54 protein-coding genes and 3 pseudogenes (1 of these 57 only partly in view) are annotated in these 56,391 nt (G+C 69.4%); 30 read left to right on the forward strand and 27 right to left on the reverse strand.

Features of this window, described 5'->3' with window-relative positions; all coding sequences use genetic code 11:
* The 4 genes and pseudogenes from ACOJVU_RS02045 to ACOJVU_RS02060 all read right to left on the reverse strand — a co-directional run.
* Positions 1–981: pseudogene (locus ACOJVU_RS02045) on the reverse strand (glycogen/starch/alpha-glucan phosphorylase); the annotation flags it as partial.
* 248 nt (positions 982–1,229) lie between these two features.
* The gene (locus ACOJVU_RS02050) at positions 1,230–1,553 is read right to left on the reverse strand and encodes a DMT family transporter (RefSeq protein WP_421528251.1); all 324 of its coding nucleotides are present in this window, start codon (positions 1,551–1,553) and stop codon (positions 1,230–1,232) included.
* Between the two features lie 27 nt (positions 1,554–1,580).
* A complete protein-coding gene (locus ACOJVU_RS02055; RefSeq protein ID WP_421528310.1) occupies positions 1,581–2,246 on the reverse strand; it encodes a nitroreductase family protein in 666 nt (221 codons plus the stop codon).
* 11 nt (positions 2,247–2,257) lie between these two features.
* The gene (locus ACOJVU_RS02060) at positions 2,258–2,434 is read right to left on the reverse strand and encodes a hypothetical protein (protein ID WP_421528252.1); all 177 of its coding nucleotides are present in this window, start codon (positions 2,432–2,434) and stop codon (positions 2,258–2,260) included.
* Positions 2,435–2,537: 103 nt separating this feature from the next.
* Between ACOJVU_RS02060 and ACOJVU_RS02065 the strand changes: the two genes are divergently transcribed.
* The 3 genes and pseudogenes from ACOJVU_RS02065 to ACOJVU_RS02075 all read left to right on the forward strand — a co-directional run bounded on the left by ACOJVU_RS02065 (position 2,538) and on the right by ACOJVU_RS02075 (position 6,611).
* Positions 2,538–4,043 (forward strand): FAD-dependent oxidoreductase, encoded by a 1,506-nt coding sequence (locus tag ACOJVU_RS02065; RefSeq protein ID WP_421528253.1) that lies wholly within the window; start codon positions 2,538–2,540, stop codon positions 4,041–4,043.
* 71 nt (positions 4,044–4,114) lie between these two features.
* A pseudogene (locus tag ACOJVU_RS02070) lies at positions 4,115–4,297 on the forward strand (3-hydroxy-2-methylbutyryl-CoA dehydrogenase); the annotation flags it as partial.
* Positions 4,298–4,430: 133 nt separating this feature from the next.
* Positions 4,431–6,611, forward strand: coding sequence for an acyl-CoA dehydrogenase (locus tag ACOJVU_RS02075; protein ID WP_421528254.1), 2,181 nt, complete (start codon positions 4,431–4,433; stop codon positions 6,609–6,611).
* Between the two features lie 28 nt (positions 6,612–6,639).
* Here the strand turns inward: ACOJVU_RS02075 and ACOJVU_RS02080 are convergent, their stop codons facing one another.
* Positions 6,640–6,972, reverse strand: a complete 333-nt coding sequence (locus tag ACOJVU_RS02080) for a Zn-ribbon domain-containing OB-fold protein (RefSeq protein WP_421528255.1) — start codon at positions 6,970–6,972, stop codon at positions 6,640–6,642.
* Positions 6,973–7,024: 52 nt separating this feature from the next.
* Between ACOJVU_RS02080 and ACOJVU_RS02085 the strand changes: the two genes are divergently transcribed.
* The 3 genes from ACOJVU_RS02085 (at position 7,025) to ACOJVU_RS02095 (ending at position 10,779) form a co-directional block, all read left to right on the forward strand.
* The gene (locus ACOJVU_RS02085) at positions 7,025–8,221 is read left to right on the forward strand and encodes a thiolase family protein (protein ID WP_421528256.1); all 1,197 of its coding nucleotides are present in this window, start codon (positions 7,025–7,027) and stop codon (positions 8,219–8,221) included.
* A gap of 31 nt (positions 8,222–8,252) precedes the next feature.
* Entirely contained in the window at positions 8,253–9,710 is a 1,458-nt protein-coding gene (locus ACOJVU_RS02090; protein WP_421528257.1) for a FadR/GntR family transcriptional regulator, read from the forward strand.
* A 79-nt stretch (positions 9,711–9,789) separates the two neighbouring features.
* Positions 9,790–10,779 carry an anti-sigma factor RsbA family regulatory protein gene (locus ACOJVU_RS02095; protein WP_421528258.1) on the forward strand — a complete coding sequence of 330 codons (990 nt, stop codon included), beginning with the start codon at positions 9,790–9,792 and terminating at the stop codon, positions 10,777–10,779.
* A gap of 7 nt (positions 10,780–10,786) precedes the next feature.
* Here ACOJVU_RS02095 and ACOJVU_RS02100 read toward each other — a convergent pair whose 3' ends face one another.
* Entirely contained in the window at positions 10,787–10,993 is a 207-nt protein-coding gene (locus ACOJVU_RS02100; protein WP_421528259.1) for a hypothetical protein, read from the reverse strand.
* A 284-nt stretch (positions 10,994–11,277) separates the two neighbouring features.
* Between ACOJVU_RS02100 and ACOJVU_RS02105 the strand changes: the two genes are divergently transcribed.
* On the forward strand, positions 11,278–11,778 hold the full coding sequence (locus ACOJVU_RS02105; RefSeq protein ID WP_421528260.1) for a homocitrate synthase: 501 nt from the start codon (positions 11,278–11,280) through the stop codon (positions 11,776–11,778).
* Here the strand turns inward: ACOJVU_RS02105 and ACOJVU_RS02110 are convergent.
* A complete protein-coding gene (locus ACOJVU_RS02110) occupies positions 11,759–13,240 on the reverse strand; it encodes a cytochrome P450 (RefSeq protein ID WP_421528261.1) in 1,482 nt (493 codons plus the stop codon). The genes ACOJVU_RS02105 and ACOJVU_RS02110 overlap by 20 nt on opposite strands.
* Positions 13,241–13,355: 115 nt before the next feature.
* On the opposite strand from ACOJVU_RS02110, the gene ACOJVU_RS02115 reads away from it, so the two are divergent.
* The 9 genes and pseudogenes from ACOJVU_RS02115 (at position 13,356) to nrdF (ending at position 22,356) form a co-directional block, all read left to right on the forward strand.
* Positions 13,356–13,997: a TetR/AcrR family transcriptional regulator gene (locus ACOJVU_RS02115; RefSeq protein ID WP_421528262.1), complete on the forward strand. Its 642-nt coding sequence runs from the start codon at positions 13,356–13,358 to the stop codon at positions 13,995–13,997.
* 29 nt (positions 13,998–14,026) lie between these two features.
* The gene (locus ACOJVU_RS02120; protein ID WP_421528263.1) at positions 14,027–14,926 is read left to right on the forward strand and encodes an SDR family oxidoreductase; all 900 of its coding nucleotides are present in this window, start codon (positions 14,027–14,029) and stop codon (positions 14,924–14,926) included.
* 164 nt (positions 14,927–15,090) lie between these two features.
* Positions 15,091–15,321 (forward strand): annotated as a pseudogene (locus ACOJVU_RS02125) (FMN reductase); the annotation flags it as partial.
* Positions 15,322–15,815: 494 nt separating this feature from the next.
* Positions 15,816–16,055: a redoxin NrdH gene (locus tag ACOJVU_RS02130; RefSeq protein ID WP_343708366.1), complete on the forward strand. Its 240-nt coding sequence runs from the start codon at positions 15,816–15,818 to the stop codon at positions 16,053–16,055.
* 42 nt (positions 16,056–16,097) lie between these two features.
* Positions 16,098–16,550: a class Ib ribonucleoside-diphosphate reductase assembly flavoprotein NrdI gene (nrdI, locus tag ACOJVU_RS02135; RefSeq protein WP_421528264.1), complete on the forward strand. Its 453-nt coding sequence runs from the start codon at positions 16,098–16,100 to the stop codon at positions 16,548–16,550.
* Positions 16,520–18,697 (forward strand): class 1b ribonucleoside-diphosphate reductase subunit alpha, encoded by a 2,178-nt coding sequence (gene nrdE, locus ACOJVU_RS02140; RefSeq protein WP_421528265.1) that lies wholly within the window; start codon positions 16,520–16,522, stop codon positions 18,695–18,697. Before nrdI ends, nrdE begins: the two co-directional genes overlap by 31 nt.
* Positions 18,698–18,770: 73 nt before the next feature.
* The gene (locus ACOJVU_RS02145) at positions 18,771–19,499 is read left to right on the forward strand and encodes a TetR/AcrR family transcriptional regulator (protein WP_421528266.1); all 729 of its coding nucleotides are present in this window, start codon (positions 18,771–18,773) and stop codon (positions 19,497–19,499) included.
* Between the two features lie 186 nt (positions 19,500–19,685).
* A complete protein-coding gene (locus tag ACOJVU_RS02150; protein WP_421528267.1) occupies positions 19,686–21,236 on the forward strand; it encodes a flavin-containing monooxygenase in 1,551 nt (516 codons plus the stop codon).
* Positions 21,237–21,381: 145 nt separating this feature from the next.
* Complete coding sequence (gene nrdF, locus ACOJVU_RS02155) at positions 21,382–22,356, forward strand: class 1b ribonucleoside-diphosphate reductase subunit beta (RefSeq protein WP_421528268.1); 975 nt, start codon at positions 21,382–21,384, stop codon at positions 22,354–22,356.
* Positions 22,357–22,372: 16 nt separating this feature from the next.
* On the opposite strand, the gene ACOJVU_RS02160 is transcribed toward nrdF, so the two are convergent.
* Entirely contained in the window at positions 22,373–22,738 is a 366-nt protein-coding gene (locus ACOJVU_RS02160; protein WP_421528311.1) for a pyridoxamine 5'-phosphate oxidase family protein, read from the reverse strand.
* Between the two features lie 165 nt (positions 22,739–22,903).
* Entirely contained in the window at positions 22,904–23,440 is a 537-nt protein-coding gene (locus ACOJVU_RS02165) for a restriction endonuclease (RefSeq protein ID WP_421528269.1), read from the reverse strand.
* Between the two features lie 329 nt (positions 23,441–23,769).
* Here ACOJVU_RS02165 and ACOJVU_RS02170 point away from each other — a divergent pair, with 329 nt between their 5' ends.
* Positions 23,770–24,204 (forward strand): DUF3349 domain-containing protein, encoded by a 435-nt coding sequence (locus tag ACOJVU_RS02170; protein ID WP_421528270.1) that lies wholly within the window; start codon positions 23,770–23,772, stop codon positions 24,202–24,204.
* Here ACOJVU_RS02170 and ACOJVU_RS02175 read toward each other — a convergent pair.
* Positions 24,193–25,233, reverse strand: coding sequence for an NAD(P)-dependent alcohol dehydrogenase (locus ACOJVU_RS02175; RefSeq protein WP_421528271.1), 1,041 nt, complete (start codon positions 25,231–25,233; stop codon positions 24,193–24,195). The two genes, ACOJVU_RS02170 and ACOJVU_RS02175, sit on opposite strands and share 12 nt — an antisense overlap.
* An 87-nt stretch (positions 25,234–25,320) precedes the next feature.
* The gene (locus ACOJVU_RS02180) at positions 25,321–26,427 is read right to left on the reverse strand and encodes an iron-siderophore ABC transporter substrate-binding protein (RefSeq protein WP_421528272.1); all 1,107 of its coding nucleotides are present in this window, start codon (positions 26,425–26,427) and stop codon (positions 25,321–25,323) included.
* 164 nt (positions 26,428–26,591) lie between these two features.
* Here ACOJVU_RS02180 and ctaD point away from each other — a divergent pair, with 164 nt between their 5' ends.
* The 8 genes from ctaD to ACOJVU_RS02220 all read left to right on the forward strand — a co-directional run bounded on the left by ctaD (position 26,592) and on the right by ACOJVU_RS02220 (position 35,214).
* On the forward strand, positions 26,592–28,337 hold the full coding sequence (ctaD, locus tag ACOJVU_RS02185; RefSeq protein ID WP_421528273.1) for a cytochrome c oxidase subunit I: 1,746 nt from the start codon (positions 26,592–26,594) through the stop codon (positions 28,335–28,337).
* 47 nt (positions 28,338–28,384) lie between these two features.
* Positions 28,385–29,620: a phosphoserine phosphatase SerB gene (gene serB / locus ACOJVU_RS02190; protein WP_421528274.1), complete on the forward strand. Its 1,236-nt coding sequence runs from the start codon at positions 28,385–28,387 to the stop codon at positions 29,618–29,620.
* 63 nt (positions 29,621–29,683) lie between these two features.
* Complete coding sequence (locus ACOJVU_RS02195) at positions 29,684–30,526, forward strand: ABC transporter ATP-binding protein (RefSeq protein WP_421528275.1); 843 nt, start codon at positions 29,684–29,686, stop codon at positions 30,524–30,526.
* The gene (locus ACOJVU_RS02200) at positions 30,523–31,377 is read left to right on the forward strand and encodes an NUDIX hydrolase (RefSeq protein WP_421528276.1); all 855 of its coding nucleotides are present in this window, start codon (positions 30,523–30,525) and stop codon (positions 31,375–31,377) included. The genes ACOJVU_RS02195 and ACOJVU_RS02200 overlap by 4 nt, the downstream gene beginning before the upstream one ends.
* Positions 31,374–32,060 (forward strand): enoyl-CoA hydratase, encoded by a 687-nt coding sequence (locus tag ACOJVU_RS02205; RefSeq protein ID WP_421528277.1) that lies wholly within the window; start codon positions 31,374–31,376, stop codon positions 32,058–32,060. The genes ACOJVU_RS02200 and ACOJVU_RS02205 overlap by 4 nt, the downstream gene beginning before the upstream one ends.
* Positions 32,061–32,260: 200 nt before the next feature.
* Positions 32,261–33,229: a class I SAM-dependent methyltransferase gene (locus tag ACOJVU_RS02210; RefSeq protein WP_421528278.1), complete on the forward strand. Its 969-nt coding sequence runs from the start codon at positions 32,261–32,263 to the stop codon at positions 33,227–33,229.
* Complete coding sequence (locus ACOJVU_RS02215) at positions 33,187–34,449, forward strand: THUMP-like domain-containing protein (protein ID WP_421528312.1); 1,263 nt, start codon at positions 33,187–33,189, stop codon at positions 34,447–34,449. Before ACOJVU_RS02210 ends, ACOJVU_RS02215 begins: the two co-directional genes overlap by 43 nt.
* 72 nt (positions 34,450–34,521) lie before the next feature.
* Positions 34,522–35,214, forward strand: a complete 693-nt coding sequence (locus tag ACOJVU_RS02220) for an esterase (RefSeq protein ID WP_421528279.1) — start codon at positions 34,522–34,524, stop codon at positions 35,212–35,214.
* Positions 35,215–35,217: 3 nt separating this feature from the next.
* Here ACOJVU_RS02220 and ACOJVU_RS02225 read toward each other — a convergent pair whose 3' ends face one another.
* A complete protein-coding gene (locus ACOJVU_RS02225) occupies positions 35,218–36,480 on the reverse strand; it encodes a PQQ-binding-like beta-propeller repeat protein (RefSeq protein WP_421528280.1) in 1,263 nt (420 codons plus the stop codon).
* 193 nt (positions 36,481–36,673) lie between these two features.
* On the opposite strand from ACOJVU_RS02225, the gene ACOJVU_RS02230 reads away from it, so the two are divergent.
* The gene (locus ACOJVU_RS02230) at positions 36,674–37,411 is read left to right on the forward strand and encodes an acetyltransferase (protein WP_421528281.1); all 738 of its coding nucleotides are present in this window, start codon (positions 36,674–36,676) and stop codon (positions 37,409–37,411) included.
* 20 nt (positions 37,412–37,431) lie between these two features.
* On the opposite strand, the gene ACOJVU_RS02235 is transcribed toward ACOJVU_RS02230, so the two are convergent.
* From ACOJVU_RS02235 to ACOJVU_RS02245, 3 genes are read right to left on the reverse strand one after another with little or no spacing between them, the layout of a single operon-like run.
* Positions 37,432–38,766 carry a cryptochrome/photolyase family protein gene (locus ACOJVU_RS02235; protein WP_421528282.1) on the reverse strand — a complete coding sequence of 445 codons (1,335 nt, stop codon included), beginning with the start codon at positions 38,764–38,766 and terminating at the stop codon, positions 37,432–37,434.
* A 15-nt stretch (positions 38,767–38,781) separates the two neighbouring features.
* Entirely contained in the window at positions 38,782–39,261 is a 480-nt protein-coding gene (locus ACOJVU_RS02240) for a TspO/MBR family protein (protein WP_421528283.1), read from the reverse strand.
* On the reverse strand, positions 39,258–40,553 hold the full coding sequence (locus tag ACOJVU_RS02245) for an MMPL family transporter (RefSeq protein ID WP_421528284.1): 1,296 nt from the start codon (positions 40,551–40,553) through the stop codon (positions 39,258–39,260). Before ACOJVU_RS02245 ends, ACOJVU_RS02240 begins: the two co-directional genes overlap by 4 nt.
* 76 nt (positions 40,554–40,629) lie before the next feature.
* Here ACOJVU_RS02245 and ACOJVU_RS02250 point away from each other — a divergent pair, with 76 nt between their 5' ends.
* From ACOJVU_RS02250 to ACOJVU_RS02260, 3 genes are read left to right on the forward strand one after another with little or no spacing between them, the layout of a single operon-like run.
* Complete coding sequence (locus ACOJVU_RS02250; RefSeq protein ID WP_421528285.1) at positions 40,630–41,109, forward strand: MarR family winged helix-turn-helix transcriptional regulator; 480 nt, start codon at positions 40,630–40,632, stop codon at positions 41,107–41,109.
* A 17-nt stretch (positions 41,110–41,126) separates the two neighbouring features.
* Complete coding sequence (gene fni / locus ACOJVU_RS02255) at positions 41,127–42,149, forward strand: type 2 isopentenyl-diphosphate Delta-isomerase (RefSeq protein ID WP_421528313.1); 1,023 nt, start codon at positions 41,127–41,129, stop codon at positions 42,147–42,149.
* A gap of 14 nt (positions 42,150–42,163) precedes the next feature.
* Complete coding sequence (locus ACOJVU_RS02260; RefSeq protein WP_421528286.1) at positions 42,164–43,462, forward strand: glycosyltransferase; 1,299 nt, start codon at positions 42,164–42,166, stop codon at positions 43,460–43,462.
* On the opposite strand, the gene ACOJVU_RS02265 is transcribed toward ACOJVU_RS02260, so the two are convergent.
* The 9 genes from ACOJVU_RS02265 to ACOJVU_RS02305 all read right to left on the reverse strand — a co-directional run bounded on the left by ACOJVU_RS02265 (position 43,403) and on the right by ACOJVU_RS02305 (position 51,540).
* A complete protein-coding gene (locus ACOJVU_RS02265) occupies positions 43,403–43,969 on the reverse strand; it encodes a MarR family winged helix-turn-helix transcriptional regulator (RefSeq protein WP_421528287.1) in 567 nt (188 codons plus the stop codon). The two genes, ACOJVU_RS02260 and ACOJVU_RS02265, sit on opposite strands and share 60 nt — an antisense overlap.
* 113 nt (positions 43,970–44,082) lie before the next feature.
* Positions 44,083–45,027 carry a DUF5914 domain-containing protein gene (locus ACOJVU_RS02270; protein ID WP_421528314.1) on the reverse strand — a complete coding sequence of 315 codons (945 nt, stop codon included), beginning with the start codon at positions 45,025–45,027 and terminating at the stop codon, positions 44,083–44,085.
* Between the two features lie 50 nt (positions 45,028–45,077).
* Positions 45,078–46,595, reverse strand: a complete 1,518-nt coding sequence (locus ACOJVU_RS02275; RefSeq protein ID WP_421528288.1) for a hydroxysqualene dehydroxylase — start codon at positions 46,593–46,595, stop codon at positions 45,078–45,080.
* On the reverse strand, positions 46,592–47,341 hold the full coding sequence (locus ACOJVU_RS02280; RefSeq protein WP_421528289.1) for a class I SAM-dependent methyltransferase: 750 nt from the start codon (positions 47,339–47,341) through the stop codon (positions 46,592–46,594). The genes ACOJVU_RS02275 and ACOJVU_RS02280 overlap by 4 nt, the downstream gene beginning before the upstream one ends.
* Entirely contained in the window at positions 47,328–47,639 is a 312-nt protein-coding gene (locus ACOJVU_RS02285; RefSeq protein ID WP_421528290.1) for a lycopene cyclase domain-containing protein, read from the reverse strand. The genes ACOJVU_RS02280 and ACOJVU_RS02285 overlap by 14 nt, the downstream gene beginning before the upstream one ends.
* Positions 47,636–47,959, reverse strand: coding sequence for a lycopene cyclase domain-containing protein (locus ACOJVU_RS02290; protein WP_421528291.1), 324 nt, complete (start codon positions 47,957–47,959; stop codon positions 47,636–47,638). The genes ACOJVU_RS02285 and ACOJVU_RS02290 overlap by 4 nt, the downstream gene beginning before the upstream one ends.
* A complete protein-coding gene (locus tag ACOJVU_RS02295) occupies positions 47,956–48,909 on the reverse strand; it encodes a phytoene/squalene synthase family protein (RefSeq protein ID WP_421528292.1) in 954 nt (317 codons plus the stop codon). The genes ACOJVU_RS02290 and ACOJVU_RS02295 overlap by 4 nt, the downstream gene beginning before the upstream one ends.
* Positions 48,906–50,429 (reverse strand): phytoene desaturase family protein, encoded by a 1,524-nt coding sequence (crtI, locus tag ACOJVU_RS02300; protein WP_421528293.1) that lies wholly within the window; start codon positions 50,427–50,429, stop codon positions 48,906–48,908. The genes ACOJVU_RS02295 and crtI overlap by 4 nt, the downstream gene beginning before the upstream one ends.
* A gap of 10 nt (positions 50,430–50,439) precedes the next feature.
* On the reverse strand, positions 50,440–51,540 hold the full coding sequence (locus tag ACOJVU_RS02305) for a polyprenyl synthetase family protein (protein ID WP_421528315.1): 1,101 nt from the start codon (positions 51,538–51,540) through the stop codon (positions 50,440–50,442).
* Positions 51,541–52,365: 825 nt separating this feature from the next.
* Between ACOJVU_RS02305 and ACOJVU_RS02310 the strand changes: the two genes are divergently transcribed.
* Positions 52,366–52,917 carry a GH12 family glycosyl hydrolase domain-containing protein gene (locus tag ACOJVU_RS02310; protein ID WP_421528294.1) on the forward strand — a complete coding sequence of 184 codons (552 nt, stop codon included), beginning with the start codon at positions 52,366–52,368 and terminating at the stop codon, positions 52,915–52,917.
* A 42-nt stretch (positions 52,918–52,959) separates the two neighbouring features.
* Here the strand turns inward: ACOJVU_RS02310 and ACOJVU_RS02315 are convergent, their stop codons facing one another.
* The 3 genes from ACOJVU_RS02315 to ACOJVU_RS02325 all read right to left on the reverse strand — a co-directional run.
* Positions 52,960–54,312: a TIGR01777 family oxidoreductase gene (locus ACOJVU_RS02315; RefSeq protein ID WP_421528295.1), complete on the reverse strand. Its 1,353-nt coding sequence runs from the start codon at positions 54,310–54,312 to the stop codon at positions 52,960–52,962.
* 83 nt (positions 54,313–54,395) lie between these two features.
* Complete coding sequence (locus tag ACOJVU_RS02320) at positions 54,396–55,640, reverse strand: glycosyltransferase family 4 protein (protein WP_421528296.1); 1,245 nt, start codon at positions 55,638–55,640, stop codon at positions 54,396–54,398.
* Positions 55,641–55,674: 34 nt separating this feature from the next.
* Positions 55,675–56,391, reverse strand: partial view of a 1,4-alpha-glucan branching protein domain-containing protein gene (locus ACOJVU_RS02325; RefSeq protein ID WP_421528297.1) — the 3' end only. Its footprint extends 888 nt past the window's final position; the window shows 717 of its 1,605 coding nt (coding positions 889–1,605); the start codon falls outside the window, past its right edge; the stop codon is at positions 55,675–55,677.

Raw genomic sequence — 56,391 nt, forward strand, 5'->3', positions numbered from 1 at the left:
CGGCCGGGCGGTATCCGTCCGCCTTGACCGCCGCAACCTCGCGTTCCGTGAGGCCGAACAGGAAGAAATTCTCCGGCCCGGCCTCCTCGCGGATCTCGACGTTCGCCCCGTCGAGCGTGCCGATGGTCAGCGCGTCGTTGATCATGAACTTCATGTTCCCGGTGCCCGGTGCCTCCTTGCCTGCAGTGGAGATCTGCTCGGACAGGTCGGTGGCCGGGTAGATCAGATGCGCGTTGCGCACAGTGAAGTTCGGCACGAACGCCACCGTGAGGAACCGGTTGACCTCCGGGTCGGCGTTGACAGTCTCCCCGATGGCGTTGATCAGCTTGATGATTCGCTTGGCCATGAAATAGCCGGGAGCGGCCTTGCCGCCGAAGACGAAGGCCCGTGGCGGAATCGACAGCCCGGGATTGCACTTGAGCCGGTGGTAGAGCGCGACGATGTGTAGCACGTTGAGGGGCTGGCGCTTGTACTCGTGGATGCGCTTTGAGTACCCGCCCCGGCACCCACCGCGTACGGTCGTGGCCGGTCTCGTCGGTGTAGTGCTCGGCATAGCCACCCCACTTCACCGCATAGTTGATGTCGGGTTTGGCGATCTCGCAGGGATTTCCGGCGTCGAGCCAAGATCCCGAACTCGTAGCGGATGCCGTAGCCGATCGCCGGACGCTCCAGAGTGGCCAGCGAGTCCAGGTAGCACGCGGCGAGCCGGCCGAGGCCGCCGTTGCCCAGCCCCGGTTCCTCCTCGCAGGCCAGCACCGTGTCCAGGTTCTGGCCCATCGCCGCCAGCGCGTTCCTCGCCGACCGCTCCATGCCCAGATCCAGCATGGTCTGCATCGACGCCACCCTGCGGTCCTGCATGCGGTCGCGCACGGCCAGCGCCGGCGCCCGGTAGTAACGCTCGGGACGCAGGGCCGCGGCCGGCCGGCCGATCGAGTAACGCAGGTGGTCGGTGATGGCTCGCTGCAGCGCGGCCGCGCCCATCCCGGTGCGGGAATGCTCGATCAGGTCGGCCCGGGTGGGGCTGCTCGGGGAGATTCCCTCGGAGGTCGGCTGGTCGAGATCGGTCATGATGGGTCCTCGTCCCTGAGAGAGCACCGGCAGGTCGTCAGTGTGTCATCGGTGCCTGCACACCAGGCGCGCAATGGGCGTCGACCGCGTGAACGCCTACCCACGCGCGGGTGGCTGATCGGCGTTCGCGCCGCCGCCACGTCGCGCCGCCACGGAGTTCCTCAGTGGGCGCCGGAGAGGTTCAGCATGACGACGCCGGCGATGATCAGGCCGACCCCGACGACCTTGGCAACCGACAGGGGCGAGCCGAGGAACAGCACGGCGATCAGCACGATCGCGGCCGTCCCGATCGCCGACCACAGCGCATAGGCGACGTCGGTCTGCATGCCCCGGGAAATCGACAGCGCCAGCAGCGCGAACGCCACCGCGTACCCGGCCAGGCACACCACCGTCGGCCAGAGCCGGCTGAAACCCTCGGTGCTCTTGAGCAGGCTGGTCGCCACCACCTCGGCCAAGATCGCACAGATGAGGAGCAGATAGCTCACGTCGCCTCCCGGTGTAGGGACTCCGGTTCAGCCCTCGAACGCGGGGCCGTCGAAGCGTTCGCGGGTGACGAACTCGGCGACCGGCCGGCGGCGCAGCCTGGTCGGCCGGCGGGTCGGCTTGCCCAGCGGCACGAGCGCGGCGACCGCGTGCGTGTCGGGGATGCCCAGCAGCGCGCGGACCCGGTCCTCGGCCGCGATCGCCATCGTGGTGAGGGTGCCGCCGTAGCCCTCGTTGCGGGCGGCCAGCAGGATGTTCCACACCAGCGGATAAACCGACGCTCCGCCGACGATGCCGACGCGGTCCAGTCCCTGGTCGAGGGCGGCGACCACGCTCAGGTCGACGGAGACGACCAGCAGGACCGGCGCATTGGCCAGCGGCGCGACGAACGTGTCGGGAATTGCGGTCGCCTCGATCACGTCCTGGGGTACACCGCTGGGACGCAGCGGATTCCACGGGTTCTCGCCGGCTGTGAGTTGGGCGACGTAGCGGCGGGCGGCGGGCGCGCCACACTCGGCGAGGCGGCGACGGGTCTGCGCATCACGCACCACGATGACGTGTGTGCCCTGGCGGTTTCCCCCGCTGGGGGCGAACCGCGCGTTGTCGAGGATGCGCGAGAGCACCTCGTCGGGCAGGGTGTCGTCGGTGAACTCGCGCGCGGCGAACGCGGTTCGCATGACGTCGTAGAGGTCCACGGCGGGCCGGCTCACGAGGCCGCGGCGGCGCGCCGCTCCAGCCGGAAGGTGCGCTGGAAACCGGCCGGCAGCGTGGTGAGCGCGACCGCCACCGCGCCGCCGGGCGCAATTTCGTCCACGACGCAGTTGCCCCTGCCGACAACCGCGGCGATGGCCTGTGTGGTGCCCAAGCCGATTTCGACTCGCATCGCTCGACTTTAGTACTGAGTCACCGGGTGGCACGGCCGGCAAGCCGGATACCGTGATGATCGTGTCGGCGGGGCGCTCGCGTGCACGGGAAGCAGGGAGTCGATGATCCAATCCGTACTCGTCGTAGGCGGCGGCAGCGCCGGCCTGATGACTGCGCTCGCGCTCAAGCAACAGGCTCCTGCGCTCGGCATCCGCGTCGTGCGGAGCAAGGACATCGGCGTGATCGGCGTCGGCGAAAGCACCACGCCGCAGATCGTGAACCTGCTCTTCGACTATCTGAAGCTGCCGCAGAAGCAGTTCTATTCGACCGTCCGGCCGACCTGGAAGACGGGCATCCACTTCCTGTGGGGGCCGCGCGAGTCTTTCGACTACGGGTTCCAATTCCAGCTCGACGCGTTCTACACCGACCTCGGCCGCTATAACGGCTTCTACTGCGGCGACGATTTCGACAGCGTCGACATGAACGCCGCGCTGATGGCTCAGGGCAAGGCGTTCGAGCAGCATCCGAGCGGCCAAGGGCCGATGATCACGCCCAACACCGCGCTTCACCTGTTCAATCCCGCGCTGGTCGAGGCGCTGGAGGCTGCGTGCGTCGTGCGCGGCATCGAGCTCATCGACGCCCGCATCACCGGTGTGCCCGTCGACGAGAAGGGCGTGCAGGCCGTCATCCTCGACGACGGTCGCACGTTCTCGGCCGACTTCTACGTCGACGCGACCGGATTTCGCTCCGAGTTGCTCGGCCGCGCGCTGGGGACGCCGTTCGTCCCGTACGACAGCTCGCTGTTCTGCGACCGCGCCGTCGTGGGCACCTGGGACCGGACCGACGAGTTCATCCACCCCTACACCATCGCCGAGACGATGGAGGCCGGCTGGTGCTGGCAGATCGACCACGAGCACGCGATCAACCGCGGCTACGTCTATTCGTCACAGTTCCTCAGCGACGACCAGGCGCGCGAGGAGTTCGTGCAGAAGAACCCGAAGGCCACGACATGGGATCACGTCGTGAAGTTCGGATCGGGGCGCTACGAGAAGGGCTGGGTCAAGAACGTCTTCGCGATCGGCAACGCGTGCGGCTTCGTCGAGCCGCTCGAGGCGACCGCGCTCATGGTCGCGTCGTCGCAGATCAAGGCGATGGTCGAGATGCTCGTGCAGTCGCAGCTCGACCCGACGCCGAGCCTTCAGGCGCTGTACAACACGCTGTTCGTCGACTGGTGGGACGGCATCAGGGACTTCCTGTCGATCCACTACCGGTTCAACACCCGCATCGACAACGAGTTCTGGACCGCGTGCCGCAACGAGGTGGACGTGACACCGGTGCAGCCGCTGCTGGACTTCTATCGCGAGAACGGGCCGACGGGCTTCTGCCGGCATTATGTGACGAGCACGATCGGGCAGGACAATCAGTTCGGGCTCGAAGGGTATCTGGTGATGCTGGTGGGGCAGAAGGTGCCCTATCGCGACGTGCATCCGCCGAGCCAGGAGGAGATGGCGATCTTCCGTGCTCACTGTGCGGACAACCGCGCCCGCGCGGCGAGGGGGCTGACGGTGGCGGAGGCGCTGCACTACGTCCACCGGCCGGACTGGCGGTGGCATTCCGATTCGCCGTGAGGCTCGCCGACAACCTGGCCCGGCGGACACGCTAGCGTGCCCGCGTAACGTTACAGATTCCAGGCATTCTGACCGGCATCACGTCCATGGTTCCCGACGAGATGGCTACCTCCCTGGTCAAGGACGCGGCGTTCCCCAAGCGGATGGGCCGGCCCATCGAGTACGCGAAGCTGGCGGCGGCCATCGTGGACAACCCCATGCTCAACGGCCAGTGCATCCGGCTCGACGCCGGGCAGCGGTTCGCACCGAAGTAGCCACCCCGGGCCGGGCCCCGTGCCGGAATAAGTACACTCTTTAGCCAGCCGCCCCGCTCCCTTCCGGAGCGGGGCAGGCGGTCATCCCCCCCCGCGAGGATGCGGAGCGGGTAGCGGCGCGCGAGGAGAACCCATGGCTATCGCACTGACCGACGATCACCGCGAACTCGCCGAGGTGGCCCGCGGTTTTCTGACGTCACAGCAGGCGCGCTGGGCGGCGCGGTCGCTGCTCGACGCCACCGACGAGGCGCGGCCGGCGTTCTGGCCCAACCTGGTCGAACTCGGCTGGCTCGGGCTGCACATCGACGAAGAGCACGGCGGGTCGGGCTACGGGCTGCCCGAGCTCGTGGTGGTGGTCGAGGAACTCGGCCGGGCCGTCGCGCCGGGGCCTTTCGTGCCGACCGTGATCGCGTCGGCGGTGATCGCCAACAACGGCACCGCCGAGCAGAAGTCGCGGCTGCTGCCCGGGCTCATCGACGGCACGGTCGTCGCGGGAATCGGCCTGGATGGCCGCGTCGAACTCGCTGACGGCGTCGCCGAGGGCGAGGCCGGGATCGTGCTGGGGGCCGGGCTGGCCGAGCTGCTGCTGATCGCCGCCGGTGACGACGTCCTGCTGCTGGAGCGCGACCGCGCCGGCGTCACGGTCGACGTGCCGGAGAATCTCGACCCGACCCGGCGTTCGGGACGCGTGCGCCTGCGCAACGTCAAGGTCACCGCCGGCGACGTCATGCCGGGCGCGCGGGACTCGGCGCTGGCCCGGGCCCGCACGCTGCTGGCCGCCGAGGCGGTCGGCGGTGCGTCGGACTGCGTCGAGACCGCCGTCGGCTATGCCAAAGTGCGCCAACAGTTCGGTCGCACCATCGCGACTTTCCAAGCGGTCAAGCATCATTGCGCGAACATGCTGGTGGGCGCCGAGTCTGCGGTGGCCGCGGTGTGGGATGCCTCGCGCGCCGCCGAAGAGGACTCTTCGGCCGACGAGGCGCAGTTCCGGCTGGCCGCCGCCGTAGCCGCGGCGCTGGCCTTTCCCGCGTACGCGCGCAACGCCGAACTCAACATCCAGGTGCACGGCGGGATCGGCTTCACCTGGGAGCACGACGCGCACCTGCACCTGCGCCGGGCGCTGGTGAGCAATGCGCTGTTCGGCGGTGACGGGCCGCCCCGCGACGTCTTCGAGCGCACCGCGGCCGGGGCGACCCGGGAGAACAGCCTGGACCTGCCGCCCGAAGCCGAAGAGCTGCGCACCCGGGTCCGCGCCGACGCCGCCGAGATCGCGGCGCTGGACGCCAGGGCGCAGCGCGACAAGCTCATCGCGACCGGCTACGTGATGCCGCACTGGCCCAGGCCCTGGGGTCGCGCCGCCGACGCCGTCGCGCAGCTGGTGATCGAGGAGGAGTTCCGCGCGGCGGGCATCGAACGCCCCGACTACTCGATCACCGGGTGGGTGATCCTGACTCTGATCCAGCACGGAACCGAGTGGCAGATAGAGAGATTCGTCGAAAAGGCGCTACGCCAGGAAGAGATCTGGTGCCAGCTGTTCTCCGAGCCGGAGGCCGGCTCGGATGCTGCGTCCGTCAAGACGCGGGCGGTCCGGGTGGACGGTGGCTGGATGATCAACGGGCAGAAGGTGTGGACCAGCGGGGCCCAGTACTGCGCGCGTGGGCTGGCCACCGTGCGCACCGATCCCGAGGCTTCTAAGCACGCCGGCATCACCACGGTGATCATCGACATGAAGGGGCCCGGGGTCGAGGTGCGGCCGTTGCGGCAGATCACCGGTGGATCGGAATTCAACGAGGTGTTCTTCAACGACGTGTTCGTCCCCGACGAGGACGTCGTCGGCACGCCCAACGCGGGGTGGACGGTCGCGCGTGCCACGCTGGGCAACGAACGGGTGAGCATCGGCGGTGGCAGCGGGGCGTACTACGGGGGACTGGCCCCGGCCCTGGTGCAGCTGGCCGGGCAGGACGGGCACTGCTTGGCGGGTGCGAAGGCCCGGGTGGGCCGATTCCTCGCCGAGGATCACGCCCTGCGGCTGCTGAACCTGCGTCGCGCGGCCCGCAGCGTCGAAGGCGCCGGCCCCGGCCCGGAGGGCAACATCACCAAGCTCAAACTGGCCGACCACATGATCGAGGGCGCCGCGATCTGGGCGGCGCTGGCCGGACCCGAGGTGGCGCTGACCGACGGGCCGGGCGCGGTGGTCGGCCGGATGGTGATGGGCGCGCGCGGCATGGCCATCGCCGGTGGCACCTCGGAGGTCACCCGCAATCAGATCGCCGAGCGGATCCTGGGCATGCCGCGCGACCCGCTGGTCAACTGAGCGCCCTTAATGCGTCTGCTCGCCACCCTCAGGCGGGGGCGAACACTGGGGCGCCGCCGCTTCCCGGCTCCGGGCGGATCTCGACGGCCATCCCGCATGTCACCGAATCGGGTTCGCAGTCAACGATAGTGGCGGCCACGCGCAGCCCGGCCTGCTCGGCCAGCTCCACGATGGCGATCACGTAGGGGGTCGGGATCTGCGGGTTGTACGGGTGGTGGTTGACCGTGTGGGTGAACACCGTCCCGCGGCCGGAGACCGGCCGGGGGACCAGCGTTGCGCCGCAATCACGGCAGTGGCCGCTCGGCGGATGCACCCAGCGTGCGCAGTCGCCGCAATGTTCGATGAGCAGCTCGCCCGGCACGGGCAATACAGTACACTCTATTGCTCATGGTGTGGTCGGCGACGGTGCGGCGATGACGTGTTTCGAGAAGGACTCGATCGTGTCCGGCCTCGGCATCTCCCGGATCGGTCGCCGCACCGGCATCCCGGGACCCGAACTCACCCTGGAGGCGGTCCGGGCCGCCATCGCCGACGCCGGGCTGCGGGCCGACGACATCGACGGAATCGCGACCCTGGGTGACACCCCGTTGGGGGTGGTCAACGCCGAATTGGGGATCGAGGCGGCCGACTGCGGATCCGGGTTCGGCACGGGTGGGCTGCTGAGCCCGGTGATGTCGGCTTGTCGCGCGGTCGCCGAGCGGCGGGCCCGCCATGTCGTGGTGTACCGGACCGTGCAGATGCTCGGCGGCACGGTCCCGGTGCAGCCGCAGACCGATGACGCCCCCGCCCCGCCGCTCGCGCGGTTGTTCGACGCGCCCGACGGGGCGCCACGCCCGGCGATCGGTCCCATGGACGACGTCAACGAACTGATTGCGGCGCACGCCTACTCCGCCGCGAACTGGCTGGCGCTGAACTGCCGCCGCCACATGGAGCTCTACGGCACCACCAAAGAGCAGCTGGGTTGGGTCGCGCTCAACGGACGGCGCAACGCGGCGCGCAATTCCCTTGCGGTGTATCGCGAGCCGATGACGATGGCCGACTACCTCGGCGCTCGGCCGGTGTCGACGCCGTTCGGGCTGCTGGACTGCGACGTCCCGATCGACGGGTCGGTCGCGGTGGTGGTGTCGAACGAGGAGTACGCGCGCGACTGCCCGCACCGGGCGGTGTCGGTGGAGGCGCTCGGCGGGTCCGACGGCGCCGGCGGCTGGTTCCACCGCGACGACTACCCGAAGATGGCCATGTCGGATGCCGCGGCCCAGATGTGGTCGCGCACCGACTTGACGCCCGCCGACCTCGACGTCGCGCAGGTGTACGACGGTTTCACGTTTCTGACGCTCGCGTGGCTGGAAGCCCTCGGTATCTGCGGCGACGGCGAGGCCGGGCCGTTCGTCGACGGCGGGACACGGATCGCCCGCGACGGGGCCCTGCCGCTCAACACCTACGGCGGGCAGCTCTCTGCGGGGCGCATGCACGGCTACTGGGCGCTGCACGAAGGCTGCCTGCAGTTGCGCGGCGAGGCGGGGGAGCGGCAGGTGGCGTCGCACCCCGAGGTCGGCGTGATCTCCGTAGGCGGTGGTCCGGTCGCCGGATGCATGTTGCTGACCTGCTAACAACAACGAAAAGTTCTGCCGGAGGGCGCAATTGAGTGCGGAAATCGGCCGGGCCGACAAGCTGGCTTCAAAAATCGCCCGCGACATCGAGGCTGATGTCGTGCGCCGCGGCTGGCCGGTCGGTGAGTCGCTGGGATCCGAAAAGTTACTGCAGCAACGGTTTTCGGTGAGTCGATCCGTGCTTCGCGAGGCGGTGCGCCTCGTCGAGCATCACCAGGTCGCCCGGATGCGGCGCGGGCGGGGCGGCGGGCTGCTGGTCTGCGAGCCCGATGCCGGCCCCGCGACCCGGGCCGTCGTCATTTACCTGGAGTATCTGGGCACCACCCTGGGGGACCTGCTCACCGCGCGCAGGGTGCTGGAGCCGCTGGCGGCCTCCCTTGCCGCTGAATGCATCGACGAGGCCGGGATCGCCCGGCTGCGGGCGGTGTTGCGCGCCGAGGAGCAGTGGAAGCCGGGCCTGCCGGCGCCGGGGGACGAGTTCCACGTCGCGCTCGCGGAGCGGTCGCAGAACCCGGTCCTGCAACTGTTCGTCGACGTGCTGATCAGGCTCACCGCTCGGTACGCGCGCACGGCGCGCACGGACTCGGCGAGCGAGGCCGTCGAGGCGATCGAGCACATGCACGGCGACCACTGCGAGATCGTGGCCGCCGTCACCGCCGGCGACGTGGCGCGGGCCAAGACGCTCAGCGAGCGTCACGTGGAACGGGTGACGTCCTGGTTGCAGCAGCATCACCCCGGCGGCGGTGCGGGCCCCGGCGCCCGGGCGGGCCGGACACGAGCGCGCCGCATGGACCCCGAGGCGCCGCGCGGCAAGTTGGCCGAGGGCCTCGCGGCCACTATCGGTGACGACATCGCCGCCAGTGGGTGGCACGTCGGTTCGGTCTTCGGCAGCGAGGCGACGCTGCTGGAGCGCTACGGGGTGGGCCGGGCGGTGCTGCGCGAAGCGGTGCGGCTGCTCGAGCACCATGCGATCGCGCGCATGCGGCGCGGACCGGGCGGCGGGTTGATCGTCACCACACCGCAGGCACAGGCCAGCATCGACACCATCGCGCTGTACCTGCAGTACCGCAAGCCCACTCGCGAGGACCTGCGTTGCGTCCGGGACGCCATCGAGATCGACAACGTGACCAGGGTGCTCCAGCGGCGCACCCACCCCGAGGTGGCGGCCTTCCTGACCGCTCGAAGCGGCATCGGGCACGGGACGGCCGGAGACGTGCGCCGGATCGCGGACGAGGAGTTCGCCTTCCACGTCGGCCTGGCGCACCTGGCCGGCAACGCACTGCTCGACCTGTTCCTGCGCATCATCGTCGAGTTGTTTCGCCGGCACTGGTCCAGCAACACGGGCCGGCCGCCGCCGACGGGTGACGATGTCGTCGCTGTCGACCACGCCCACCTGCGGATATTGCAGGCCGTCGCGGCCGGCGACGACAGCTTGGCCCGCTACCGTCTCCGACGCCATCTCGACGCCGCGGCGTCCTGGTGGTTGTAGCGGAGGTCGCGCGTATAGCAAACGCGATTGGTGGGTATGGACACAGAGCACTACCCGTTACGGCCGGTCCGGCAGGGGGTTGGCTTCTGAGGGAAAGCGAGAGGCGTCCTTGGACATGGGGGACGAGCGACAGGGTTTTGTTCATTGCGCGCTTCTCTACGGGTCCGAACGCGAGTGCAGGGATCATGTCGTCGACTTCGCCGCCGAGGGTTTGACACTCGGTGAGCCTGTTCTTGTCGCCATGCCCGAAGACAACCTGGCGACGCTGCGCGACGAACTGTGCGGCGGACCCGGCGAATCCGCGAGTGGGCTGCGCCTGGTCGACATCGCCGAGCTTGCACGCAATCCGGGCCGGTTCCTTGCGCTCTCGAGTTCCTTCGCGGAGGAGCATCCGGATCGGCGGGTGCGGATCGTCAGCCAGGTTGCCTGGCCCGGACGCACCCCCGAGGAGTTCGTCGCCTGCACACAGCACGAAGCGTTGGCCAACGTGGCGTTGGAGGGCCGTCCGGTGACGGGACTGTGCCTGTACGACGCAGGCCGACTTCACGACGACGTTCTGGCGAGTGCCCGCGCCACCCACCCGCTGCTGTGGAGGTACGGCGCGCTGGATCCCAGCACCGAGTATGCGCCCGACGTCGCGCTGGCCAGTTGCAACCAGCCGCTCACGGCCAATCCGGGGGCCGTCACCTACACGGTCAGAAAGTCCGAGGATCTGCGCCCCGCGCGGTCATTCGCCGTCGACTACGCCAGCTGGGTGGGGTTGTCCGGCGACGCGCTCGAGGACCTGCAACTGGTCACCACCGAACTGGCGACGAACAGCCTGATGTACGCCGACGGCGTTTGCCGGTTGTCCTTCTGGCGGGAAGCCGAGCACCTGGTGTGTGAGGCGCGCGACGGCGGACGCCTCGACGATCCGTTGGCCGGGCTCCTGAACCCGGGCTCCGCCGGCCCCGCCAGCCGCGGACTGTTTCTGGTCAACGCCGTCTCCGAGCTGGTGCGTACCCACACCGCCGCGACCGGCACGACGATCCGGGCGTATCTGCGGTGTGAGCCCTCGCCGCGGTCGTAACTTTCGGCTAGTGCGCGGGGGGCTGCGACGCCGGAGTCACGCCGGTGCCCGTCGGCGCCTGCTCCGCGCAGCCTGCGGACAGCACCGCGAACAGCGTCGCCCCCACGGCAACCAGGATCTTCACCGTCTGCATCACCTTGCCCGTCTTCTCCGGGTTCATCGAAGCGCCTTTCGTTGCCTGGTGGAACATCTGAATGTGCGATTTCTGGAGCACCGCATGCTATCGCCCACCGCGCGGCGGGTGCGGCTTCGGGTCCCGGACCGAAAACATTTTGGCCACCGAGTCTTTCGCTGCTCACCCCCGGTCAAGGGTGTGTCAGGCGACTGCGCCGTGCGAATTTGCGTCGTCGGCCCGCTGCGTCTACTGTTCGGCGCGTGCGTCTTCTCTCCCGTGCTGTAGTAGCCGGCACCCGCAGCGGGGTCTGACCAAGACCGACCCCCCGCTGTGGGTCGGAAGCTACTGCCGTCGGTCGTTCCCGTCGACCGAAGAAGACCGAAATGCTTGTTTCCCGGCCGGTTTCCTCACCGCCTGATCGCTCCGGCGTCCCGCTGCCCCGCGGTCTGCGGGAGGAGGCCGACGCCATGTCCTGGGAGGCTTTCGTCGCGACCTACGGTCACGGCGCGGGCCCCGTGCGGCTGGGCCAGTGGGAATGCACCGACGCGCAGCGTCCCGCCGGGCGCCTCGGTCCGCAGGCGCGCAACTTCCGGGCCGTGATCGCCGTCGGCGACCGCATCGCCACCTCGACCGCCGCCGCGAGCGGGCCGATCGCCGCCCTCACCGCGATGCTGCACGGACGCGGGATCACCGTGGAGATCCTGAAGTTCCATCAGAGACGAGCGGGCGCCGACACCGTGACCTTCGTCCGCGGCACCGACGGCGTCGGCGTCCAGTGGGCACTGGGCTGGTCGGACGATCCGACGCAGTCCGCGCTGGGCGCCGTGATCGCCTGCGCGAACCGGCTGTTCGCGGCGAGGGCCGTCAGAGGGGACGCAGCATGATCGGCATGCCGTCCTTGGGTACCGGCATGCCGCCGTAGTCCCACTCGGCCCGATATCCCGGCCGGGGCAGTTCGAGCCGGTACCTGCGCAACATGCGGTGCAGGATCGTCTTGATCTCCAGCGTCCCGAACACCGATCCGATGCACTTGTGCGCGCCGCCGCCGAACGGCGAGAACGCGTAGCGGTGGCGCTTGTGCTCGTTGCGCGGTTCGGTGAAGCGGTCCGGGTCGAACTTCGTTGGCTCGGTCCACAATTCAGGCAATCGATGGTTCAGCCCGGGATAGGCGATGACGTTGGTCCCCGTGGGGATGTAGTGGCCCAACAGGTCGGTGTCGCGGACCGTTCGGCGCATCGCCCATTGCACCGGTGTCACCAGCCGGATCGCCTCGTTCATCACCAGGTCGAGCGCCTCCAGCTTCTCCAGCGATTCGATGTCGAGCGGCCCGTCGCCGAGACGGTCGGATTCGTCGCGGCAGCGCTCCTGCCAGTCCGGGTTGCCGGCCAGGTGGTAGGTCATAGTCGTCGCGGTGGACGTCGAGGTGTCGTGCGCAGCCATCATCAGGAAGATCATGTGATTGACGATGTCCTCGTCGGTGAACGTGTTGCCGTCCTCGTCGGCGCTACGGCACAACACCGACAACAGGTCGTTGCCGTCCTTGCCGCGCTGTTCGGCGACCCGCTCCCGGAAGTAGTTCTCCAGCAGCTCGCGTGCCTTCAGGCCACGCCACCAGGTGAACGGCGGCACCGGGGTGCGGATGATCGCGTTGCCCGCGCGCGTCGTGACCGTGAACGCCCTGTTCACCTTGGTCACCAGTTCGTGGTCGGTGCCGGGCTCGTGGCCCATGAACACCATCGAGGCGATGTCGAGGGTCAATTCCTTCATCGCGGGGTACAGCAGGAAGCGCGCATCGTTGACCACCCAGTCGTCGGCGACCACCTGCGTGACGACCTTGTCCATCTGCTCGACGTAGGAGACCAGCCGGGAGCGGGTGAACGCTTCCTGCATGATCCGGCGGTGGTACAGGTGCTCCTCGAAGTCGAGCAGCATCAGCCCGCGGTGGAAGAACGGTCCGATCACCGGGACCCAACCCTGCTGGGAGTAGTCCTTGTTGCGGTTGGAGTAGATGACCTGCGCGGCGTCGGGGCCCAGCGCCGCGACGGCCGGCATGGCGGCCGAGTCCCCGAAGATGACGGGACCCTTGCTCCGGTACATGAACATCAGGTAGTCCGGTCCGCCACGCAACATCTCGATGAGGTGCCCGACAATCGGCAGCCCGGAGTCGCCGAGGACCGGTTTGAGCCCGCTGCCCGGCGGTGGGTCGGCCAGCTTGTGCTCCGGGAACTCGGTGTTCAGCAGCTTGCGTTCGACCAGGCCCATGCCGGGAAAGTTGTTGATCGACGGAGTCAGGCGGCGCCGTGCCTGGTCGAGCAGGTAGTGCGGGGTGCTGATGGTGGCAACCATGGACGCTCCTTGGGGTGCCCGGGACAGGTGACTGCGGTCACTTATCGCCATCCTTCGGGACGAACTTGACGGCTGTCAAGTTTGTTTTTCGGTCGGCGTGGTGCAAGGTCGGGGCATGGGCACGCACGCCGCCGATCCGGAGCCGGGGCCGGCGCTGCGGCGTGGCGACAAGCAGCGGCAGGCGATCATCCAAGCCACGCGCGAATTACTGCAGGAAAGACCGTTCGCGGAACTGTCGGTCGCCACGATCAGCGCCCACGCCGGGGTGGCCCGCTCCGGTTTCTACTTCTACTTCGACTCCAAGTACGCGGTGCTCGCCCAGATCGTGGCCGAGGCCACCGAGGAACTCGAAGAGCTCACTCAGTATTTCGCTCCCCGCCAGCCGGGGGAGTCGCCCGAGCAGTTCGCCGCGCGGATGGTGGGCAGTGCCGCCGCCGTGTACGCGCACAACGACCCGGTGATGACGGCCTGCAATGCCGCCCGCTACACCGACGACGAGATCCGCGACATCCTCGAGCAGCAGTTCGAGGTGGTGCTGCGCGAGATCGTCGCGATCGTCGAGGCCGAGATGGCGGCCGGGACCGCGCACCCGATCAGCGATGACATCCCGACTCTGGTGCGCACCCTGGCGGGCACCACGGCGCTGGCGCTGACCGGCGACCCCGTCATGGTCGGCACCGACGACGACGTGGACCGGCGGGTGGCGGTTCTCGAGCGGCTGTGGCTCAACGCGCTGTGGGGTGGCGACCACCCGTGAGCCGCGCCGCCGCCGGTATGGTCTCGACCATGGCGCACCGCGCATCCGGGGGGTACTTCGCGGGGAAGCGGTGTCTGGTCACCGGCGCGGCCAGCGGCATCGGCCGCGCGACCGCGCTGCGCCTGGCCGCCGACGGCGCGCAGCTCTACCTGGCCGACCGCAACGCCGACGGTCTGCAGCTCACCGTCGCCGACGCGCTCGCGCTGGGCGCGCGGGTGCCCGAGCATCGCGCCCTCGACGTCGCCGACCGCGACGCGGTCGCAGCGTTCGCTGCCGACATTCACGCCGCGCACCCGAGCATGGATGTGGTGATGAACATCGCCGGGGTGTCGGCCTGGGGCACCGTGGACCGGCTGACCCACGAGCAGTGGGACACGATGATCGCCGTCAATCTGATGGGGCCGATCCACGTCATCGAGGCGTTCGTCCCGCCGATGGTCGCGGCCGGACGCGGTGGGCGCCTGGTCAACGTCTCCTCGGCGGCCGGGCTGGTCGCGCTGCCCTGGCACGCCGCCTACAGCGCCAGCAAGTACGGGCTGCGCGGTCTTTCCGAGGTGCTGCGTTTCGACCTGGCCCGCCATCGCATCGGGGTGTCGGTGGTGGTGCCGGGCGCGGTGCGCACCCCGTTGATCGATACCGTCGAGATCGCCGGTGTCGACCGCGACGACCCCAGGGTCGCTCGCTGGGTAAACCGCTTCAGCGGCCACGCCGTGTCGCCGGAACGGGCGGCCGACAAGATTGTGGCCGGGGTGGCCAAGAACCGGTATCTGATCTACACCTCGGCGGACATCCGGGCGCTCTACGCCTTCAAGCGATTCGCCTGGTGGCCCTACAGCCTGGCGATGCACGGGGTCAACATGGCGTTCATGCGCGCCTTGCGGCCCGGCGCGGTGCCGCGGCAAGGCGAGTTCGAGTCGCGCACCGAGTAGCCGGATCGGGAGGGCGCCGCAACTCGACCGAGGCCAGGAATCGGTGGAGGTCGACATGGCCGGATCCAGCCGTCCGTCACGTTGCGCACAATTTGCGGGCCAGGCTCTGTCACGCGTCGCCCAGGGTCGCGAGCGTGTGCCGTGGCAGTTCGCCGGCCCGCGGGCTCGAGGGCAAGCCGGTGGCGGTCATCGGCGGGTCTATGGGCCAGTACGGCGGAGTCTGGGCGCACGAGGAAACCCGCAAGTCGTTCGGCTTCGCTGGTGCCCGGGTGGTCGAGTCGATCAAGCTCTCCGTCCCGTTGAAAACTCTGGAGGGTAAGGCTCCGGCGGAACGCGCCGAGCTGTCGGCCACTGTGCGGGAGGTTGTCGGCAAGCTCGTCGCCGAGGTCGGCTGAGCGCTGCGGCAACGGGCAAACCGCAGGCCGGGGGGCCGGCAGCGTCATCGACGACGAACCACAAAGCCGCCGGCCCCGGCGCCGACGGCTTTGCTGTTGGCCATCACGCGGGGAAGGTCCGGGCTGCTTGTCGGTGGGCACTGATATACCGATCCGTGGCACAACGGCGAACCGGGGTTGTGACGCGCGACACGCCGGGCCCGGCTGGCTGGCAACGCTTACGACCAGGGAATTTCAGAAATGTTATTCAGAACATCTTGTATCTCTTCACCTCGCGACCCCCCAGGTGTAGTGTTTCGAGCACCGGCAGATCCCAGATTCACCAAGCCAGCAGGGCTGGCGAGATCCCCGGAACCGGCGTTGTCGGCCCGCTGGACCCGGCAGGCGAACGACGGGAATTCGGGATCTTGCCGGATCGCCGAGCGAAACACAGATGTAGTCCCCCGAATAGTTGCCAGTCCGTACGTCCCATCTCCCGCGAAGGAGCGGCATCCATGAGCATCACCGTGTACAGCAAGCCGGCCTGTGTGCAGTGCACGGCCACCCAGAAGGCGCTGGACAAGCAGGGTCTGGCCTACGAGAAGGTCGACATCACGCTGGACCCCGAGGCGCGCGACTACGTGATGGCACTCGGTTACCTGCAGGCCCCCGTGGTGGTGGCCGGCAACGACCACTGGTCGGGATTCCGTCCGGACCGCATCAAGGCCCTCGCGGGTGCGGTACTCAGTGCCTAGCGCAGTCGACGACAGGTAAGCAGAGCAGGAGGTTGCGGCGCCATGGGTATCCCGGAGCCCAACCTGGTCTATTTCTCGTCGGTGTCGGAGAACACCCACCGCTTCGTGCAGAAACTGGAGATTCCCGCCACGCGGATACCGCTGCACGGACAGATCGAGGTCGATGACCCGTACGTGCTGATACTGCCCACCTACGGCGGCGGGCGGGCCACCCCCGACCTTAACTCCGGCGGCTACGTGCCCAAGCAGGTCATCGCCTTTTTGAACAACGAACACAACCGGTCGCTGATCCGCGGCGTCATCGCCGCGGGCAACAACAACTTCGGTGCGGAATTCGCCTACGCGGGCAACGTGGTCTCCCGCAAGTGCGGCGTTCCCTACCTCTACCGCTTCGAACTGATGGGGACCCCCGACGACGTGGATGCCGTTCGCGCGGGGCTCTCCGACTTCTGGAAGGAACAGACGTGCCACCAACCGTCGCTGCAGAGGCTGTAACGTCCGGCACCCCCGCCCACTTTGCCGGCGGGCCGGGTGAAACGGACTACCACGCGCTCAACGCGATGCTGAACCTCTATGACTCCGACGGCAAAATCCAGTTCGACAAGGACGTGCTCGCGGCGCGGCAGTACTTCCTGCAGCACGTCAACCAGAACACCGTCTTCTTCCACAACCAGGACGAGAAGCTCGACTACCTGATCCGCGAGAACTACTACGAGCGTGAGGTTCTCGACCGGTACTCGCGCAACTTCGTCAAGGAGCTGCTGGACCGCGCCTACGCCAAGAAGTTCCGGTTCCCGACGTTTCTCGGCGCGTTCAAGTACTACACCTCCTACACGCTGAAGACCTTCGACGGCAAGCGCTACCTGGAGCGCTTCGAGGACCGTGTGGTCATGGTGGCGCTGACCCTGGCCGCCGGCGACACCGGGCTGGCCGAGAAGCTGGTCGACGAGATCATCGAGGGCCGGTTCCAGCCGGCCACCCCGACGTTCCTGAACTCGGGCAAGAAGCAGCGCGGAGAGCCGGTGAGCTGCTTTCTTTTGCGTATCGAGGACAACATGGAGTCGATCGGCCGCTCGATCAACTCCGCGCTGCAGCTGTCCAAGCGCGGCGGGGGAGTGGCGTTGCTGCTGACCAACATTCGCGAGCACGGCGCGCCGATCAAGAACATCGAGAACCAGTCCTCGGGTGTCATCCCGATCATGAAGCTGCTCGAGGACTCCTTCTCCTACGCCAACCAGCTGGGCGCCCGGCAGGGTGCCGGTGCGGTGTACCTGCACGCCCACCATCCCGACATCTACCGCTTCCTGGACACCAAGCGGGAGAACGCCGACGAGAAGATCCGGATCAAGACGCTGAGCCTGGGCGTGGTGATCCCCGACATCACCTTCGAGCTGGCCAAGCGCAACGAGGACATGTACCTGTTCTCGCCGTACGACGTGGAACGCGTCTACGGGGTGCCCTTCGCCGACGTCTCGGTGACCGAGAAGTACTACGAGATGGTCGACGACGCACGCATCCGCAAGACCAAGATCAAGGCAAGGGAGTTCTTCCAGACGCTGGCCGAGCTGCAGTTCGAGTCCGGCTACCCCTACATCATGTTCGAGGACACGGTGAACCGGGCCAATCCCATCGAGGGCAAGATCACGCACTCGAACCTGTGCTCGGAGATCCTGCAGGTCTCCACCCCGTCGTTGTTCAACGAAGACTTGTCGTATGCCAAAGTGGGCAAGGACATTTCGTGCAACCTGGGCTCGCTGAACATCGCCAAGGCGATGGACTCGCCGGATTTCGCCCAGACCATCGAGGTGGCCATCCGGGCGCTGACCGCCGTCAGCGACCAGACCCACATCACCTCGGTGCCCTCGATCGAGCAGGGCAACAACGACTCTCACGCGATCGGGCTCGGGCAGATGAACCTGCACGGCTACCTGGCCCGCGAGCACGTCTTCTACGGCTCCGAAGAGGGCGTCGACTTCACCAACATCTACTTCTACACGGTGCTCTACCACGCCCTGCGCGCCTCCAACCGCATCGCCATCGAACGCGGCACGCACTTCAAGGGTTTCGAAGCCTCCACGTATGCGTCGGGCGAGTTCTTCGACAAGTACACCGATCAGGTGTGGGAGCCGAAGACGGAAGCTGTTCGGCAGTTGTTTTCCAAAGCCGGCATCCGCATCCCGGACCAGGACGACTGGCGGCGGCTCAAGGAGTCGGTGCAGGCCAACGGGATCTACAACCAGAACCTGCAGGCGGTGCCGCCGACCGGGTCGATCTCCTACATCAACCATTCGACGAGCTCGATCCACCCGATCGTGTCCAAGGTCGAGATCCGCAAGGAAGGCAAGATCGGCCGCGTCTACTATCCGGCGCCTTATATGACCAACGACAACCTGGAGTACTACCAGGACGCCTACGAGATCGGTTACGAGAAGATCATCGACACCTACGCCGCGGCAACTCAGCACGTGGACCAGGGGTTGAGCCTGACGCTGTTCTTCAAGGACACCGCCACCACCCGCGACGTGAACAAGGCGCAGATCTACGCCTGGCGCAAGGGAATCAAGACGCTCTACTACATTCGGCTGCGCCAGATGGCGCTGGAGGGCACCGAGGTCGAGGGCTGCGTGTCCTGCATGCTGTAGGACGTGCAGCGCCGGTCGGCCAGTCTGCCCAGGTCAGCCGCCGCAACGCGGTATGGTGCGTGACGTGGTGAGAATGCCTCGACCTCCTCGACCCCACCCCAGTGTCAAGCCCGGGGCCAAGGTCGACGCGCGCAGCGAACGCTGGCGCGAGCATCGCGAGAAGGTGCGCGGCGAGATTGTCGACGCGGCGATCCGCGCCATCGACCGGCTGGGCCCCGAGCTGAGCGTGCGCGAGATCGCCGAGGAGGCCGGCACCGCCAAACCGAAGATCTACCGGCATTTTCACGACAAGGCCGACCTGTTCCAGGCGGTCGGCGAGCGCCTGCTCGACATGCTGTGGGCGGGCATCTTGCCGTCGATCGACGTGAAAAACGATGCGGCCCGCGAGGTGATCCGGCGTGCCGTCGAGGAGTACGTCGATCTCGTCGACCGGCACCCCAACGTGTGGCGCGTCTTCATCCAGGGCCGCTCGGCGGCCAGCCCCGAGATCCTCGACGAGGGCCGGGGTATCACGCTGGCCGTGGCCGACATGTTCGACAACGAGCTGCGCGAGATGGAACTGGACCACGCGGCGGTGGAACTGGCCGGGCACGCGGCATTCGGGTCGGCCGCCTCGGCCACCGAGTGGTGGTTGGGTCCCGACGCGGACAGCCCGCTACGCATGCCGCGCGACCAGTTCGTCGCCCACCTGACGACGATCATGGTGGGGGTCATCGTCGGCACCGCCGAGGCGCTCGGCATCTTGATGGATCCCGACCGGCCGATCCACGACGTGGTGCCCGCCAAGCCCGCCGCCGGCTGAGCGCCGCTATCCGCTCCCGGAATCCGCACCGCGGCCCGCCGAGACGGGCAGCACCCGGTCGGCGGCGGGCGTGCCCGGGCGCCGAACGCAGAAGGCTACCCGCACCTGCGTTGACAGCCTCTCGCCCGCCCGACAGACTGGGTGGAGCAAGTACCCGGTACCAGCGTTCCCAGGAAGGATCGCAGCATGACCATTGCCGAGCTCACTGCGGCGGCGCAGGCGCAGGGGCCGGTGCACACGCGCGCCCTGATCATCGGGACCGGCTTCTCCGGTCTGGGAATGGCCATCACACTGGCGCAGCGGGGCGTGGACTTCACAATCCTGGAGAAGGCCGACGACGTCGGCGGAACCTGGCGGGACAACAGCTACCCCGGGTGCGCCTGCGACATCCCGTCGCACCTGTACTCCTTTTCGTTCGAGCCCAAGCCGGACTGGCGCAACCCATTCTCGTATCAGCCCGAGATCTGGGACTACCTCAAGGGAGTCGCCGACAAATACGGGCTGCGTCGCCACATCGTGTTCAATTCGCTGGTCGATCGCGCCCACTGGGACGACACCGAGCACCGCTGGCACGTGTTCACCGCCGACGGGCGCGAATACGTCGCGCAGTTCCTGATCTCGGGCGCCGGTGCGCTGCACATCCCGTCCATCCCCGACTTCGCGGGCCGCGACGAATTCGTGAATGCCGGAGGCCCCGCTTTCCATTCCGCGCAGTGGGACCACAGTGTCGACCTGGCCGGCAAGAAGGTGGCGATCATCGGGACCGGCGCGAGCGCGATCCAGATCGTGCCGGAGATCGTCGGGCAGGTGGCCGAATTGCAGCTCTACCAACGCACTCCGCCCTGGGTGGTGCCGCGCTCCAACCCCGAGTTCCCGCCGGCGCTGCGCCGGGCCATGGAAAGCGTGCCCGGGCTGCGCGCCCTGGTTCGCGCCGGGATCTACTGGGCGCAAGAGGCACTCGCCATCGGCATGACCAAGCGGCCGAACCTGCTGAAGTTCATCGAGGCCTACGTCAAATACAACATTCGCCGCTCGGTCGAGGATCGCGAGCTGCGTCGCAAGCTGGTTCCGCACTACCGCATCGGGTGCAAGCGAATCCTGAACTCCTCCACCTACTATCGCGCGGTCGCCGACCCCAGGACCGAACTGATCACCGAGCACATCGCGCGCATCACACCCGGCGGGATCGTCACCGCCGACGGCACCGAACGCAAGGCCGACGTGATCGTGTTCGCCACCGGCTTCCACGTCACCGACTCCTACACCTACGTCCAGATCACGGGGCACAACGGTGAGGACCTGGTGGACCGCTGGAACCGGGAGGGGATCGCCGCGCACCGCGGGATCACCGTCGCCGGCATGCCCAACCTGTTCTTCCTGTTGGGGCCGAACACCGGGCTGGGGCACAACTCGGTGGTGTTCATGATCGAGTCCCAGATCCACTACGTCGCCGACGCGATCGCGGCCTGCGACAAGCGGGGCGCGCAGGCGCTTGCGCCGACGCGTGCCGCCCAGGACGCGTTCAACGACGAGTTGCAGCGCAGGCTGGGGCCCTCGGTGTGGAACAGCGGCGGCTGCAGCAGTTGGTATCTGGACGAACACGGCAAGAACACGGTGCTCTGGGGCGGATACACCTGGCAGTACTGGCGCGAGACCCGTTCGGTCAGGGCCGGGGAGTACGAGTTCTTCGGGGCGGGCGCGGATTCACCGGGCACGCGTCGGGCGGTGTCCGCCTAGCCCGTGCCGGGGATTGGCACAAGCTGTAGGGGCAGTCGCGACACGTAAACACAACTTCTTGTGCTGCCCCGCCTTGTCGCACCCCAGGGGTAGTGTTTGGGTTCTGGGTAACCGCAGGCAAACCGTCTGGTGAAGTGAGGTTCTGGTGACCGACAACGTGAAGCTGATCGACCGCGTCTCGGCGATCAACTGGAACCGGCTGCACGACGACAAGGACGCCGAGGTCTGGGACCGGCTGACCGGCAACTTCTGGCTTCCCGAGAAGGTCCCGGTGTCCAACGACCTCCCGTCCTGGGCCACGCTGACCGCCGGCGAGAAGCAGCTGACGATGCGCGTGTTCACCGGCCTGACGCTGCTGGACACCATCCAGGGCACGGTCGGGGCGGTCAGCCTGATCCCCGACGCGCTGACCCCGCACGAGGAGGCGGTGCTGACGAACATCGCGTTCATGGAGTCGGTGCACGCCAAGAGCTACAGCTCGATCTTCTCCACGCTGTGCTCGACCGCCGAGATCGACGACGCGTTCCGCTGGTCGGAGGAGAACCCCAACCTGCAGCGCAAGGCCGACATCGTCATGCAGTACTACCGCGGTGACGAGCCCCTCAAGCGCAAGGTGGCCTCCACGCTGCTGGAGAGCTTCCTGTTCTACTCCGGGTTCTACCTGCCGATGTACTGGTCGAGCCGGGCCAAGCTGACCAACACCGCCGACATGATCCGGCTGATCATCCGCGACGAGGCCGTCCACGGCTACTACATCGGCTACAAGTTCCAGCGCGGCCTCGCGCTGGTCGACGACGCCAAGCGCGCCGAACTCAAGGACTACACCTACGAGCTGCTCTTCGAGCTCTACGACAACGAGGTCGAATACACCCAGGACCTCTACGACCAGGTCGGGCTGACCGAGGACGTCAAGAAGTTCCTGCGCTACAACGCGAACAAGGCGCTGATGAACCTCGGCTACGAGGCGTTGTTCCCGCGCGACGAGACCGACGTGAACCCGGCCATCCTGTCGGCGCTGTCGCCCAACGCCGACGAGAACCACGACTTCTTCTCCGGGTCGGGCTCGTCGTACGTGATCGGCAAGGCCGTCAACACCGAGGACGAGGACTGGGACTTCTGACGCCGCAGGCCCGTGCCTACGGGGTCGTCAGGCGCAGGCCGGTGACGATCTCCGGGTCGATCGCCACGACGGTGTCGGCGTGGTTCACCCACGGGTGCAGCAGCTGCTCGTAGCGTGCGACGAGACCGGGATCGGTCAGCGTTCGCGCACGGCCCGTGGCAACCACGCTCCAGCCGGTCCGGGTACGGCTGTCCAGGGCGTCGGCCTCGTAGGCCACGATGACGTGATCCGAACTGCGCACCGCGGCCGACAATGCGGAGCTCAGCCGGCAGCGGATGATGATGACGCCGTCGTCCACCACGTGGTTGACCGGGCGGATCGCCGGCAGCGCCTGCATATCGAACACCACCCGCCCGAGGTCGACGCTGGCCAGCAATCGCATCGCCTCGACCCGCTGCAGCGGGTCGGCGCCGGGGGGAAGCTGCGATAGGCCGAAGCCGCCGTCATACCCGTGTTGACTCACATGCTCGATCTTCAAGCCTCGACAACTGGCCGGGTAGGGCCATAGGACCCGTGTCCGGCGCGATGGCGATCCGCAGGCTGACCGTCAGGCACTGCGTCGCGCAGGCGCCGGGACCCAGGCGCTCAACGTTCTGCGGCCGATCAGCTGACAGCCGTGCGTGTGTGCCAATTGCTTTGCGGCGGAGGTGAACTCCTGGTTACTCACCACGATGCTGCGCGTGCATCCGTGGTGGCGTGCGCCGGAGACCACCTGTTGGACGGCCGCGACCCCGACCGGCTTGCCGTAGCGTTTGCACTGGACCGCCACGCGCCGGCCGTCCTTCTCGGCGATCAGGTCGACGCCGTAATCGCCGGCCGCCGGGGTGGTCCCGACCCGCCAGCCCGCCCGGTCCAGGCGCGCGGCGACGTAATTCTCGAACTCGACTCCCGCCATGGCGTCGATCGCGCGCATGGTGGCGTCGCCCCGCCTCCCGCGCGGCCACGTTCGATTGGTCGTCCACGCCAGGAGCACCTCGAGCAGCAGCGTTACGTAGAACCCCACCACGCCCGCCTCGGGGCTGCGCTGCATGACGCCGACGAACAGGCCGCAGGCCAGCGGAATGACGAAGAGGGCCGTGCTCATCTGCGGGTCGGGTCCTCGTGCACGCCTCGATGGTAAGGGCCCGCTGCGACAAGTCCGCGGCCATCAGAAATCGGGCACGACCTGGCGCATCAGCGGCAGGTACCGCGGGCAGTGATTCTGGACGGAGAGCCCCGCCAGCAGTACAGCCGCCCTGCGCATGGTGTGCGTCATCACTGTGATGCCCCCTCACGGCGCCGGGTCCCGCTCAGCCATCGAACACCGTTCACTTCACAACCCGGACATGGAAGAGCCGTGAACGGCATATGAGTTGTGCGGATGGCGATATGCCGCGGTGGCGCCGGCGACGCCCCTGCCGCGACACTGTGGGGGTGACGCAAACCTCCTCCTCGCACACCGACCACCACCATTTCTGCCGTTCAGTGATCCGCTGGCTGCAGGTCGGCTACCCGGACGGCGTGCCCGGCCCGGACCGCGTGCCGCTGATGGCCCTGCTGCGCAGCACACCGTTGACCGACGACCAGATCCGGGACGTGGTTCGCAAGATCACCGCGCAGGAAGGATCCCCGGACACGATCGACCACCCGATCGATCGCGACGAGATCGCCGAATTCATCTCGGACATGACCCATTACGACGCCGGGAAGGAGAACGTCATCCGGGTGGCCGCGACGCTGGCCGCGGTCGGGTGGCCGCTGGCCGGCATCGACGTCAGCGAGGTCATTCCCGGCGACGAAGACGGCGAGGCGGCCGAACGGATCGCGGCACGGCCCTCACGCCTCAGAGGCGTTCCCTCAGAGGCGTGAGGTGTCGATGACGAAGCGGTAGCGCACGTCGCTGGCCAGCACGCGCTCGTACGCTTCGTTGACGTAATCCGGTTCGATGACCTCGATCTCGGGCATCACGTGGTGCTCTGCGCAGAAGTCGAGCATGTCCTGGGTTTCGGCGATCCCGCCGATGTTCGATCCCGACAGGCTGCGTCGCATCAGTGCCAGCGCGAACGCCGGCACCTCCATCGGGTGCTCGGGAATGCCCAGTTCGACGAGTGTCCCGTCGACGTCCAGCAGGTTGAGGTAGTCGCCGAGCTTCAGGTTCGCCGAGACGGTGTTCAGGATCAGGTCGAAGCTGCCGCGCAGGTTGCGGAACGTGTCGCGGTCGGAGGTCGCGTAGTAGTTGCCGGCGCCCAGGCGAAGGCCGTCCTCCATCTTCTTCAACGACTGTGACAGCACCGTGACCTCGGCGCCCATCGCCGCGCCCAGCTTGACGCCCATGTGCCCGAGCCCGCCGAGGCCGATGACGGCGAGCCGCGTGCCGGGACCCGCTTTCCAGTGCCGCAGCGGCGAATACAGCGTGATGCCCGCGCACAGCAGCGGGGCGGCCTTGTCCAGCGGCAGCGAGTCGGGGATGCGCAGGACATAGTTCTCGTCGACGACGATCGCCTGGCTGTAGCCGCCGTAGGTGCGCCGGCCGTCCCGGCCGACGCCGTTGTAGGTGGTCGTCATTCCGCGCTTGCAGTACTGCTCGAGGCCGGCCGAACAGCTGCTGCACTCACGGCAGGAGTCCACGAAGCAGCCCACCCCGACGTGGTCGCCGACCTTGTGCCTGGTCACCTCCGGGCCCACCGCGGTCACCACGCCGGCAATCTCGTGGCCGGGGACCACCGGGTAGTCCGGTTGCCCCCACTCGGCTTTGACGGTGTGGATGTCGGAATGGCAGATCCCGGCGAACTTGATCTCGATCGCCACGTCGTGCGGACCCGGGTCGCGACGGGTGATGGTGGTCTTGGTCAGCGGCTCGGTCGGCGACATCGCGGCGTACGCGGAAACAGTGCTCATCAATGGTCCTTTTCGGTGCTGGCGCGTCTCTGGAAAGTTTAGCCACGTCAACGACTCGGGCCGTGCGACGGTCGGCTCACCACGGATTCAGTTGATCGGGGCGTTGACCCAACGCAGGTCGTCGACGATGCCGCGGGCCGCGACCAGCCCCTGGCCGGTCTGCCAGATCTCGTCGTTGACGACGAAGACACGCCTGTCCTGTGTCGCCGACAGTTTGCGCCAGGATGCGCTGTCGAAGAGGGTGGCGGCCCGCTGCGCCGCGGCCGGCGAGGCGCACGACACGTAGATGATGTCGGCGTCGGCGACGGAAAAATCCGGGACGCCCCGCGAGCCGTCCAGGTCGGCGTCAGTCGTGCCCATCTCGACGTAGGCCTTGTCGGTGAACCGCTGCGACGCCGGCCGGTCCACGCCCACCGCGTCGAGCACACTGGCCGGGAAGTTCCGGGCGCCGTACACGCGCAGGGTGTCCGTGGTCAACTGCACAATCGAGGCTTGGTAGTGGGCTGCGTCGTGCTTGGCCCCGATCCCGGTGGCCCATTCGGAGAACGCCTCGATCAGCCCGTCGACGGCGCCACCGCGGGCCGTGGTGGCACCGACACTGCGCAGGGTGTCCTCCCACTGGGCCCCGGGAGCCGCGGTGAACACCGTCGGCGCGATCGCCGCCAGCTGTGGGTACAGGGTGGGTGTCAGCCCCTGCGCACCGAGGATGAGATCGGGGTGCGCCGCCGCGATACCGACCAGATCCGGCTTACTGCGGGTGCCCACCCCGGGCAGGTCGCGCACCGCTTTGCCCAGGTAGGAGGGCTGGTTCGACGCGCCGTCGGGCAGGGCGGCGGCGATCACCCGCGACTGCAGCCCCAGCGCGCACAGCGCGTCGAGCTCGTCACCGGCCAGCACCACGATGCGTTGCGCCTCGGCCGGCACCCGAACCACGTCCGGGGTGACCCCCGCCGCGTTGTGGGCCTCCCGGGTGGGTGGCCCGGGATCGGCCGCGGCGGGTTCATTCGCGCACGACTGGTCGGCCCGGCGGTCATTGCCCAGCACTCCGGCGCCGGCGATCTGGGTGGTCGGGGTGACCAGCGACCGGGTCGGGGAGGAGGTCTTGGTGCCCGGGCCCGCGGAGCCGCAGGCGCTGCACGCTACTACCACGGCGGCCAGAGCGGCGGCGGTCGCCAGAAAGGGGGCGCGGAGCATGGCCCGACGCTAACATCCGGCCGGGTCCGCGCCCGGGTGTGAGCAACGGCATACCCGCACCGCCGAGGCGTTTACGACGGTTTGTAGGACTCGCGCTGACTTCGGCATGATCGGAGGTTAAGCTTTGTGATGACCCTGTCCGGGATGGATGTTTGGAGGAGCAGTTGACAGCCGAAGCGCCCCCCTTGGGACTACTCGACGCCGTCCGACCCTACCCGCCGCGGACCGGCCCCAAAGGCAATCTTGTCTACAAGCTGATCACCACGACCGATCACAAGGTGATCGGCATCATGTACGTGGTCACCTGCTTCATCATGTTTTTCATCGGCGGGCTGATGGCGTTGCTGATGCGCACCGAGCTGGCCGCGCCGGGACTGCAGTTCCTGTCCAATGAGCAGTACAACCAGCTGTTCACCATGCACGGCACGATCATGCTGCTGCTGTACGCGACGCCGGTCGTGTTCGGCTTCGCCAACCTGGTGCTGCCGCTGCAGATCGGGGCTCCCGACGTCGCGTTCCCGCGGCTCAACGCGTTCTCCTTCTGGCTGTTTCTGTTCGGCGGGTTGGTCGCCCTGGCCGGCTTCATCACCCCCGGCGGCGCCGCCGACTTCGGCTGGACCGCCTACACCCCGCTGACCGACGCCATCCACAGCCCCGGAGCGGGCGGCGACCTGTGGATCACCGGCCTGATCGTCGCCGGTCTGGGGACCATTCTGGGTGCGGTCAACATGATCACGACCGTGGTGTGCATGCGCGCGCCGGGCATGACGATGTTCCGGATGCCGATCTTCACCTGGAACACCCTGGTGACGTCCATCCTGATCCTGATCGCCTTCCCGGTCCTGACCGCCGCACTGTTCGGGCTGGCCGCCGACCGGCACCTGGGGGCCCACGTCTTCGACCCGGCCAACGGCGGGGTCCTGCTGTGGCAGCACCTGTTCTGGTTCTTCGGCCACCCCGAGGTCTACATCGTGGCGCTGCCGTTCTTCGGCATCGCCACCGAGATCTTCCCGGTGTTCGCCCGCAAACCGGTCTTCGGCTACACCACGCTGGTCTACGCGACGCTGTCGATCGCCGCTCTGTCGGTGGCGGTGTGGGCCCACCACATGTTCGCCACCGGCGCCGTGCTGCTGCCGTTCTTCTCCTTCATGACCTACCTGATCGCGGTTCCGACCGGGATCAAGTTCTTCAACTGGGTCGGCACCATGTGGAAGGGTCAGCTGACCTTCGAGACACCCATGCTGTTTTCGATCGGCTTCCTGGTCACCTTCCTGCTGGGCGGGCTGACCGGTGTGCTGCTGGCCAGCCCGCCGCTGGACTTCCACGTCACCGACAGCTACTTCGTGATCGCTCACTTCCACTACGTGCTGTTCGGCACCATCGTGTTCTCCACGTTCGCCGGCACCTACTTCTGGTTCCCGAAGATGACCGGCCGGCTGCTCGACGAGCGGCTGGGTAAGCTGCACTTCTGGCTGACGTTCATCGGCTTCAACACCACGTTTTTGGTGCAGCACTGGCTGGGCGACATGGGAATGCCGCGCCGCTACGCCGACTACCTGTCCACCGACGGCTTCCAGCCGCTGAACATCGTCTCGACGATCGGGGCGTTCATGCTGGGCGTGTCGATGTTCCCCTTCGTGTGGAACGTCTTCAAGAGCTGGCGCTACGGCGAGGTCGTGACCGTCGACGACCCGTGGGGGTACGGCAACTCGCTGGAGTGGGCCACCAGCTGCCCGCCACCGCGGCACAACTTCACCGAGCTGCCCCGGATCCGTTCGGAGCGCCCGGCATTCGAGTTGCACTACCCGCAAATGGTCGAACGGCTCCGCCGCGAGGCACACGTCGGTCGCGACCATGGTCCCGCGGACAAGGACGTCGCCCGGGCAGACGACGTGCACGTCCCCAGGTGACGAGCGGCAGCGTCCCGGGTCGCACATGAGCCACGAACGGGCCGCCGGTGAGCTCTGAGCTCAACGTCTCGGCGCTGATCACCGTCACCGGCGTGGATCGGCCGGGAGTGACGTCGGCGCTGTTCGAGGTGCTGTCCAAGCACGGCGTGGAACTGCTCAACGTCGAACAGGTGGTCATCCGGAGCCGGCTGACGCTGGGCGTGCTGGTGTCCTGCCCCGCCGAGGTCGCCGACAGCACCGCGTTGCGGGGCGACGTCGAATCGGCCATCGTCGGTCTCGGGCTCGACGTCAGCATCGAGCGCAGCGACGACGTGCCGATCATCCGGGATCCGTCCAGTCACACCATCTTCGTGCTGGGCCGCCCGATCACGGCCGGCGCGTTCAGCGCGGTCGCCCGCGAGCTCGCGGAGCTGGGCGTCAACATCGACCTCATCCGCGGTGTCTCCGACTACCCCGTCACCGGCCTGGAGCTGCGGGTCTCGGTGCCCCCGGGAGCCGACGCCGCCCTGCGTGCCGCCTTGAACCGCGTGTCCTGCGCCGAGCGTGTCGACGTGGCGGTCGAGGTGTACAGCCTGGAGCGGCGCTCCAAGCGGCTGATCGTGTTCGACGTCGACTCCACCCTGGTCCAGGGTGAGGTGATCGAGATGCTGGCGGCACGGGCGGGCGCCGAGGGTGCCGTCGCCGCGATCACCGAGGCCGCCATGCGCGGCGAGCTGGACTTCGCGGAGTCGCTCCAGCAGCGGGTGGCGACCTTGAAGGGCCTGCCCGCCACGGTGATCGACGAGGTCGCCGACCAGCTCGAACTGATGCCCGGCGCCCGGACCACGCTGCGCACGCTGCGGCGGCTGGGTTACCGCTGCGGCGTGGTGTCCGGGGGTTTCCGGGGCATCATCGACCCGCTGGCCCACGAGCTGATGCTCGACTTCGTCGCCGCCAACGAACTGGAGATCGTCGACGGCACCCTCACCGGGCGGGTCGTCGGCCCGATCGTCGACCGGGCCGGCAAGGCCGCGGCGCTGCGGGACTTCGCGGAGCAGGCCGGGGTGCCGATGGCCCAGACCGTCGCCGTCGGCGACGGCGCCAACGACATCGACATGCTGGCCGCCGCAGGGCTGGGCATCGCGTTCAACGCCAAGCCGGCGCTGCGCGAGGTCGCCGACGCCTCGTTGAGCCACCCCTACCTGGACACGGTGCTGTTCCTGCTGGGCGTCACCCGCGGCGAGATCGAGGCCGCCGACGCGGTCGACGGCGAGGTCCGCCGCGTGGAAATACCCTCCGACTGACCTGGTCGCGGGGCTGGGCGCCCCGGCACCCGCGGCGGCGCCGCGGTACGGCACGATGAACGGGTGCCCCAGAACGGAAGCGAGTCGGCCGACCCCGATCTGCTGCTCGAGTTCAGGAACGTCTCGCTGCGCCGGGATGGGCGCATCCTGGTCGGGCCGCTGGATTGGGCGGTCGAGCTGGACGAACGCTGGGTGATCGTCGGCCCCAACGGGGCCGGTAAGACGTCGCTGCTGCGCATCGCGGCGGCCGCCGAGCACCCGTCGTCGGGCATCGCCTTCGTACTGGGGGAGCGGCTGGGCCGGGTCGACGTGTCCGAGTTGCGCTCCCGGATCGGGCTGAGCTCGTCATCGCTGGCGCAGCGGGTGCCCGGCGAGGAGCTGGTGCGCGATCTGGTGGTCTCGGCCGGCTACGCGGTACTGGGCCGCTGGCGCGAGCGCTACGAGGACGTCGATTACCGCCGGGCTGTCGACATGCTGGAAAGCCTCGGCGCCGAGCACCTCGCCGACCGTACCTACGGCACCCTCTCGGAGGGCGAGCGCAAGCGGGTGCTGATCGCGCGGGCGCTGATGACCGATCCGGAGCTGCTGCTGCTCGACGAGCCCGCCGCCGGCCTGGACCTGGGCGGCCGCGAGGAGCTGGTGGCGCGCCTGGCCGACCTGGCCGCCGACCCCGACGCCCCTGCGCTGGTCCTGGTCACCCACCACGTGGAGGAGATTCCGCCCGGCTTCAGCCACTGCTTGCTGTTGTCGGAAGGCCGGGTGGTCGGCGCCGGCTTGCTGCCAGAGGTCCTGACCGCGGAAAATCTGTCCACCGCGTTCGGCCAGTCGATCGCCCTGGACGTCATCGACGGACGGTATTTCGCTCGGCGCGTCCGCGGCCGCGCGGCCCATCGGAGGCAACTATGACATCAGCACCCCAGTCCCCTCTTTTTCCGCGTCCCGCGGCCACCGTGATGCTGGTCCGCGACGCCGAGTGCGATGCGCGGGAAGGCCTGGACGTCTTTCTGATGCGTCGGCACGCGAAGATGCATTTCGCCCCCGGAACGATGGTGTTTCCCGGCGGCGGTGTCGATGAACGCGACCGCAACGCCGGGTTGGCGCGGCGGGGCGCCTGGGCCGGACCGCCGCCGCAGTGGTGGGCCCAGCGCTTCGGCATCGACACCGAGCTCGCCGAGGCGCTGGTCTGCGCCGCGGCCAGGGAGACCTTCGAGGAATCGGGGGTGCTGTTCGCCGGGCCGGCCGGCCAGTCCGGTCCGGCGCCGGACGGGATCGTCGGCGACGCCTCGGTGTACCGCGACGCCCGCCGGGCGCTCGCCGACGGGACACTGTCGTTCGCCGACTTCCTGCGCGAAGAGAAGCTGGAACTGCGCTCCGACCTGATGCGGCCGTGGGCCAACTGGGTCACCCCGGAAGCCGAACGCACCCGCCGGTACGACACATATTTCTTCGTGGCGGCCCTGCCGGACGGCCAGCGCGCCGACGGCGACAACACCGAGTCCGACCTCGCCGGCTGGACGACGCCGCAGGCGGCCATCGATGACTTCGCCGCCGGCCGCAACATCCTGCTGCCCCCGACCTGGACGCAGCTCGACTCGCTGTTGGGCCGGACTGTCGCCGACGTGTTGAGCCTCGAACGTCAGATCGTCACAGTGCAGCCGAAACTCGAGATCCAGGGTGACAACTGGGTTTTCGAGTTCTTCGATTCCGACCGCTATCACCGGGCCCGGGAGTCGGGCGGGCTGAAGTGGCCGCGTTGAGGGAGTTCGTCACCGTCGTGGCCGGCGACGGGCCGGCGGCGGGACTGGCCACGCTGGTGATCTCGAGGCCACCCACCAACGCCATGACGCGGCAGGTCTCCCGGGAAATCGCGGCCGCGGCCACCGAGGTGGCGGGGCGCGACGACATCGCCGCGGTGATCCTGTTCGGGGGCCACGAGATCTTCTCGGCCGGCGACGACATGCCCGAGTTGCGGACGCTGACGGCGCCGGAGGCCGACACCGCGACCCGGGTGCGCCGCGCCGCGATCGACGCGGTCGCGGCCATCCCCAAGCCCACCGTGGCGGCGATCACCGGCTATGCGCTGGGCTCCGGCCTCACACTGGCCCTGGCCGCCGACTGGCGCGTCAGCGGCGACAACGTCAAGTTCGGGGCCACCGAGATCCTGGCCGGCCTGATCCCCGGAGGCGGCGCATGGGAGCGGCTGACCAGCGCGATCGGCCCGAGCAGGGCCAAGGAACTCGTGTTCAGCGGCCGCTTCGTCGCCGCCGAGGAGGCGCTGGCGCTGGGGCTCGTCGAGGAGACGGTGGCCCCGGACGAGGTGTATGACGCCGCGGTGGCCTGGGCGGGGCGTTTTCTCGACGCGCCACCGAGCGTGCTGGCCGCGGCCAAACACAGCATCGACACGTGCTGCGGGCCGCGGATCGCCGCTCACCGCGGCTGATCGCGGGTTCTTCGCAGGGGCGGGCCAGCACTCGAGGTGGCCTCTGCCGACGCCTCAGCGAAGCGCGCCGGGTCTCTTGGTCATGGATCCTTGACACGCGGTGCGGGTCAACCCCGCCGACATCGGGCTGATATTCGGCGAGGCGATCCTCGGATCACTCTAGACGGGTGCCGACACCCATCATCTAGGCTGGGGCGACCATGGCCAGTACCGACCCGTCGCCGCCTTACCACGTCACCGCCGAGCAGGTGGAGGCCGCCCGGAACGACAGCAAACTCGCCCAGGTGCTCTACCACGACTGGGAAGCCGAAACCTACGACGAGAAGTGGTCGATCTCCTACGACCAGCGCTGCGTCGACTATGCTCGCGGCCGATTCGACGCGATCGTGCCCGGCGAGGTAGCCCGAGAACTTCCCTACGAGCGGGCTCTGGAATTAGGTTGCGGCACAGGGTTTTTCCTGTTGAACCTGATCCAGGCCGGGGTGGCCCGCCGCGGCTCGGTCACCGACCTGTCGCCGGGCATGGTCAAGGTCGCCACCCGCAACGGGCGGGCGCTGGGCCTGGACATCGACGGCCGGGTCGCCGACGCCGAGGGCATACCCTACGACGACGACACGTTCGACCTGGTGGTCGGGCATGCCGTGCTGCACCACATCCCGGACGTGGAGCTCTCGCTTCGCGAGGTGTTGCGGGTGCTGCGGCCGGGCGGCCGGTTCGTGTTCGCCGGCGAGCCGACCAGTGCCGGTGACGTCTACGCCCGCACCCTGTCCACGCTGACCTGGCGGGTCACCACCACCGTGACCAGGTTGCCGGGACTGGGCGGCTGGCGCCGCCCACAGGCCGAGCTCGACGAGTCCTCGCGCGTCGCGGCGCTGGAGGCCATCGTCGACCTGCACACCTTCACACCCGATCAACTCGAGCGCATGGCCGTCAACGCCGGTGCCGTCGCGGTGCGTACCGCCAGCGAGGAGTTCACCGCGGCGATGCTGGGCTGGCCGATCCGCACCTTCGAGGCGTCGGTGCCGCCCGGGCGCCTGGGCTGGAGCTGGGCGCGTTTCGCCTTCGCCAGCTGGAAGGCCCTGAGCTGGGTGGACGCCGGACTGTGGCGGCACGTGGTGCCCAAAGGCTGGTTCTACAACGTGATGATCACCGGGGTCAAACCCTCCTGAGCCACCTCGTCTTCGGCGCCGACGACGTCAGCTACCTGCGGTCGTCCCCGGGCGCTTCGGCGCTGGCCGCGGTCGCCGAGCTCGGGCTGACCGACGCCACCCGCATCGCCGACGTCGCCGCGGTGCGAGCCCGATTCGGCGAGAAGGCCGCGGTCCTGGTGGAGACCACGCTGCTGCGCAGGCGCGCCTTCGACCAGCCCGGCAAGCTCGGGCCGTTGGGCCGGCAGGTGTCCCAGTGGCTGTTCACCGGCGAGGCGTTGCAGCAGGCGACCGCGGCGCCGGTGGCGCTGCACCGGGCCGCGCGCCTGGCCGCCGGGCCGGACGGCCCAGACGTCGTGGTGCACGACGCGACCTGCTCGGTCGGTACCGAACTGGCCGCGCTGCACGGCGCGGGGGTGCGGGCGCTGGGCAGCGACATCGACCCGGTCCGCCTGGCCATGGCACACCACAATGTGGGCGCGACGGCCGTGCTCTGCCGCGCCGACGCGCTGCATCCGGTGACCCGCGACACCGTCGTCCTCGTGGACCCCGCGCGTCGCCACGGCGGCCGCCGCCGCCTGAATCCCGACGACTACCGGCCCGCGCTGGGCCGGCTGATCGACCTGTATCGCGGGCGCCACCTCGTCGTCAAGTGCGGCCCGGGAATGGATTTCGGCATGCTGCGACGCTGCGGGTTCGACGGCGAGATCGAGGTCACGTCGTACCGGGGTTCGGTCCGGGAGGCGTGCCTGTGGTCGGCCGGGCTGGCCGAACCGGGTGTGCGCCGCCGCGCGAGCATCCTCGACGGGGCCTCGCCGGGCGAACAGATCAGCGACATCGAGCCCGAGGACTGCGGTGTGCGGCCGCACGGGCGCTGGATCGTCGACCCCGACGGCGCGGTGGTGCGCGCCGGGTTGGTGCGGCACTACGGCACCCGCCACGGTCTGTGGCAACTCGACCCCGACATCGCCTACCTGTCCGGAGACCGGCTGCCGCCGGGGGTCCGTGGCTTCGAAGTGCTCGACGAGGTGGCGTTCGACGAGCGCCGGCTCCGTCAGGTGCTGGCGGCGCGGGACTGCGGGGCGGTCGAGATCCTGGCGCGCGGGGTGCGCCTCGACCCCGACGCGCTGCGGCGGCGGCTGCGCCTGCGCGGCGACCAGCCGCTGTCAGTGGTCGTCACCCGGATCGGCGCCGGGGCCGCCGGGCGCGCAACGGCGTTCGTTTGCCGCCCGTCGCGATAGCGCCCAGGTACGCTGTCGACGGTCATTTTCCCGGGCGCCCGAGCCTGTTGAGTCTGCGAGGACAATTCGACGATGCGTAACCTGATCGTGGCCGCGGTGCTCTTACCTGCGGTTGTGCTGGGCTGGCCGGGCCCACCATGGGCCTTTGCCGCGCCGTCGGCGTGTGCGGGCCTGGGCGGCGTGGTGGAGGACACCCACGTGTGCCGCGTGCGCGCCACGGCGCCCACCTACATGCTCGACCTGACATTTCCGGTGGACTACCCCGATCAACAGGCGCTGACCGACTACATCACGAGGAACCGGGACGGGTTCGTCAACGTGGCGAAGAGTTCCGGCTCGCGCGACCAGCCCTACCAGCTGCAGGCCACCAGCGAACAACACAGTTCCGGGCAGCCGCCGTCCGGCACCCGCAGCGTGGTGCTCAAGTTCTTCGAAGACCTCGGGACGCACCCGTCCAACTGGTACAAGGCATTCAACTACAACCTGGGCACCAAGGCGCCGATCGCCTTCGAGAACCTGTTCGCGCCCGGCACCACACCGCTGGACGCCATCTTCCCGATCGTGCAGCGTGACCTGGAACGTCAGAGCCCCTTCGGGGTGACCATCCTGCCCTCGACCGGCACGGACCCGTCGCATTACCAGAACTTCGCCATCACCGACGACGCGCTGATCTTCTACTTCGCGCCGGGGGAGATGCTGCCGGCGTTCTCCGGACCGGTGCAGGCCCAGGTGCTCCGCAACGCGATCCCGCCGCTGGCACTGTAGCGGTCACGCCGGCGCGAATCCGTATACCTGCCCGTCGCTGGTGGCGGCCACCACGCGGCGGTCCTTGCCGACCGAGACCCCGACCGGGTACCCGGTGGCGGCGGGCAGCGGATAGCTGTTGGTCGTGTGGCCGTTGCCGGGATCGAACACCAGCAGCGACATGCCGGGCGCGTCGTCGTGCGGCGGGCCGGCGACCACGGTGTAGCCGACACCGCCGGCCAGGCTCGACGACGACAGGGGGATGACGTCGTCGCGGCGCCAGACCCGCTCGGCGTGGTCACCGGCGTCGGTGAAGGCGGCCAGCCGGGTGTCGGGGCCGCCGCCGGACACGATCAGTCCCTGCGGGGTCACCGCGGGCGGTGTCTGCGCCAAGAACCCCAGCGGCACCGACCACTTCGCCTTCCCGTCGGCGGTGCTCAACGCCCACAGCCGCTCGTCGCGGCCGTTGACATAGGCGGTCGAACCGTCCGCGGACAGCACCGGGCTGGCGATGACGCCGGCGCCCACCGCGTCGCTCGTCCAGTCGCGGGCGAGCCGGCCGTCACGGTACTTCAGGCCGACGACCTGTGCGGCCGGGGCGTCCGGCTGCCAGACGCCGAGCACGATCGCTCCGTTGGCCGTCGAGAAGGCGGGCGCCGCCGCGACCGGGCAGCCCGCCAGGGCCGGCGCGCAGTCCGCCAGGCCGCGCGTCGCGTCGGTCGGGTCGACGCCGTCCACGAGGTCCAGCGGGCTGCCGACGATCTGGCCGCGGCGGGTGTCGAAAACCAGCGCCTGTCCCAGATGGGTGACGACCAACAGGTGGCCGTGCCCCAGAAAGCGGGGGGTGGTCGGCATCCCGATCACCGGCTTGCGCCACCGCGTCCACTGCGTCACCGGGAAGGAGACGATGGCCCCCGGCTGGCCGATGTAGAGGTTGTCGAAGCCGTCGAACAACGGGCCGGCGAAGCCGCCGCCCTGGACGAGCCGCACGCACCAGCGTTGCCGGCCGTTGTCGTCGTTCTGCCACTCCACGAGCGAGCAGCCCGACGGTGTCTGCGCGTTGAGCGCGAGGTAGCTGCGTGCGCTCAGGGCCGGGCCGGCCCCCAACGAACCCTTGACCGCACGCGTCCACTGCAACGACAGCGTGGTGGCTCCGCTCGTGGTGGTGTAGCTGCTGTTGGCCGCGTCGCCGTACTGGGCGGGCCACCCCTGCGCCGGTGCCGCATCCACCCACGAGTCGGTGTTGCCGCAGCCGCCCAGCCCCACCGAGACGGCGGCCGCGGCCACCGCAGCCGCCCAACGTCGAAGCCCGGGCAGGAGATGTCGGGCAAGCACGTGTGGTTCCCAGATCCTTCCGCGAGGGCGTGTGGCACGAGCAGCGAACGAGTACAGGTGAGGGTAACCCGGGCGATCGCGCCGGGGCGCGATCGCCCGGCACCCGCGCCCACCGATTCGGCGCACCCGGTTAAGCTTTCCGGCCATGACGTCCATGTGGGGTGCCCCGATCCATCGCCGCTGGCGTGGATCGCGGATACGTGACCCACGACAGGCCAGGTTCCTCACGCCGGCTTCGCTGCGGTGGGTGCTGGCCAACCGCGCCTACACCCCGTGGTACCTGGTGCGCTACTGGCGGCTGCTCAGGTTCAAGCTGGCCAACCCGCACATCATCACCCGCGGGATGGTGTTCTTGGGCAAGGATGTCGAGATCCACGCGACACCGGAGTTGGCCCAGCTCGAGATCGGCCGCTGGGTGCACATCGGGGACAAGAACACCATTCGCGCCCACGAGGGCTCGCTGCGGTTCGGCGACAAGGTGGTGCTGGGCCGCGACAACGTCATCAACTGCTACCTGGACGTCGAGCTCGGCGATTCGGTGCTGATCGCCGACTGGTGCTACGTCTGCGATTTCGACCACCGTATGGACGACATCACCGTGCCGATCAAGGATCAGGGCATCATCAAGTCCCCGGTCCGGATCGGTCAGGACACCTGGGTCGGAGTCAAGGCGACGGTGCTGCGCGGCACCGCCATCGGGCGGGGCTGCGTGCTGGGCTCGCACGCGGTGGTCCGCGGCGTCATCCCCGACTTCTCGATCGCCGTCGGCGCGCCGGCCAAGGTGATCAAGAACCGCCGGCTGACCTGGGAGAGCTCAGCCGCCCAGCGCGCCGAGCGGGCCGCGGCGCTGGCCGACATCGAACGCAAGAAGGCGGCTCGCTGAGCTGCTGGTAGCGGCCCGGATCAGCCGAGGCCGCGATAGCGGCGCAGCGCCTCGGCCCGCTCGGCGGTGTGGTCGACGATCGGCTCCGGATACCCCGGGGGGCGTTCGCCTTTGCGTAGGTGCACGTCGTCGACGCCGGCCAGTTCGGGAACCCAGCGCCGGATGTAGTCGCCCGCGGGGTCGAACTTCTCGCCCTGCGCGGCGGGGTTGAGCACCCGAAAGTACGGTGCGGCGTCGGTGCCGCAGCCTGCGCTCCACTGCCAGCCGTGCTGGTTGTTGGCCACGTCGCCGTCCACAAGCTGGTCCAGGAACCACTCGGCGCCCCACTGCCAGGGCAGGTGAAGGTCTTTGACCAGAAACGACGCGACGACCATCCGCAGCCGGTTGTGCAGGAAGCCGGTTTCGCGCAGCTGCCGCATGCCGGCGTCGACGAACGGGAAACCGGTCCTGCCGGACTTCCAGCACTCGAAGCGGCGTTTCGCCTCGGCTCCGCCGTCGATCCGGATGTCGTCGAAGTCGCGGTTCCAGTTGCGCCAGGCGCTGGCCGGCCAGTGATAGAGCACGTCGGCGTAGAAATCGCGGAATGCCAACTCCCGCAAGTACGCCTGCGCTCCGCCGTCATTCAGGTCCAACTCGGCGGCCAGGGTGCGGGGATGGATGGTGCCGAACTTCAGGTGCGCCGACATCCGGCTGGTGCCCCCGATGTCGGGCCTGTTGCGGTCCTGCGCGTAGTGCTGCAGCCCGGCGTGCAGGAACGCCTCCCATGCCTGCAGCGCGGCCCGCTCCCCGGCGGCGAGGTCCAGAGCCGCGCCGGGGTCGGGGATCTGGCACTGCTCGGCCCGCAGCCGCGCCGGGTCGACCCAGCGCGCCGCGGTGGCGCCGGAACGCGCGGGGCCCCGCCAACCGACGTCGCGCCACCGGTGGAAGAAGGGGGTGAACACGCGGTAGGGGGTGCCGTCCGGCTTGGTGACCCGCCCCGGCGAAACCAGGTACGGCGAGCCCGTGGCCACCACAGGTACGGGATCCAGGGCCGCGCGTACCCGATCGTCGCGGCGCCGTCCGAATGGCGCGAAGTCCTGTGAGACATGCACCGCCGTCGCGTCGATCTCCTGGGCGATCTGCGGAATCCGCTCCTCGGGACGGCCACGGGTCACCAGCAACCGGCCGTCGAGATCCTCGCGCAGCCGGCGTAACGAGTCGCCCAGGAACTGGAGGCGGCGGCGCCCCGACGACGCCTCCAGCCGCGGGTCGAGCACGAAGCAGGCGAGCACCTCGCCGCGGTCCGCGGCGGCGGCGGCCAGGGCAGGATGATCACCCAGTCGCAGATCGCGGCGAAACCATAACAGTGTCGGCACTTTTCGCCGCTCCGCTCAGCGGTTGAGCCGCCAGATGCGGGCGGCCAGGACGGTAGCGAAGGTGCACCACAGCGGGTAGGGCGCCAGTGCCAGCCCGGCCCGGGGGTCGGCCTGCGTGGCGCGACGGGCGAGGTCGGCGCTGCTGGCCGCCAGCACCGCGGCGCCCACGGCGGACGCGCCGAGTTTGTGGTACCGGAAGAACAGCCAACTCCATCCCGCGTTGAGTGTCAGGTTGACACCGAGCGCGGCCATGTAGGCGCGCGCCCGGTCGTCCTGTCCGGCTGCGCGAAACCGGTCGATGGTCACTGCAGAGGCGGCGGCGATGTCCCCATAGAGGGTGGTCCACACCACCGGGAACGCGACCCGGGGCGGCTGATAGCGCGGCTTGCGCAGCCGCGAGTACCAGTCGGGCACCCGTTTCGGGCTGGCGATGCCTCCGGTGCCGGCGGCGGCGGCGACGGCCAGCGAGGTGGCAGCCAGTATCGACCTGTTCATGATCTGCTCCGTTCTTGTCGGGGTTCAACACTTTCGGCACGGTGTGGATCGGTGGGCCACCAGGTGTTCGCGCCGGCGAGGGCGAACAGCGCGGGGAGAACCAAGGTGCGCACGACGAACGTGTCGAGCAGGATGCCCACCCCTACGATGATGCCCAGCTGGGTCAGCACGATCAGCGGCAACACCGCCAGTACGCAGAAGACAGCCGCCAGAACGATTCCCGCGCTGGTGATCACGCCGCCCGTCGCCGCCACCGCGCGGACCATGCCCTCGCGTGCGCCGTGCCCAGCGGCCTCCTCGCGGGCGCGGGTGACCAGGAAGATGGTGTAGTCGACGCCGAGTGCGGCCAGGAACAAAAACGCGAACAACGGTGTGCTGTTGTCCAGCGCCGGGAATCCGACGACGTGGCTGCCCGACCAGCCGCCCGCGCCGAGGGCGGCCAGCGCGCCGAGGATCGTGGCGCCCAGCAGGATCGGGGGCGCGAGCGCTGAACGCAGCAGCACGTAGAGCACTGCCAGGATCACGGCCAGAATTGCCGGGACGATCACCGTGCGGTCGCGGGTGGCTGCGTCGCGGACGTCGAGGGCCTGGGCGTCCGCCCCGCCCACCACGGTGCCGGGAGCGGTCCGGCGAGTCGAATCACGAAGCGCCGCACCAATGGTGAAGGCACGATCGGAGGCCGGCGGGGCGTCGAGCACCACCGACCACATCGTGCGTCCCGACGCGGATGCGGACTCGGTGACCGAGACGATGCCGGGGGTGGCGGCGACGGCGGCGTGCACCTGCGGCGCCCGCGCGGCGGGCGCGACGACCAGCGTCGGGTTGACCAGACCAGCCGGGAAGTGCGCGGCCACGACGTCGTATCCCGACACCGAGTCCGCCCGGACCCGGAACTGCTCGGTCTGCGACAACCCGATCCGGGTGCCCAGCAGGCCGGTGGCCAGGGCCACCAGCACGGTGACCGCCCGCATCCGGGCGCCGGCCGCGCGGGCCGCCGACAGGTTCGCGGCGTCCAACGGTGTGCCGTCGGCGCGGGTGACGACGAGGATCAGCGGCACCCGGTCACCGCCGGGAAACCGGCCGGCCACGGCGGCGACCTTGGCGGAGTCGGAGCCGGCGGGCACCGACTGCGGCGCCTGACCCGCCGCCGCGTTGCCGCCGACGAGCACCACGAACCCGACGCCCAGCAGCACCGCGCCAAATCCGGGCAGCCACGACCTCCGGCCTGTCGTCGCGGCCGCCACCGCGTTCCAATGCGTGCCCCAATCCGTGAGTTTCACTAACTTAAACATTAACCGACTTAACAAATATTCGTCGTCGCGGTACGCTGACCTTCTGATGAACCCGGATGGGAGTACCGCGAAACGGATGGGACTCGAAGCGCTGATCGCCGCCGACGCGCGCGCCCTGGCGGCCGAATCCGACCAGTTGGGAAGGGTTTTCGCGGCGGCACACCAGGTGCACCCCAGCGATTTTCGCGCCCTTGTCCACGTACTGGTGGCCGAGGGCGAAGGAAACCCGCTGACATCGGGCGATCTGCGCCACAAGATGGGCCTCTCCGCGGCGGCCATCACCTACCTCGTCGAGCGGATGATCAACTCGGGTCACTTCCGGCGCGAGTCCGATCCGTCCGACCGGCGCAAGGTCATCCTGCGGTATTCCGCCGAGCGGCGCGACGTCGCCGAGGCGTTCTTCACCCCGCTGGCAGCGCATACCTACGCCGCCATGGCGGATCTGCCCGACGACGACCTGATAGCCGGGCATCGGGTGCTGACCGCGCTGATCATGGCGACGCGAAGGTTTTTGGACGAACTGCAGGCCTCGGGCGCCGACGTGGATGTCACGTGAGCACAGACCGCGGTGAGATGACCACGCGCAAGCGGCGCCATATCGATGTGTGCCTCGACGGAGACGTCGGCTACCGTGGCATCACGACGGGTCTGGAGCGCTACCGCCTACCCTACAACGCACTGACTCAGACCAATTTGGACGACATCGACCTTTCCACCGAATTCCTCGGCTCGCCGTTGCGGGCGCCCGTTCTGGTCGGCGCCATGACCGGCGGCGCCGAACTGTCGGGCACCATCAACCGCAATCTGGCCACCGCCGCGCAGCGACTCGGCATCGGCATGATGCTCGGGTCGCAGCGTGTGATGCTCGACAGCGTGTCGGGGGAGCGGGCCGCCGCAAGCTTCACCGTGCGCGACGTGGCCCCCGACGTGCTGTTGTTCGGCAACATCGGCCTGGCGCAACTGACCAAGGACACGGTGCCCGACATCGTCGCGGCGCTGGACAGGGTTGGAGCCAATGCGCTTGCGGTGCACACCAATCCGCTACAGGAGGCGATCCAGCGGGGCGGCGACACCGATTTCGCGGGTTCGCTCGACCGCCTGCACGACCTGAGCGGCCAGCTGGGCTATCCGGTGCTGCTGAAGGAGGTCGGCCACGGCATCGGCGGTGCAGCGGTGGCCGACCTGCTGGCGCTTTCCGGCGTTCCGCCGGTGGCCGCCATCGACGTGGCCGGCGCGGGCGGTACGTCGTGGTCGCGGGTCGAGCAGTTGGTCCGGTACGGCGAACTGCGCTACCCGGACCTGGCCGACTGGGGGATACCCACCGCGCAGGCGATCTGTGAGGTGCGCGCCGCGCTGCCCCAGATCCCGCTGGTGGCCTCCGGGGGCATCCGCACCGGCATGGACGCGGCCAAGTCCCTGGTCCTGGGTGCCGACGTGGTGGCGATCGCCCGCCCGCTGCTGCCCGCGGCGATCGAGTCCGCGGAGGCGGCGACGTCGTGGCTGCAGCGGTTTGTCGACGAGCTGCGGGTGTGTTTGCACTGTTGTGGTGCGCCCGATCTGCGTGCCCTGCGCACCGTCGGTGTGACGGACGCCTGACGGCGGGAACACGCATGGCCGTGATTCTGGCCTACGGGTCCCCCGCACTGGGGCACCTCTACCCGATGGGCGCGCTGCTGCGCGAGCTGGCCGGCCGCGGCCACCGGGTCCATCTGCGCACCCTGGCCACCGAAGTCGAGGCCATGCGCAGGCTCGGCATCCAGACCGAGGCCGTCGACCCCCGGATCGAGACCATCACCGGGCGGGATTGGCTGGCGGGCAACGCCTTGGACGTGCTGCGGGAAACGATCGACGTCCTGTGCCGGCGCGCGGTCATCGAGGTCGGGGATCTGCGCCGGGGAATCGAAAGCGTACGGCCCGACGCGGTCATCGTCGACGCGAACTGCTGGGGAGCGATGTCGCTGGCCGAAGCCACCGGCGTGCCCTGGCTGGTGTTCTCGCCGTTCACCCCCTATCTGCGCTCCCGTGGCGCTCCGCCGTTCGGTCCCGGACTACGCCCGCTGCCCGGTGTTCTCGGTGCCGTCCGCGACGCCTCGATGCGGCCGTTCGTGACCTACCTCTTCGACCGCCGGGTGATGCCGCGGGTCAACGCCGTGCGCGCGGACCTCGGTGTGCCGGCCGTCGACTCGGTGGACGCTCTGATGCGCCGCGCCCCGCTGATGTTGGCCGTCGGCGGCGAGCCCTTCGAGTATCCCCACCCCGACTGGGGCGATGCGGTGCACTTCCTCGGCGCCTGTGAGTTCGAGCCCGCGCCGGTGGCCGTGCCGGACTGGTTGACCGCCATCGACCGCCCGATCGTGCTGGTCAGCACCTCCTCGATCGCCCAGGCCGACGCCCGGCTCGGTCGTATCGCCGTGCAGGCGTTGGCCGGCGAGCCGGTTCACGTGGTCGTGACTTTTCCCGCCGGCGTGCCGGCGGGACTGCCGCGGTCGCCCAACGCCACGGTGTGCCGGTTCCTGAGCCACGGTGTGGCCCTCGACCGCGCCGTCTGCGCCGTCACACACGGGGGGATGGGCACCACCGTCAAGTCCCTCGATCGCGGTGTCCCGGTCTGCGTGGTGCCCTTCGCCCGCGACCAGGCCGAGGTCGCGCGCCGGGTGCAGATGGCCGGCTGCGGCATCCGGCTGCCGGCGAAGAGGCTTACCGCCGCGCGGCTGCGGGAGGCGGTGCGCACGACGATCACGATGGCCGACGGCGCGCGCCGGGTTTCCGCGGGCTTTGCCGCGACCGGGGGGGTGGCGCACGGCGCGGACGTGATCGAACAGCGCCTACTGCGCGGGGTTCCGCCGGGTCTACCGCGAGCTGCCCTGCCGCCGTCGCGGGGTCGCAGCCTCTCGCCTGACGTCGGCTGACCCTTTCGTCGGTTCCGGAGCGAGCTCGTCTTCGAAACTGACCATCGCGTCGATCATCGCGGAGAAGACCCGGTGCGCGGCACGCAGGTCGTCGTCGCTCAGCTCGGCCAGCGCGTGGGACAGATGCTTACCGAGGGGCGTGAAGAACTCGCGGGCCAGCTCCATGCCGCTGTTCTCGTAGCGCAGGAGCCACTTGCGACGGTCCTGCGGGTCGGCTTCGCGCCGGATGTGGCCCGATTCGATCATCCGGTCGACGAGGTAGGTGATCGCCGCGGGTGAGACATCCATGCGCTGACCCAGCTGCGCCAACGTCAGCGGACTGCCCGCGGTCTCGGACACCATGATGTGCAGGAGGGCGTGAAAATCATTGCTGTTCACGTCGTTCGTCCGCGCGAAGTGGCGGCCTATCCGGTCGGACTGGGCGGTGATCGCCCGCAGATCGGCCGACAGGCACTTCTCCAGCTCGACCCGTGGGGGCGGTGGATCGAGTGCGCGCCGCCTGCTCACCTACCCGCATCCTTCATCAGAGGTACCAGGGTATCGGCGCACTCGGCCAAAGACCTAATGCGGCCCGCAGTGTGCGCCCGCGGTAGCGGCCACGACCGCGGCACAGGTGTTCTTCATCGACCGTCCGTGCGCACCCGATAGCGGCGTGCGGCGTAGACCATGTCGTCGCGCCACAGCCGGGCGGAGGCGTAGCGTATCAGCGGCGTGACCAGCGGGGCGGCGTGGCGCGCGACCGCAAACCCGGGGCGTTGTGACGTCGCGACGGTGGCCTCGAGCACCGCGACACCGGGCCGCCCGTCCGGCCCGGGACCGGTTGGGGTGGCGTGGGTTTCGACCACGCTGCCCGTTCCTTCACCTTCGATGATGCGCATCAGCACGGTGCGCGCATCGGGGGTGGTGAATTCCGCGATCACCGGCACACCGAAGCGGCCCATCCGGAAGGTCACCGACACCAGGAAGCGGTCGTCCTCCTCGGTCGGGGTGGCGAGCACCTCCAGCCGGGTGAACGAATAGGGGTGAAACCAGGCGCCGTGCCACGGGTCGAGCCGGTTGGCGATGACGTCGCACGGTTCGCAGCTGCCGTGCAGGCGGGTGACGGCCGCCAGCGTGGCGCCGGCCGGCCTCGCCGGGACCACCGGCGCGTCCAGCGGCGCCTCGCCGCCGACGGCGTCCATCCGCACCCACGCCAGCACACCGTCGTCGTAGGCGGGCAGAGGGCGCCAACCGAATTCGCAGCCGTCGCCGTCGAGGGCCAGGCCGTGCCAGCGACAGAACAAGACACCGTCGCGCACGATTCCGGTGGCAAGGTCGGCGCCCAGATGCGGGCACCCTCCGGGACCGACCCGCAGCCCGCCCTGTCGGTCGCGCCAGGCGACGAGTTCGCGCCCGGCGACACGCGCTCCCAGCGGCCGGCCGGCGCGCACGTCGCGGCTGCCCGCGAACACGAACCAGTTGCCGGTCGGCTTGCGTTGCGAGCGCTGCAGTGCGGCCTCGATGACGGCCGGCCGGGCCTCGCGGTAGGTCGGTTGCTGCGTAGTCCATGCCACCCGCGGAACCATCTGCAGGGGCCAGTCTTTGGGCCAGCGCCAGCGCGGGCGGTCGGCGGTGCTCACGGTCGGCGCCCTGCGCGGGCGGCCAGTGACCGCAACACCGCCGATCGCCCGCGGATGGGAACCGTGCACAACTGGTGACCGGCGAGCCCCCACCGCCCGAGCAGATGGTTGGCGGCTTGCCAGCCGGTGGTGGCCGCCCGTTCCATCAGCGCCACCGGCAGGTCGGTCCGGATACCGTCGCCGGCCAGCACCAGCCCCGGCTGCGGCGTCACCACCGCCGGCCGGCACTGGTAGGTGCCCGGCGCGAACAGCGGGCAGTCGCCGCGCCGGAGCACGCGCTCGTGGCGCACCCGCGCCGCCGCGGTCTCGGGGTAGAGGGCGTGCAGCTGCTGCACGGCGCCGGCTGTGGACTCCGAGTGTGTCGCATAGGCGTGCAGTTCGACGACCGAGCCGCGGTTGCGGCGGGCCCAGTCGGCGGCCTCGTGTTCGTAGCGCTCCAGCACGCTGATGTTGTCGAGGGGCTTGTGACCGGCGGTGCCCAGAAAGGCGGGCCGATCGGCGCAAACGGGCCGGTCCAGCCAGAGCCGGTGTACCACGAAGGGCGGCGCGGTGCGCAGCCCGCTGACGCGGGAGCGCCACAGCTCGTCGCCGAGACCCGGTGAGGCGTCCACGACGTGTCGCAGGCCGTCCACGTCCAGCGCCAGCACCACAGCATCGGCGTCCAGCTGATCGCCGGCGTCGGTGTACACGCGAAACCCTTCGCCCGCAACGGGTTCCACCTGTGAGACCGGCGTGCCCAGATGCACCCGAACGCCATGCTCGCCGAGGTGGGCGCGCAGGGGGTTCCACAGGCCGGCGTCGAAGTTCTCGGCGGCCACGTCGAAGATCAGGCCCTCGCTGGAGCCGAGGAAGTAGATGTGGAACATCGTGGCCAGCTCGGCGGCCGACAGCTGTGCCGGTTCGGCGAAGAAGCTGCGCGAGAACACCTCGAACGCGAGGTGACGTGCCGACTCGGGGAAATTGATGTCTTTGAGGAAGGTGTCGGCGTCGACGTGGTCGAGCCGCTGGTAGATCTCGGGCACCGACACGGCCGCCAGCGGCGCGGCGGCGCGGACGTCGATGCGGGCCAGGTCGGCGAGCCGGAATGTCGGGCTGCGCAACGCGAACGCCAGTGCGTTCCATGGCGGGGTCTGCGGCAGCCCACGGAAGGTGTCGCGCCGACCGGCACCGTCGATGAGGGGATAGTCCGCGACGGGGGTGAGCATGCGCAGCGTCGGGTCGACGCGGCGCAGCAGGGCCCGCAGGTTGTAGTACTGACGGAAGAAGGCGTGGAATCCGCGGTTCATCGGCAGCGGGGTGTCGCCGTCGTGTTCGGTCCAGCCGCCGACCCGGCCGCCGAGGTAGTGCCGGCCCTCCACGAGGTCCACCGCGACGCCCCGTTCGGCCAGCCCGGTGGCGGCCGTCAGCCCGGCGATGCCCGCGCCCACGACGACGGCGCGCGGCCGCGACGGCAGACCGCTCGCGTCCGGAAGCCCGGGCCGGGCGGGGTGGAGGTGGCGGCGGCGGTCGGTCATTGCTTCGCGTCCTTCGTTGGCGCGTGTCCCAGGAAAGTGTGCACGATGTCGGTCTCCCAGCCCGGCATGGTCTCGCTGTGCACGTCGGTGAGGCCGGCGTCGAGCATCCGGGCCCGGAAGCGTGCCGCACCGTCGAACGCCAGCACGCTGCGCCACAGATGCCGGTACAGCGTGGTGTCGCGGGTCCGCCACCAGCCGGAGGGGATGATGATGCCCCAGCACACCGCGTGCCAGATCCTCGTCGCGGCCCGTGAGTCGCGCACCGAGTATTCGTGCACGGCCAGGGTTCCGCCCGGGCGCAGCAGGGCCCGAAAATCCCGCAGTTGACCGTCCGGGTCGGCGAGATTGCGCAGCAGGTAGGCAGCCAGGATGCCGTCGAACGGGCCCCGGACGTCGCTGCCGCCGTGCTCGGCCAGGTCTTCGATGCGTGAGTGCACGAACCGCACCGTCGGCGGCCACGGTTTGGCCCGCGCCGCCTCCAGCATGCCGCCCGCGGCGTCGACGGCGACGATCTCGGCCTCAGGGGCCACCGCCAGCAGCGCGGCCGTCGAGGCACCGGTGCCGCAGCCTGCGTCGAGCAGCCGTAAACCCTTGCCGCGGAAAGGTATTCGCATGCGGTCCGCCGATCGCCGCAGGTTTGCGTGGTAGCCCGGGTTGGCACCGACCAACCGGTCGTAGGCGGGCGCGCCGACGTCGAAGGCGCCGGGCACCTCGCTGCGCGGCAGGCCCGCCCTAGCGACGCGCACGTCGGCCCTCCCACAGCAGCAGCACCGCGGTGACCAGCGCGAAGCCGAACAGGAAATCCTCGACCGGGATGTCGAAGGGGAATCGCAGGCCGCTGGTCTGGTGCTGGTCGTAGATCACAATGGGTGCGCGCAGCTTGGTCAGCCAACCGTCGACCGGTATCTGGAACCCGAGCACGATCAGCATCGACCACCAGTAGGCCGGCCGCCGGAACAGCCCGGTGTGCAGCAGCCCGAACTCCAGCGCCACGACGAGGACCACCGCCACCACGGCCGGCAAGGTGTAGCCCAGCCCGGTCATCGGCGCCTGCCGCGGTCGAGGATGGTGGTGACCGCGTTGTAGGTCAGCAACGCGCACAGTGGGATCACCACGAAGAACAGCGCCTCCTCCAGGGGCACCCGCAACGGGAGGTACACGCCGCTGAGGTAGCGGCCGTTGTACGTCCACACGCCGGCGGCGATCGCGATCGCGTCCCAGACGAGGAACACCGCGGCGACCGGGGCCACCGCCCGAACGACCCGGCGGGGCCGGCGGTAGACGCCGGCGCCGAAGAACTCCAGCGGCGCGGTGATGGCCAGGCACAGGCCCAGCAGGATCAGGTATTGCCAGCGCTCGCTCATGCAGCGCCGCGCCTGCGGTACTCGGGGCGGGCCAGCCGGGCGCGCCATGACCGCAACAGCCCCCCACCGGCGACCTGAAGCCGTCGCGTGGTGCCGACGGTGGCGCGCCGGCTGAACACCGAGAAGTCACTGCTTTCAATGCAATCGAGTATCTCAGAATACAGCGTCAGCGCGGTCGTGACACAGGGTCGCGAACGCGGTTGCAGCACTGCGATGCCGTCGGCGGCGAACCGGTAGATGTCGCGGGTGACGTCGTGCTGCGCCGCCAGGGCCGCCCGCACCCGCGGGTCGGTGTGGTGGTGGTCGTGACACCACATCAGCAGTTCCCGGTCGACGCCGTGGGCGGCGAGTTCGTCGGCGGGCAGGTAGACGCGCCCACGCCGCAGATCCTCGTCGACGTCGCGCAGGAAGTTGGTGAGCTGGAAGGCGCGGCCCAGTGCCGCGGCGTACGGGGCTGCCTCATCGGTGGGAACCACCGTGCCGAGCACCGGAAGCATCTGCAGCCCGATGACCTCCGCCGAGCCGCGCATGTAGCGGTTCAGAGCGGTCCGGTCGGGGTAGTCGGTGACGGTCAGGTCCATGCGCATCGAGGCGAGAAAGTCCTCGAACAGGTCCGCCGGGATTCCGTAGCGGCGCACGGTGTCGTCGGCCGCGGCCAGCACCGGTTCGTCGCGATGGTCGCCGCCGGCGAAGAACCGGTCGGCGAGGTGCTGCAGGCGCTCGGCACGCGCGGTGACGTCGAGGGCCGGATCGAGGTCGTCGAGGATGTCGTCGGCGTGGCGGGCGAAGCCGTAGAGCGCGTGCACCGCCGGGCGCTGGTCCGGGGCGAGTAGCCGGGTGGCCAGAAAATAGGTGCGGCCGTGTTCGGCGGCGATCTGGCGGCATCGGCGGTACGCCGCACGCAGCCCGGGTTCTGTGATTCCGGCGGCGTCGAGCTCGGTGCGGATCATGGTTGACGCGCTTTCAGGTCGAAAGTTGTCGCCGACCGCCCCCAGGTGCCGGTGATACGGTCGGCGGCCAGCCGGCCCGAGATCAGCGTAGTGGGCACCCCCACGCCGGGCACGGTCGACGACCCGGCCAGCACCGCGTTCTCGATGCCGCGCACGGTGTTGGCCGGCCGGAACGGCCCCGTCTGTGCGAACGTGTGAGCCAGGGCGAAGGGGGTGCCGGCCACCATGCCCTGGCGCGCCCAGTCGGCGGGGGTGTCGACGTGCAGCAGTTCGGCGTCCTCGCGCAGGCCGGGCAGCAGCCTGTCCTGCACGATGTCCAGCAGGCCGTCAGCGTAGTTGTCGCCGGTCGCCGACCAGTCGACACTGCCGCGCGACAGGTTCGGTGCCGGCGCCAGCACATAGAGCAGGTCGCGGCCGTCGGGGGCCAGGCTCGGATCGCCGGCCGTCGGGCGGGTGACCAACAATGAAGGGTCCGTCATGAGCCGGCCGTCGTTGATGATGTCGGTGAAGGTCTGATCCCAGGCGCTGCCGAACAAGATGGTGTGGTGTGCCGGTGCGGGTGCGGGTGCGGCGCGGCAGCCGACGTGCAGCACCACCGCCGACGGTGCCGCGCGCAGTCCGAGCAGCCTTCGCGGCTGCCTGCCCAACAACTGGTAGGTCTGCGGTAACTCGGTGGTCAGCACCGCGGCGTCGCAGGCGATGCGTTCGCCTCGTGTGGTGTGGACCGCGGTGATCCGGTCGCCGCTGCGGTCCAGCGCGGTGACGGCCGCACCGTAACGGAACCGCACCCCAGCATCGGCGGCCGCCGCGGCCAGCGCGTCGGGCAGAGCCCGCACCCCGCCGCGGGGGAAGAACACCCCCGCGACCGTGTCCATGTAGGCGATCACCGCATAGACCGCCAGCGCCTGTTTCGGCGCGACACCGGCGTAGAGCGACTGGAAGGTGAACACCCGGCGCAGCCGCGGATCGCTGATGTGGCGCTTGACCATGGTGTCCCACCGGCGGAACCCGCCGATTGCCGCGAGTTGGGCCAGGCGGACGTTGAGCAGCGACAGCGGGGAGTCGAAGTTCGAGGAGATGAAGCCGTCGAACTCCGTGCGGTACAGCCGGTCCAGCCAGTCCCGCAAGCGCCGGTAGCCCGCCGCCTGCTGCGGTCCGGCGAACTCCCGCACCGCTGCGGTCATGCGATCGGCGTCGGTGTGCACGTCGATGGCGGCGCCGTCGGCGAACATCGCCCGGTAGGCCGGGTCCACCGGCTGCAGATCGAGCCGCTGCGAACGGTCTTCACCGACCGCGGCGAACACGTCGTCGATGATGTCGGGCATGGTGAGCACCGTCGGCCCGGTGTCGATCCGGTAGCCGGCGATGTCGCGCCGCCCGGCCCGCCCGCCCGGCCAGGGATGCTTTTCCACGACCGTGACCTCGCGACCCCGCCCGGCCAGGTGCAGTGCCGCGGAAAGCCCGGCGAATCCGGCACCGACGACGACCACGTGGTCGGTGCGCCCCCGCATCATGCGCATGGTGAGCCTCTCATGCCGCCCGCTGCGTGCACACGCCGGCCATGCCGACCAGCGCGTCTCCGATTGTGCCACCGATCCCGCTGTGGTCCAGGGCTTTCCGTGCCGCAGCGACACGCTCGGCGATCAGCTGCTCGATCCATTGCACCGCTCCGGTGGACAGGATCAGGTTGCGCCAGCGCTCGACGGCGGACGCGTCGAGCCGGTTCTCGCCCATCAGCTCCCGGAACTGCCGGCGCGTGGCAGCGTCGGCCAGCTGGTGGGCGGCGACCACGACGCTGGTCGCCTTGCGTTCGAGCAGGTCCCCACCGCTGGGTTTGCCCGTCACGGTAGGGGCGCCGAACACGCCCAGGATGTCGTCGCGCAGCTGGAACGCCTCGCCGACGGCACAACCGTAGTCGCCGAGTCCCTCCAGCACGCGCTCATCGCAGCCGGCCATCGCGGCGCCGATCTCCAGCGGGCGGCGCACCGTGTAGTTGCCCGACTTCAGCCGGGCGACGGTCAACACGGACTCCATCGTGGGCAGGTCGCGCAGGTCGTTTGCCAGATCGGCGAACTGGCCGACGGCCAGCTCGCTGCGCATGGCGTCGTAGCGCGGCCACGCCCGCTGCAACTGGTCGGCCGCGAGTCCGCAGTCCCGCAACATCTGTTCGGCCCAGATCAGACACAGGTCGCCGAGCAGGACCGCGGCCGACTCCCCGAAGCGGCGCGAAGAGCCGGACAGACTGCGTCCGCGATGCCAGTCGGCGAACTGGACGTGTGCCGCGGGCCGGCCCCGCCGGGACGCCGAATCGTCCATCACGTCGTCCTGGAGCAGGGCGAACGCATGCAACAACTCCAGGCTGCCGGTTGCCGACAAGGCCGCGGCGTCCTCCGGTGCGCCGCACAGCCAGCCCAGGTACATGAACGTCGAGCGCAGGCATTTGCCGCCGTCGAGGAACTGCAGCAGGACCGCGCCGGCGACGTCGAGGCCCGATGGGGGCAGCTCCTCGGCGCACCGCTCAGTGACGAAGTCGGTGACCGCGGCGAGCACCGCTTGCCGCAGTCCGGTCCGCCAAGCGTCCAACTGCGCGATTCCGTGTGCTGCGGACGGGCCGGCGCCCACGGCGTCCACCGACGAGCCTGTGGCGACGTCGTGCTGGGCAACCTGGGTGAGCCTGCGGTTCCGACGGCTCAGGTTCACGCGATGTCCCCCTCTGAGGAAAAAGCAACACCGTGGCCCCACGTTGGGCTGGTGGATCGGCCAGCGGGCCGGACGTCGTGTCATTCAGTTACTTAAACATTAACCTAATGAATTAGCCGATGCAGCGCCAGAGTTGTTTTCCACGGGGAGCGAGGCCGCGATCGGAGCCTGGACCCCGGCCCGAGCAACGGTCTCGTGGGCGCAACCGAGCCGTGGCGGCAAAGCCGACCGTGTCCGAGGGCCGCGGGCTGGTCATGTCTTTCGCATTGCTTTTCATCGATTTTTCATCACCGGTCCCCGGCCAGCCGTTATTGTCTGACGCCTTGTCGTGCACAGTATTTGAACCCGAACTGGTGGCGATGTCGGCGTCGCAGGCGGCCGACATCGGATCGTCGCTGCGTTGCGCCTACAGCGCCGCGGCGGCCTCGACCACCTCGGTGGCGAGCGCTGCCCACGACGAGGTGTCGGGCGCCGTCGCGGCAGTCTTTTTCGCTCACGCCCAGCAGTTCCAGACGCTGGGCTCGGCGGCAGCGCAGTTTCACGACCAGTGGATGGCGACGCTGCAGGGAACGCGAAGCGCGTACGTGAGCGCCGAGGCGACCAGCGCCTCCAGCCTGGGATCGGTGGAGAAAGCGGTCACCGAGGTGCCGTGGTTCTCGCCGGTGAAAGACCTGACGGGGCGGCCGCTGTTCGGCAACGGCGCCGACGGGGCGGCAGACGATCGCCGTCAGCTCCACCGGATTCACGATCACCGGCTTGACCGGCTCGGCTCCCACCGACGGAGCGCCGCTGTCCTACCCGTCGGTCTATCTGGGCGCGGCCTACAACAACATTTCCCCCCACAGCCCCCTGCCGGATCAGTTGAGCCAGATCCAGACCGCGACCAGCAGCATCTCCTACACGTACCCGAAGAGTGGAACTTACGACGCGTCCTACGACATCTGGCTGAATCCCACCGACGTGACGAATGGCGTCAACCATCAGGAGATCATGATCTGGTTCAACCATGTCGGATCCATCCAGCCGGTCGGCTCCGATGTGGGCCAAGCCACCATCGACGGCAAGCAGTTCGCGGTGTGGGAAGGCGACAACGGCCAAAACCAGGTGGTGTCCTACGTCGCGGACACCCCAATACAGTCCTGGAACAACATGAACGTGTTGAATTTCATCGACAAGACCGAAACCTACGAGTCGTCGGTGAACAGCTCGTGGCATCTGAGCAGCATCCAGGCCGGCTTCGAGCCCTGGAGCGGCAGCGTCGGCGCGGCGGTCGACACGTTCTCGGCCAGCGTCAACGGCGCCCCCTGACCTCAACTGGCGGGCAGTCGAGGGCGGGGACGTCGAAGCGGCTCAGCCGGTGCGCCCAAGCAGGTGACGCAGGGCCTGATCGAGGCCTGCTTGGCGGAACCGGTGCCCGGAGGCGGTGAGCGTGCCGGGCAGCACGCGCTGGCTGGCGCACGCGAGTTCGCGGGCGCCCTGCGCGCCCAGCAGCAGTCGCGGGCCCAGCGCCGGGACCGGCAGCAGCGCGGGGCGATGCAGCACCCGGGCCAGTGTGCGCGTGTACTCGTCGTTGCGAACCGGTTGCGGTGCAACCGCATTCACCGGTCCGGTCAGTGCGGTGTCCCACAGCGCGCGGTGGTACACGTCGACCAGGTCGTCGATGCCGATCCAGGACAGCCACTGCCGGCCGCTGCCCAGCCGCCCGCCCAGTCCGGCGGAAAACAGCGGCCGCAGCAGTCGCAGGGTGCCGCCGCGCGGGGATTGCACGATGCCGGTGCGCACCCGCACCACCCGCAGCCCGGCCTGCGCGGCCGGCGCGGTGGCGGCCTCCCAGTCGGCGACGGCGTCGGCCAAAAACCCGTCCCCGCGGTCGCTGTCTTCGGTGAGGATCTCGTCGGCACGGTCGTAGCCGTAGTAGCCGATCGCCGATGCCGAGACGAATGCGGTGGGCGCGGGGTCGGTGCGGCCAGCGAGTTCGGCCAGGCGGCGGGTGGGGCCGATGCGGCTGTCGCGGATCGCGCGCCGATGGGCTTCGGTGAACCGCCCGGCGATCGAGGCGCCGGCCAGGTGGATCACCGTGTCGACCCCGGCGAGCAGGTCGGGGGCGGGGTCGTCGGGGTTCCACCGTCGCTCGTCGCCGGAGCGCGGGACGCCGCGCACCAGCCGCACGACGCGATGGCCACCGGTGCTCAGAAAGGCCGTCAACGCCGAACCGACCAGCCCCGAGGAGCCGGTGACGGCGACGGTCAGCGGCGCCAGACCGTGCTCGCTCGCCACGCGGTGGGCCGCGAGGTCGTCGGCCAGCTGCCGGTACCGGTAGGCGAACATCTCGCGCAGGGCCGCGCCCGGCACCGGCGTCTCGACCCGGTCGACCACCCGGGTCCGCGCGCCGAGGTCCTCGAATTCGTGAACGTGTCGCCACCGCACGGCGACCCGCGCCGGCAGCGAGGCCAGCCCGTCGCCGCCGACGGTGTCGACGAAACGCCGCGGCGGGTCGTAGCCGTCGGGTTGGTGCACGGCGATCCAGCGCAGCCCGCCGGGCAGCGCCAGCTCGGCGCGCCCGTCTTTGAGCGACGTGGATTCGGCGACGAGCCGCATCGGCTGCCACGGCGGCGAGAGGCGTTCGAACGCGCCCGGCCTGGCGTACCAGGCGAAGACGTCATCGCGCGGCGCATCGACCACGCTCGAAAATTCCAGGGCCATCCCTCGACGGTAGCCAACGATCGGGCTTCGGCGACCGGGCTTCGGCGATCGGGCTTCGGCGATCGGGCTTCAGCGATCGGGCTTCAGCGATCGGGAAGGGCGTGTTCGACGATCGGCAGCCGGGGCCGCGGCTGGCGTTCGCCGCGTTTGGCCGCCAGATACACCTGCGCGGTCTGCTCGGCCACCGTCTGCCAGGAGAAGTCCGAGGTCAGTCGCTCGCGGGCGGCGCGGGCGCGCCGCTGCGCGGCGACCGGATCGTCGAGCACGCTGCGCACCGCCGACGCCAGACCCGCCACGTCGCGCGGCGCGCACGACACCCCGGTTGTGCCGTTGATCACGGCCTCGCCCAGCCCCCCGATGTTCGTGGTCACCAGCGGGGCGCCGGCCGCGGCGGCTTCCAGGGCGACGATCCCGAACGGTTCGTAGTGACTGGGCAGCACCGCGGCGTCGGCCCGGTGCAGCGCTGCCAGCAACTCGGGGTGGCCGAGGTGCCCGACGAACCGGGTCGACCTGAGCACCCGATGCTTTCGGGCCTGCTCGACGAGCCGGTTCTGGCGGGTTCCGGTCCCGGCGACGGTCAGGCTGGTACCCGGGTGGCTGCGCCTGATCCGCGGCAGGGCGGCGATGATGTCGTGCACGCCCTTCTCGTATTCCAGGCGGCCCAGGTAGAGCAGTTCGGCCGGCCCGGTGCGCGGCCGGCGCGGCGCGAACGGCCAGCGCGTCACGTCGATGCCGTTGCGGATCACGGTGATGCCGGCCAGGCCGGGTCCGAACAGCTCGGTGATCTCCTCGCCCATCGACGCCGAACACGTGATCAGCGAATCGGATTCGCGCACCAGCCACGACTCGATCGCATGCACCTGCCGGCTGATCGATCCGGACACCCAGCCCGAATGACGCCCGGCCTCGGTGGCGTGAATCGTGGAAACCATTGGCACGTCGTAGAACTGGGCCAGTGCGATGGCCGGATGGGCGACCAGCCAGTCGTGTGCGTGCACGACGTCGGGGCGCCACGGCCGGTCGGTGTCGTGGCGTTTGATGACCATCCCGGCTCGGACCATCGCGTGGCCCATCGCCAGGGTCCAGGCCATCATGTCGGTGCCGAAGCCGAACTCGTGCGGGTCCTGCGCGGCCGCGATCACGCGGACGCCCTCGTCGATCTCGTCGGACGTCGGGTGCGTGCTGGGATCGGTGCCCGAGGGGCGCCGGCACAGGACCACGACGTCATGACCGGCTTCGGCCAGCGCGGTCGACAGATGGTGCACATGCCGGCCGAGGCCGCCGACCACCACCGGCGGGTACTCCCACGACACCATCAGGATCTTCACTCGGCCGCCGTGCCGTCCCGCCGAGCCGAAGCCCTCACCGGGGCAGCCTCCGCGCATCCAGCGCGCCGAACAGCCCGTCGGCCCGGTTCCACCCGTCGGCGAGTCGCTCGGCGGTGTCGCGCCGGCCCGATGCCAGCGCGTCCGCGATCTCCCGGGCGGCGTGCGCGTGCAGGTGAGCGCGGTAGCGCGCATAGTCGGCCGCCGAGTCCTTGCTCACCATGAACGGCCAATCGCTGGAGACGGTGAGCAGGGTCTCGCGCAGGATCTGGTCGGCCACGCGGTCACGGGCGATCGGGCCGTCCAGCGGCACGGCCTGCGACAACGCCTTGTCGACGGTGGTCAGCGCGGTGTCGACCACCTCGGTGTTGAGCCTGACCAGGTCGGCCACCTGCTCCCCGGCCCACACCTGCCAGTCCTTGCCCGAACCCCAGGAGCCGGCGGGCAGGTCGACCGGGTCGCCGACGAATCCGCCGGTGAGTGCGTCGTGCAGGGTGCCCACCCGCACACCGGACGCGGGCAGGGCTCGCAACACCCGCGCCAGCCACGTCGGGCCCTCGTACCACCAGTGGCCGAACAGTTCGGTGTCGAAAGCCGCCACGACGTGCGCCGGGCGCCCGATGCGCTCGGACTCCGTGGCCAGCCGGTTGCGGACCACCTCGACGAAGTCGGCGACGTGGACGTCGACCGCCCGGTCGGCGCGCTCGGGGTCGTAGGGCGCCTTGGCTGCCGAGTCCACGTTGCGGCCGGTCAC

It is taken from the genome of Mycobacterium sp. THU-M104 (assembly GCF_049197365.1).
In the GTDB taxonomy this organism is placed as follows: Bacteria; Actinomycetota; Actinomycetes; order Mycobacteriales; family Mycobacteriaceae; genus Mycobacterium.

Excerpts from the sequence above, each read along its gene's own strand:
- ACOJVU_RS02060 (WP_421528252.1), bottom strand. The coding sequence starts at position 2,434 with ATGCGAGTCGAAATCGGCTTGGGCACCACACAGGCCATCGCCGCGGTT.
- ACOJVU_RS02065 (WP_421528253.1), top strand. The coding sequence starts at position 2,538 with ATGATCCAATCCGTACTCGTCGTAGGCGGCGGCAGCGCCGGCCTGATG.
- ACOJVU_RS02075 (WP_421528254.1), top strand. The coding sequence starts at position 4,431 with ATGGCTATCGCACTGACCGACGATCACCGCGAACTCGCCGAGGTGGCC.
- ACOJVU_RS02085 (WP_421528256.1), top strand. The coding sequence starts at position 7,025 with ATGACGTGTTTCGAGAAGGACTCGATCGTGTCCGGCCTCGGCATCTCC.
- ACOJVU_RS02105 (WP_421528260.1), top strand. The coding sequence starts at position 11,278 with ATGCTTGTTTCCCGGCCGGTTTCCTCACCGCCTGATCGCTCCGGCGTC.
- ACOJVU_RS02110 (WP_421528261.1), bottom strand. The coding sequence starts at position 13,240 with ATGGTTGCCACCATCAGCACCCCGCACTACCTGCTCGACCAGGCACGG.
- ACOJVU_RS02115 (WP_421528262.1), top strand. The coding sequence starts at position 13,356 with ATGGGCACGCACGCCGCCGATCCGGAGCCGGGGCCGGCGCTGCGGCGT.
- ACOJVU_RS02120 (WP_421528263.1), top strand. The coding sequence starts at position 14,027 with ATGGCGCACCGCGCATCCGGGGGGTACTTCGCGGGGAAGCGGTGTCTG.
- ACOJVU_RS02130 (WP_343708366.1), top strand. The coding sequence starts at position 15,816 with ATGAGCATCACCGTGTACAGCAAGCCGGCCTGTGTGCAGTGCACGGCC.
- nrdI (WP_421528264.1), top strand. The coding sequence starts at position 16,098 with ATGGGTATCCCGGAGCCCAACCTGGTCTATTTCTCGTCGGTGTCGGAG.
- ACOJVU_RS02145 (WP_421528266.1), top strand. The coding sequence starts at position 18,771 with ATGCCTCGACCTCCTCGACCCCACCCCAGTGTCAAGCCCGGGGCCAAG.
- ACOJVU_RS02150 (WP_421528267.1), top strand. The coding sequence starts at position 19,686 with ATGACCATTGCCGAGCTCACTGCGGCGGCGCAGGCGCAGGGGCCGGTG.
- ACOJVU_RS02160 (WP_421528311.1), bottom strand. The coding sequence starts at position 22,738 with ATGCGATTGCTGGCCAGCGTCGACCTCGGGCGGGTGGTGTTCGATATG.
- ACOJVU_RS02165 (WP_421528269.1), bottom strand. The coding sequence starts at position 23,440 with ATGAGCACGGCCCTCTTCGTCATTCCGCTGGCCTGCGGCCTGTTCGTC.
- ACOJVU_RS02175 (WP_421528271.1), bottom strand. The coding sequence starts at position 25,233 with ATGAGCACTGTTTCCGCGTACGCCGCGATGTCGCCGACCGAGCCGCTG.
- ACOJVU_RS02180 (WP_421528272.1), bottom strand. The coding sequence starts at position 26,427 with ATGCTCCGCGCCCCCTTTCTGGCGACCGCCGCCGCTCTGGCCGCCGTG.
- ACOJVU_RS02200 (WP_421528276.1), top strand. The coding sequence starts at position 30,523 with ATGACATCAGCACCCCAGTCCCCTCTTTTTCCGCGTCCCGCGGCCACC.
- ACOJVU_RS02210 (WP_421528278.1), top strand. The coding sequence starts at position 32,261 with ATGGCCAGTACCGACCCGTCGCCGCCTTACCACGTCACCGCCGAGCAG.
- ACOJVU_RS02220 (WP_421528279.1), top strand. The coding sequence starts at position 34,522 with ATGCGTAACCTGATCGTGGCCGCGGTGCTCTTACCTGCGGTTGTGCTG.
- ACOJVU_RS02230 (WP_421528281.1), top strand. The coding sequence starts at position 36,674 with ATGACGTCCATGTGGGGTGCCCCGATCCATCGCCGCTGGCGTGGATCG.
- ACOJVU_RS02240 (WP_421528283.1), bottom strand. The coding sequence starts at position 39,261 with ATGAACAGGTCGATACTGGCTGCCACCTCGCTGGCCGTCGCCGCCGCC.
- ACOJVU_RS02245 (WP_421528284.1), bottom strand. The coding sequence starts at position 40,553 with ATGTTTAAGTTAGTGAAACTCACGGATTGGGGCACGCATTGGAACGCG.
- ACOJVU_RS02250 (WP_421528285.1), top strand. The coding sequence starts at position 40,630 with ATGGGACTCGAAGCGCTGATCGCCGCCGACGCGCGCGCCCTGGCGGCC.
- fni (WP_421528313.1), top strand. The coding sequence starts at position 41,127 with ATGACCACGCGCAAGCGGCGCCATATCGATGTGTGCCTCGACGGAGAC.
- ACOJVU_RS02260 (WP_421528286.1), top strand. The coding sequence starts at position 42,164 with ATGGCCGTGATTCTGGCCTACGGGTCCCCCGCACTGGGGCACCTCTAC.
- ACOJVU_RS02270 (WP_421528314.1), bottom strand. The coding sequence starts at position 45,027 with ATGGTTCCGCGGGTGGCATGGACTACGCAGCAACCGACCTACCGCGAG.
- ACOJVU_RS02275 (WP_421528288.1), bottom strand. The coding sequence starts at position 46,595 with ATGACCGACCGCCGCCGCCACCTCCACCCCGCCCGGCCCGGGCTTCCG.
- ACOJVU_RS02285 (WP_421528290.1), bottom strand. The coding sequence starts at position 47,639 with ATGACCGGGCTGGGCTACACCTTGCCGGCCGTGGTGGCGGTGGTCCTC.
- ACOJVU_RS02290 (WP_421528291.1), bottom strand. The coding sequence starts at position 47,959 with ATGAGCGAGCGCTGGCAATACCTGATCCTGCTGGGCCTGTGCCTGGCC.
- ACOJVU_RS02295 (WP_421528292.1), bottom strand. The coding sequence starts at position 48,909 with ATGATCCGCACCGAGCTCGACGCCGCCGGAATCACAGAACCCGGGCTG.
- crtI (WP_421528293.1), bottom strand. The coding sequence starts at position 50,429 with ATGCGCATGATGCGGGGGCGCACCGACCACGTGGTCGTCGTCGGTGCC.
- ACOJVU_RS02315 (WP_421528295.1), bottom strand. The coding sequence starts at position 54,312 with ATGGCCCTGGAATTTTCGAGCGTGGTCGATGCGCCGCGCGATGACGTC.